Source organism: Frischella sp. Ac48, assembly GCF_019641635.1.
In the GTDB taxonomy this organism is placed as follows: Bacteria; Pseudomonadota; Gammaproteobacteria; order Enterobacterales; family Orbaceae; genus Frischella; species Frischella japonica.
The window spans coordinates 1-57,671 of sequence record NZ_JAETXP010000002.1 but is presented as its reverse complement, the minus strand read 5'-3'; the positions used below and the strand labels follow the sequence as shown (position 1 = coordinate 57,671).

Here is a 57,671-nt window from a genome sequence, read left to right as displayed (position 1 = left end):
TCTTTCCGAATTCAGTCTTATCCTTTATAGGTTTTGTTAACTTCGGATATTTCTTTATGATTATTTTTCCCTCTAACTGATTTATCTTTATATTATTCAGGAATTTATTCTTCAAATGTATGGGTAGTTTCTTTAAGCACTTTGCCTTTTTCTCCATCTAATTCTACATCTTGAATAATTTTATTTCCATATTTGTCATGTTCTTTTGTATCCCAGCTCAAATACCAAATTGGCCGATTGTTTTCATTTTCTCTCCATACTCGAGTAAAAGGATCCAACAAATCGACCTTTCTATTTTCTAACCAAAGTTTTACTTTTTCCCACTGAAAACTTTTATAGGGAGCATCATAATCTGTTTGTTTAATAATATTTCCTTCTTTATCATAATCAACTACAACCCCTTTAGTAAAAGCGTTGCCATGAAATATTAAACCTTTTAATTTTATATTTCCATTTGAATAATAATTACATTTTAGAATAAAAGGATTATGTTTTGTTGAGATTTCCACCCAATATTCATCTTGTAGTTTTGTTAAAAAATATTTTTCATTATTTTTTTTAAATGTCCAACTGCCATTTTTTTGGTGTTTATTAAATTCCTCTATATTAAATTTTTCCATGACAGTATCTCTTGATTCTGTAAATAATTGTTTATTTATTTTTTCATGACATTCTAACTTTTCTTGTCCGTAGCAAGAAATACTAATTAAGTAAGCTGAAATTAATAATATTTTTTTCATGAATTATGACCCTATCCTATAGCTTTCTCTGAATTCTTTAGTAATATCTACTACTGTTTGGTTAGATAACATCTCTAAATTATTAAATCCATCTGATGGTACACCAACATAGCTCCCACCAAATTTCTTTAAAAAATCTATATAATACTGACTGAATTTGACATGAAGCTCTTCCTATGCATCATCTATTTCTTTATCTGGCAAGGATTATCTCTAAATATTTTATTTTCTTCCTTCGAAAAAAATTAGTAATCTTATAATATAATTCTTTATTCTGACCATTCCCCAATAACAGTACCAATGCTTAAATGAGATTATTCATGCTAAGCCACTTGTTTGGCATATTCAATAGGTGACAAATAGTATAATGCACTATGAGGTCGAACATAGTTGTAATGTTTGCGCCATTTCTCAATTTCATAACGTGCTTCAGCTAGGCTCCTAAACCAATGCTGATTTAGGCATTCATTTCTGAATTTACCATTTAAACTTTCAACAAAGGCATTTTGCGTCGGTTTTCCTGGTCGAATAAAATTTAACGTTTTGTCTGTTTCTTTAGCCCAAAAAAACAGAGCTTTGCTTGTAAACTTACTGCCATTATCGCAAGTAATATATTGAGGTTTATTCCTTATTTCTATTAACTGGTTTAGAAATCTTGCCACTTGCTGACCGATGATTGAAATTAGTTGACCTATTAACTCCCGCGAAAAATCATCTACCACATTCAATACCCTGAATCAGCGATGGCTAGCAAGCTGAACAGATACAAAATCCATCGACCATCGTTCATTTACATTTGATGGTAATAATAATGGCACTCTTTGACGATGAATTTTACCGTTCTTTTTGGTTCTAACTGGCAGTTTTTCTTCACAATATAACCGATAAGTTTGCTTTTTATTTTTGACTAGGCCCTCTGATTTTAATAAGCTGCTTAACATTAAATAACCATACTTTGGATGCTGACTAGCCAGCTCTTTTAAACGAGCTCTTAGTCCTTCATCTGACTTTGCTTTGGGCTTAAAGTGATAGACACTGCGACTCAAATTAGACAAATAACACGCTCTACACTCGGTTAATTTAAATTTATCAATTAGATGTGTTGTAATCCGTCGCCGTTTTGCAACAATCACCACTTTTTTGGTAACACATCTTTCCTCGCTTCTACTGCTAGCATTCTTTCAGCAAGGAGCTTTTTTAATTTATTATTTTCTAATTTAAGCTCTTTCAATCGCTTAGCTTTATTCACTTCAAGCCCGGCATATTTACTACGCCAATGATAAAATGTACCCGCTGAAATGCCTAACTCTCGACATAAGTCATCAACCTTGACTCCTGCTTCATAGCGCTTAATTGCTTTAATGATTTATTCTTCAGTGAATCATTTTTTCATAATGAGATCGCCTTGTTTGCTTAATTCTAATGGAAATCTCATTTAAGTTCTGGTATTTATTTGGGGGGAAAGGTCAACCTCCATTATTCTGAATAGTCGGAACGACAATACGAGATAGTTAAATCGAAGAAATGTAAGAATAGGTATGTACTGTGCAGGAAGATAACAAAATAAAGTATAAAAATTGCGTGCCTTATTTTGTATTCATTTTGCCTTAGATGTTCGATATTAATAAAAAATCTCTAAAGACAGATAAAATGTAAAATGCTCGATTCATCAATTAATTAAAGACATATGGAGAAGTGTTTAAACGTAATATTGGAGCGGGAAACGAGGTTCGAACTCGCGACCTCAACCTTGGCAAGGTTGCGCTCTACCAACTGAGCTATTCCCGCATGCGGCTTGTTCTAAACTGGAACGGGCTACATTATACAAAAAAATAATTCGTTTGCAAGCATTTTTTTATTTATGCTTGTTTTTTTTCCAACTCATTGCTTCAATAAAGCCAAAGATAAAAAGTTTAAGTACTCGGAAATGGTGTTGTTGTTTCTCTTGACGTGACAACGTTGAATTAAGTAACCAAGCCTGTAATCCATGCAATATAAAAAACGTGACAAAAGCTATATAAGCTAACATGTCAGCAGGAGCAGGGTAAGGATGGATGAAGTTAAATAATAAAAATAACCAAATACACAGATAAACTGTTTTACCAATATAAATAAACATTATGCGTCCGCTCTTATAAATAAACGAGAATAAACTTGTCCGGCAATTTTTTCACGATGTAAGTGCCAGTTGGATGGAATATGCTGAAATAATTTATTATTTTGTAATTCAGTTTCAATATAAATATAAGCACCTGCTTTTAACCAACCATTATTTTCCAATAATGCTACTGTTGCTTCAGCTAAATTATGATGAAAAGGGGGATCGATAAACACCAAATCAAACTTCTGTATTGCTGGTCTGTTTAACCAATTTAACGTATCAGTAAGATGAATTTCGATATTATCGGTTTTTAATAATTGACTATTTTTTTTCAATTGATTAGTTACAGTAGGATTTTTTTCCAGCAATACCGTATGTTGAGCTCCACGCGATAGTGTTTCAAACCCTAAAGAACCACTGCCACTATAGCAATCTAAACACCTTGCATTTTGTAAGACTGGCATTAACCAGTTAAACAATGTTTCTTTAACGCGATCAGTTGTAGGACGTAAACCATTACTATCCAAAACGGGTAGTTTACGTCCTCGCCATTTACCACCGATGACTCTAATGAATCCATTCATTGATAATTCTCATGTTCAATATTAAATTAAAATAATTCCGAAGTAACACCTTGTTCATCAGTGACTTTGGTTCCCACTTCTTTAGTTGCATACTTAGTTGGTTCGGTGCCTTCAATAAAATATTCTGGTATAGAATGACTATTTGGTTGTGGTGCAAGTAAACCTGTTTTTTTATCAATTAAAACACTAATAATTGAAGCCGGTTTAATTTCAGATTCTTCTGGAACATCTTTTAAAATTTGTTGCATATAATTATTCCAGATTGGATTAGCAAGATTACCGCCTGCTTCTCCAGTAGTTGGTGCTTTATCATTGTAAATATTTTGTCTTGCTCGACCAAGTTCGCGACGGTGATCATCAAAACCTAACCAAACAGTGGTCATTAAATGGGGAGCAAACCCTGCAAACCAAACATCTTTCGATAAATTGGTTGTGCCGGTTTTACCACCAATGTCATGTCGTCCTAGTGAACGAGAACGTGAAGCTGTACCGCGCCACTGATTATCTCGATCTCCCCAAACCGTTGATTTAAGTGCATCTTTAATTAAGAAAGCAACTTCATTACTAATAACATGAGGCGCATAAGTAGGCTCATCTTGCTTAGATATGGTTGTTTTATCAACATTAACGGTTCCATCTGGATTAATGAGTTGTCTAAATGGAATATCAGCCCTTGGTAATAACATATTGTCTTCTGCTCGTAATTTTTCTTGCTCTGGCTCTTCTTGTTCGTTTGATTGTGCAACTTTTTCAACATTGTCTAAATTTGCTGTTTCAGCATTTTCATTTTTGTAAGATGATTCAATCAAACAATCTTTACATGCAATCTCAGGTTGATGCTGATAAATCAAATCCCCTTCACTATATTCAATTTTATTAATTAAATAAGGCGTAATTAAATAGCCACCATTGGCGATAACCGAGTATGCACGAGCAACTTGTAAAGGCGTGAATGAGGCAGAACCTAGAGCTAATGACTCATTACGCGATATGTTATCATGCGGAAAACCGAACCGTTCCAGATACTTTGCTGCATAATCGACGCCGATCGCACGGAGTGTTCTCACCATCATGACATTTTTTGACATACTTAGCCCAATTCTTAGACGTAGTGGACCAGCATAGATTGCCGGTGAGTTTTTTGGTCGCCATACTTCGCTTCCTGCATTACTACGCATGATTGGTGCATCATTGATAACGGTTGCCAGTGTTAAACCTTTATCTAATGCAGCTGAATAAATAAACGGTTTAATGGTGGAACCAATTTGCCGAATAGCTTGTGTTGCGCGATTGAACTTGCTGATATTATAATCAAAGCCACCGATCAACGCTTTAATTGCACCATTTTCAGGATCTATTGATACTATTGCTCCATTGATAACCGGAATTTGTGATAGCATCCAAATATCATTTTGCTGTTTAACCCAGATTAGTTGACCAGTTTTAATCACAGACGATACGGTAGTGGGTAAGGCACCTTGTTGATTGTCGCTAATAAAAGGTCTAGCCCATTTCACACCGTCAAAATTGATGGTAACGGTCTTACCATCATTCAAGATAGCTTTAGCCTGTTCGGTATTTGACTCAGTCACCACTGCTGGGCAAATTTCCTGATAGCATGAATAATTGGTTAAAGCAGCTGCGATTTCCGTGTTATTCCAAGCTTTTTCTGCTGGTTGCCATAATGTTTTTTCTGGTCCACGATAGCCATGCCGCATATCATAATTGATAATTTGCTCATGCATTGCATTATTCGCGGCTATTTGATTATTTTTCGAAATAGTGGTGTAAACTTTATAACCATCAGTGTAAGCACTATCCCCAAATTTATCATACATAAACTGTCTGGCCATTTCGGCAACATAAGGTGCGGAAAAAGCTATTTTCGGCACATAATAACCGACATTAAGTGGCTCACTGATAGCCTCATCATATTGTTCTTGGGTAATAAATTGTTGATTTAACATTCGATGTAATACCCAATTACGACGAGATAGGGCTTTTTCAGGATAAGATATTGGATTATAAGCAGAAGGTGCGTTAGGTAAACCAGCTAATAAAGCAGCTTCGCTTAAGGTAAGATCTTTCGCTTGTTTACCATAAAAAGTGTATGCTGCCGAGCCAATACCATATGCTCGAGAGCCGAAATTAATCATGTTTAAATATAATGCGATGATTTCTTCTTTCGACAACTCTTTTTCCATACGAATAGCTAAAATTATTTCTCTAATTTTGCGGCCAACACTTCGTTCAGGGGTTAAGAAAAAGTTCTTGGCAACTTGCTGCGTAATGGTACTGCCACCCTGGGAAAACTTATGATTTTTTAAACCAATATACATTGCGCGCAAAATGCCGATGGGATCAATACCAAAGTGTTCATAAAAACGTGAATCTTCAGTTGCAATAATGGCATTGATAACAACAGGGGGGATATCTTCATATTTAAGTGGAAGCCGACGGTACTCACCAAAGGTTGCAATAAGTTCTCCCTCGCTGCTTAAAACTTGCATCGGTGTTTGTAATCGTACATCTTTTAAACGAGTCACATCCGGTAAATTTTTGGAATAGTAGAAATATCCGGCAAAAATAATAACAGCGCCCGATAAAATACCAATGATAAGAAGTTTAAGAAACCAACGAAAATACTTCACTAAATTATTCCTAAGTTAATTTTATGTATAGTTTAGTTCACTATTTTAAAAAATATCAATATGTTAACATTATTTTTGCAGCGCTAATAATTTATTGTAAAAAAAAATATTTTACAATTAATTTTTCAATTAAATTATTAGCACTGATTGTCGAAAATTTAATTTCAATATTGTTACTTTTGCAAAGTGTTGAATCGAGTGAATCACCTATTTAATGGCACAGCATTATACAACAACTTCCATGATGAATAATATTTTTTACTTTTTTGTCTGATAAAATTTACTTATTTTGATTTGTGATATAGGAAAAATCATCGTAAATCGAGTTGATGCTTTATCTGATTCGACAGTAATAGTACCGTTATGTGCTTCAACAATTGATTTAACAATCGCCAGACCAATTCCTGCGCCTTGACCATTACGATGCCTTGATTCATCAATACGATAAAAGCGATCGAATAAATGTGGTAGATGCTTTTTATTTATTTCTTTTCCTGGATTTGCAATCACAATTTTTATGGTTTTTTGATTAATTTGATTGACATTGACTGTGATAGTTCCGTCAATTGGGGTATGTTCAATCGCATTGGACAGTAAGTTACCAATAGCTCTATTAATCATTAACTTATCGCCTTGCATTAAATGGCAATGCCCTTTTAATTCCAATTTGATATTTTTCTCTTCAGCAATAAACTCAAAATAATCAAACATGGCAGTAAACATTTTCACTATATCAATGTCACTTAGTTCGGGTTTGAGTAGTTTATTATCCGCATGTGCCAAAAAAAGCATATCAGTAATGGTTTGCGATAAACGTTCAAACTCCTCCAAATGTGAATACAGTACTTCTTTATATTCACTGGTTGTTCTAGCATTATTAAGGGCGATTTGAGTTTGTGTGGTTAAATTTGTAATAGGAGTACGCATTTCATGGGCAATATCAGCGGTGAAATTACTTTGACGTTGAAAGACAAATTCCATTCGACTCAACATATTATTAAATGCTTTGATTAAACTTATGTACTTAACAGGGACAGTATTGATCGGAATACGATAATTCAAACTTTTGCTGTTAACTGATTCAATGATTTTGATTAATCGATTAATTGGTTTTTGGGTAATATAAATTGTTAATAAAGTACCAAAAAGGGTGAGAAGGCAAGCAATAAATATTAGTAATATTAGACCATCATGTAGACGATTAATAAACTCAATTTGATAATCGCGTTCGATAGCAATAAATGTCGTATATTTTTTACCTTTTAAGGTAAGAAAATCCGAAGCAGCAACACGATATGAATGATGGTTATAGTTCCAAATTGCTGTTTTTTGTTTACTTATTATTGAGTGATAATTTAATTTATTGCGCGTTAGTAATAAATTTGGTCCTCGAGTTTTATATAAAATGTTGTTTTGTTCATCAACAATACAAACCAATAAGCGATTATGGCTAGCAAGAATTAACAAAATATTTTGAATAAGATTTTCGCGATCTTCTTGGGGATCATAATAAGATATTTCACGTTCAATTGATTCAATAACCGAATGTAATTCCGCTATGTTTTGCGCAACAGAATATTTTTCAAAAGAACGTTCAATAAAATGACTTAAGCCATAAAGGAGTATACAAGTAAAAAAACAAACAATGAGCGGCATGCGTATCATTGTGAAGAAATGTATTAGTTTTTTATATTTCGTTTTCGTTAAAAACATCCAGTTTATATCCCATTCCACGAATTGTATGAATTAATTTTGGTTCAAAAGGCGCATCTATTTTATTGCGCAAACGTCTTACCGCAACATCTATAACATTTGTATCACTATCAAAGTTCATATCCCATACTTGCGAAGCAATTAATGAACGAGGTAAAACTTCACCCTGATAACGTAAGAAATATTCCAGTAGTAAAAATTCTTTGTTGGTTAATTCGATACGTTTACCTGCACGAGTTACAGTGCGTTTAGGTAAATCCATGACTAAATCAGCAATGGTCAATTGATGTAAACTAACTTGTGGGACATTACGCCTAAGAAGGGATTTGATTCTTGCTAATAGTTCGGCGAAAGAGAACGGTTTAACCAGATAATCATCAGCACCAAGATTAAGACCTTTAACTTTATCTTCAACACTACCCATAGCTGTCAAAAATATGATCTGCGTCTCTTTGCCGGCATCTCGTAATGACTGAATGATTTTCCATCCACTAATGTCAGGCAACATGACATCTAAAATAATGAGGTCATATTCTTCGGTCATGGCTCTGTGATAACCATCTAAACCATTATTCGTAAGATCGACAATAAAACCAGATTCAACTAAGCCTTGCCGTAGATATTCGCCCGTTTTTGTTTCATCTTCAACAACTAATAGTTTCATTTTGATTAAATTTTCCTTTAATGAAATTAGCCTCAGTCATTTAAGCTATATAATAAATAAACAAGCAACATTAAATAATGAAATTTTGATGATAAAAATGTCATTTCTTAGTAATGTTGATGACGGTGTTTGCAGGTTATAGTATAAAAACAATGAAGCCTAAGGCTATTTGGTAGTTGTTGTTTCATTGTTTTATTTCCTTTCATCCATTCCTTGCAATTATGCACCCCTAATCCTAATTAGGGGTTTTTTTTTGCTTAAAATAAAATGTGTGATTAAACCATTCCACATTACTCTATTTTTAACGATTTAAAAAAATGGGATAGATTATTAATCTGTCAATAAAATTGGAAAAAAACCAATAAATTATTAAATAAATTGCTGATTATTGCAAATAAACATTATACGTAATAACTAGCTATTTTATAAAAAAGTCATACCATCTTATAAAGTTAACATTTATTTGCTACTTCTAAAACTGCATTAATTTTGTAACATAATGATATAAATAAATATTTTTATCAACCTATTTTACTCAGCATGACAGCACATTCTAAATGATGGGTATAAGGAAATTGATCAAAAAAAGCCATTTTCTTTATAATGTGTGATTGGGTTAATTCGATCAGATTTTCTTTTAATGTTAGCGGATTACAAGAAATATAAATAATATTCTGATATTGTGAAATCATGGTCAAGGTTTTGCTATCTAGCCCACTTCGAGGTGGATCGACTAAAACGGTATGACAATGATAATCTGTTAAACAAATTTCTTTTAACCGTTTAAATTCTCTTTCATTATTAATCGCTTGGGTTAATTCTTCGGCTGACAGGCGAAGAATTTTTACATTTTCGATCTGATTAATTGCAATATTATATTGAGCGGTTTTGACTGAAGCTTTGGCTATTTCGGTCGCTAATACCTGATTAAAATTCTGCGCTAAGGCAATTGAGAAATTTCCATTTCCACAATATAACTCTAGTAAATCACCCGATAATCCTTTCGTTACATTAATAACCCAAGTTAACATTGCAATATTAATAGTTGCATTGGGTTGCGTAAAACTGTTTTCAACTTGACGATAAATATAACGGCGCCCTAATATTGTTAATTGTTCATCAACGTAATCGTGATCTAAGCTTATTTTTTGATTAGCCGCCCGACCAATCAGATGTACCTTAAATCCTTGGTCAAGCAATTTTTGTCTTAACTGTTTTGCTTGACTTAACCAGACTTCATCCAGTTTTTTGTGATAAACCAGCGAAATTAATAGCTCGCCACTTAAGGTCGATAGATAATCAATTTGAAACAATTTATCACGTAACGGTAGATTGAATTTTAATAATGGCAAAATGCTTTGCATTGCCTGATTAATCAAATGAGTCGCTATTGGAAAATCATCAACGCGCACTCTTTTTTTATTCTTTTGATCAAACATGATATGGTACAACTCGTCACCGGCATGCCACATCCGAAATTCTGCTCGCATACGAAAATGGCTAGTAGGTGACGGATAGGCGGTAAATTCAGGTATAGTAAATTGTTCAAATAATGCCTTGGTCTGAGTAATTTTTTTATCAAAGAGTTGCTGATAATTATCAGGAATTGGTAAATTTGTCATATTATGTTTAATTACGCTGTTTGATATTTTTATATAAATGATTGATAGCCAAAAAAGGATGATATAGTAACATCCTTGGTCCTGAAAAACGCATAACTTGTTTAATTTTTTGCTGATAATCTTTGCGATAACAATGTTTCAAGCACCTTTCACATGTGGATTTTTGTTCGCCATAACGACAAGTAGTTAAACGTTGTAAAGCGTAATGTTTAAGGTCTGCACATTCATCACATAAAACACCGTTAGGCATGCTATGTTTTTTTTGACAATACAGACCAATCATAAAACTGACAGTCCTTTTTTCAAGTGTTATTATTGGTCCGTTATTGTGTCTTACCATATTATTTTTTTAGAATTTGGTTTACTTTAATTAAATAATTTCTCGATTCTTGTGATGCATGAGAAGTGGTTAATTTTTGATAAACCTGATCAGCGGTCATCTTATTAATTACCTCAATTGCTTTGGTACGATCTTTAGAAAATGTTTTTAATACACTGCCAGCACCACCATTATAAGCACTAATCATTGCATAGCGCATTGAGACCGGATCTTTTATACCTGCTAGATAGGAATCTCGAATCAATGCTAAATAAGCGCCACCCATGTTAATATTATTTTTTGGATCAAGTAAATAAGATTTTGTTGGTTCGCCTTTTTTACCCCAACGATTAAAAAGATCACGACCAGCAGTATGCTGTTGGAGTTGCATTAAACCTAACGCATCACTACGGCTTACCGCAAATGGGTTAAAATTAGATTCAACCTGTATAATAGCTAACATTAATCTTTCATCAACATGATATTCACGAGCTGATTGACGAACCAATGGTATAAATTTATGCGCACGTTCATTAACATGATCAGGTACCAAATTAATATTAACATAACTGATCTGTTTTTTACCCGATTTGCGGGTATGTAATTGGTTGTCTACTAAATAATCAGCATAATGTGCGGCACGCCAATCCCAACGTATTGGTTGACCTGTTTCATCTAATATCTGTTTATATAAGAAAGGTTCTTTACTATTATCAATTGGAGCGTTTGACTGCTTAGATATATCTTCCGGTTCAGTCATTAATAATGTTGTTACGATCGCTGCTTTTAATTGATTTTTCGGATCTTCCGATAACGTTTCAATAGCTAGTTGGCCTGACACGAAATTAATATGCACACGAGTCAATAAATCATTGCTATATTCAACAAAATCTTTCGGACCAGCTATTAAAACTTCATGTGGTCCCCAAATTTGCTCAATATTATTAGCATATTGATTAATTAATATGTTTAAGGCATTTGTGTTTTTATGATATTCTGTTTTGTAGCCATTATTTGAGCTCGGACAGGCTACTAATAAAGCAGATATTGCCAATAAACTAACAATTTTGATATTACAATATTTCAAATGTCTAAACTGTGTCATTCCTTAAATATCCAATTAAATCTGAGGCTTATAGCCAGAAATGGTGATATTTTGCCCTTGAAATAAAAATTTTACCATCTCATTTTCAATTTGTTTACGATGTTCAGGATTCATCATATTTAATTTTAATTCATTAATTAGCATAGTTTGTTTTTTAATCCATTCCTGCCATGCTTCTTGAGAAATTTCATTGAAAATCCGTTTACCAAGCTCTCCAGGGTATAGTTGGAAATCTAAACCAGGCGCTTCTTTTTTTAAATATTGACAGTAAATCATGCGACTCATAATCTTTTCCTTGAATGTTTTTTTCTTTAAAAATCATAAACTTTAAAGATTTTGTTAAAATTATAACTGAAAAATGTTTAGCTAAAAAGTGGTGTGTGATTGTCGAGTTAATTGCTGTAATAAATTGTGAACAGGCGTGGCCAATCCGATTTTTGCTGGTTGCTTTAAATTAAACCAACAACCATTAGCTTCATCAAGACAAGCACAATTTTTTTTCAATTGGGTATAAATTGGTACTATTTCTAAATGGAAATGGCTAAAAGTATGTTTAAAACTAATCAATTGTTGTAACTTATCTGTCGTCAGTTTGCGTTGTTTAAGCCAGTTTTCAATTGCCTGATAATTTTCAAATTGCGGAAAACAATAAAGCCCACCCCAGATACCTATCGGAGGACGTTTTTCCAACCAAATCATTTGGTTATCATCTAATATCAAAAAATAGGCTGTTTTTGTCGGAATGCTTTGCTTGGGTTTTTTGGTCGGATAATTTTGCCAATTATCATGCTGATAAGCACTACAATCCATATGGACAGGGCACAGTGAGCATTTGGGTTTGCTACGAGTGCAAATAATGGCTCCGATATCCATCATAGCTTGATTAAATTTATCAACATCGACAAAAGGTGTAACGTTTTCAGCAAGTTGCCATAATTGATTTTCAATCTGTTTATTACCTGGCCAACCATTAATAGCATAAAAACGGGTTAGTACACGTTTAACGTTGCCATCTAAAATTGCATAATGTTGCTTTTGTGATAATGATAAAATAGCACCAGCTGTTGAGCGACCGATACCGGGCAGATTAATCACGTCATTAAAATCGGTTGGAAAAATACCATTAAATTGTTCGGTTATAATCTGGGCCGCCTTATGTAAATTACGGGCTCTAGCATAATAACCAAGCCCGGTCCATAAATGCAAAACATCATCTATCGGAGCTTTTGCCAATGCAGTAATGGTCGGAAATTGTTGCACAAAACGCTTAAAATAAGGGATAACTGTAACCACCTGAGTTTGCTGTAACATCACTTCAGACAGCCAGACATGATAAGCTGATTTTTGAATTTGCCATGGCAATGTTTTACGTCCATACTGGTCGTACCATGTCAAAATACATTTTGCAAAATCTATCATAGTGTTAAAATTTTTTTACTGTGCAACATTATCACTCGGGTAGCAGCCAAGTACTTTCAAAAACAGTGTAATAGTTGAGAGTTCTTTTAATGCCTGTTGCATTACAATACTATCGAGATTACCTTGTAAATCTATGTAAAACATCTCTTCCCATGGATTACCGTGGATCGGGCGCGACTCTAGTTTAGTCATCGCTATATTATGATTACGCAGAACCAATAATGCATCTACTAAGGCCCCTGCTTGTTGGCCAGTTTTCATTAATATAGTGGTTTTAGCGGAGATTTGATCTGATACATTAATCGCTTGACGCGCTAATATTATAAAACGTGTGATATTCTCTTTTTGATTAGCAAAATTATGTTCTAATACTTGCAGACCATATAATTCGCCACCATCTTTATTACCAATCGCTGCGAGGTTAGTTTTATTTTGTTTAGCAACAGTTTCCATAGCAGAAGAGGTGCTGTCACAATATATAATTTTCCAATGTGTGTATTTTTCTAAAAAATTTGTACATTGTTGAAAAGGTTGTGGATGACTATATACCGTATCAATTTCATCTAATGTGGCTTGCTTATTGGCTAAAATACAGTGGTCAATGGGTAGTGAAATTTCACCAATAATATGAAGATTGGTTTTTTGTAACAGATCATAGACTTCGTTAATTGAACCTGAACTGCTATTTTCTATTGGTACAACACCAAAATCAACGTCAGCTTTTTCCACTTTTTCGAAAATATCTTTAAAGCTAGAACAACTCGATTCTTCTATCTGATCAAAATGATTTGCCGCGTAACGGCGCATTGCGGAATGTGAATAGGATCCTTTTGGCCCTAAAAATGCAATTTTTGCTGATTTTATCACATCATGATTAAGATGTTGTTGTAACAAACGTTGTTGTAATAAAACAGAATCTTCAATAATCACTTGGTAGAGTCGTTTGATAAACAATTCATCAAGCGCAAATTGTTTGCCAGTTTCGATTAATGTTTTGACCAATATCCTTTCTCGCTCTAGATCTCGCACCGGAATATTGGCGTTGATTTTAGTATTCACCACTTGATTAGATAATTCACGTCGTTGTGCAATTAACGTTAATAATTGTTTATCAAGCGCAGTAATTTTATCTCTTAAGGGTAATAATGGATTGTCCGTCATAATACAAGTTCTGGCTAAAAAATGATGGCGTATTATATACTAATTATTATTAAAAGTGATGTTTTGATTGTCGTAATCCTAAACGTTAAAGTTTCTTGTATTGCCCCATTCTGGGGGCAAAAATAGAGTTTAAAATGCATCGTTTATAATAAGCAGTAGCGTTTAGATAAAATATCAGCGATAATATACGCCACAATTTTTAGAATGGATATTGTTACATGTCATTGTTACGTTTTATTATTGTTGCAATTTTTTCGTCATTGTTATTGGCTGGATGCTCATTTGTTGATCGTTGGGTTTACCGTCCTGATATTAATCAGGGAAACTACATTACACAGGAATCTGTTGATAAATTAAAAGTGGGGCAAACTAAAGAGCAAGTAGTGTTTATCATGGGCTCACCAATGCTAACATCTTTATTTGGTGATGATATCTGGTATTATGTTTTTCGTCAAAATCCGCAACACGGTTATCCTAAACAAATCACTTATACGATTATTTTTGATGACTCAGGTAAAGTAGCAGATATAAAACGCGCCGCTAGTGATAATGTAAGCCTTGATGATATGGAATAAATATTTGTTGTATTAGTTAACTAAATTCACTAAACCCGCTTAATCAGCGGGTTTATTCTATTATTTAGGAAATAATATATTCAAAAATGGTGATTTGATTTAGAACACTAACTAATATATTCGATCGTTTCTAATTTTGATAAAATATTTTGAGGTGTCCAAATGGTACCATTGTTAAATATAATTTTTTCTATCATAAATTCATTGTCGTAAAAATAATCTATAACTGTTATACTATCTTTATCATTTATAATTAATAAAAGATCATTATCCATTTTTTTCACTAAAATATCTTTAGGAATAATGCCTTTACCAAATTTTATGGTATCCATTTCACCATTACTATCGAATATAGTATCGTTACCATCCCCTAAATTAAATATATAACTGTCATTTCCTGCACCACCTACTAAAAAATCATCACCAGCTCCACCAATTAGCGTATCGTTGTAGTTGCCTCCCTCAAGTACATCATTACCACCTAATCCATAAATAGTATTATTTCTAGACTTCCATCCTTGAATAAAGTCATCTTCTTCCGTACCTCTCATCGCCATATCAAGCAAAGATGAGATAGAAATTGTCTTAAAAAGTTTAAGACTATATATACTTTCATATATATCGATACCTTGTATTCTGTGGTCAATGCTCTCATTTTCGTAGTAACTAATGCTCTCATTTTCGTCGTAACTATAGCCTGTATAAATACCAATACTACCTTCTATCCATTCTTCTTTAGGAATATTGTTATCTGGATATATGACATCTATTAATAAAGAATGAGGATGTTTAGTTGTTTTAATAACTGGGCAAATATTGTTAATTTTATTAATTCTAATATGTTTAACCGGATAATAGTATTCACATTTAGGGTCACCTAGATTATTTGGATTTTCAATATAAAAGTATTTACATAATGGATCAAAAATGAAGGTATCAGGCGATAATTTTTTTAATAATAGATGAGTAATACCTTTTGTAAGTTCATTCATTATATCAGAGGATGGTATGTTGCGGATTGCGCACTCATAAGCCTTCCACACATTTTTAGAACCAAAGCAGCTATCAACTATGTCATATAATGTGTTGCGGTATTTATCAGAAAATTCTTCCGAAGCAGGAGCATATAAGAATTTACTGTTACCATCTTCATTAACTTCGTAGTACCAATCCATAACGTCATCGACTATTTGCTTGCGAGGTTTTGCTAATTGTATTAAATTTTGAAATGTCTCCTTAAATATATTCGAAGGTGGTGCAATACCTTGAAATTCAGAAATTTTTTCTTCAATACCGAAAGGAGTAGTAATATTCTTGAACTTGGAACCAACCCCACCAGCATTGAGTACACGTAATGAAGCTGTTGTACAGTTATAATTCTTATTTTTGTCAGGAAAAAGTTTATACCTAATTTTCTCCTCTTTCATTTTCTTAATTTCAAGCATCATTTCATTATAAGTTTTTTCATTTATTGTAACTCTATATTCACTTGTAGCAGGTCTTCCTTCCATAGCATGATCGTCATCAAACTTACCTTCTGATTGAATAATATTAGTTTCTGGACCAAAACTGAAGTAAGTAGGTGTTTCATTATCTACTTCAAACTTTAGCCAAGTATGGATAAAACCATAACCATCGACTAATGTGCTATCATTCATTAAAGTTACTTTAAAAATTTTTGTATCTTGACTAATTTCCATAAATATTCTCCTTTTAATTATTATTTTTCACCAAAACACTGTATAAGCATACAGTATTTTGGTGAAAAGTCGAGCTAAATATCATACTAATTGCTAAATTAATAAAATAATTATTAACAAACCTGTTATGTCGAATTGTTAGGTAGCAGTTAAAGTTAGAATTTTATTTGGAGTGATTCATCGGTTATGTTTATGCAAGATAAGTGAAATAATTAATTCAAAATGATAAAAAAACACATCAAATTAGTTAGATTGCATAAATAATGTTTTTTTAGAGTTAGGTTGTATCATTCATTAAAGATAAATTTATTGTTTTAGTGACAATTAAAAAAGATAATCTAATATCATTTATTTTATAATAAATTAATTAAGTAAAAGCCTCTTATCTGTATTAACGATTTCTCTATGTTATACTAAAAAAATCTGCTTTAGATACTGGTATATCAATGAATTCAACCTTAAATAAATTTTCCGTTGCGCCTATGCTTGATTGGACTGATCGGCATTGTCGTTATTTTCACCGCATTTTAACTCAGCAATCATTACTCTATACTGAAATGGTGACAACCGGCGCCATTTTGTTTGGTAAAGGCGATTATTTAAGCTTTAATCAGCAAGAACAACCCATTAGCTTACAATTAGGTGGTAGTGATCCTATGGCATTAGCGCAATGTGCACGATTAGCTGAACAATTAGGTTACAATGAAATTAATCTTAATGTGGGGTGCCCTTCGGATCGTGTACAAAATGGCATGTTTGGTGCTTGTTTAATGGCTAATGCCCAATTAGTCGCCGATTGTGTTAAAGCAATGCAAGATGTCGTTTCTATTCCTGTTACGGTTAAGCATCGAATTGGGATTGACGAGCAAGATAGTTATTCGTTTTTATGTCAATTTATTGAAACAATTATGCCCTATACGCAAACTTTTATAGTCCATGCACGCAAGGCTTGGTTATCTGGTTTAAGCCCTAAAGAAAATCGCGAAGTACCGCCGTTAGATTATGTTCGAGTTTATCAACTTAAACAGGATTATCCAGAATTAACGATTGCGATAAACGGTGGCATTTCCACAATAGAACAAATTAAAACCCATTTACAACATGTTGATGGGGTTATGGTAGGGCGTGAAGCTTATCAAAATCCAATGTTATTAAGTGAAATCGATCAACAAATTTTTGCTGTAGATCGCCCGGTTATTAATCCGATTGTCGCGATTGAACTGCTTTTTCCTTACATCGAAAATGAGTTAACTAAGGGAACTCAACTCAATCATATCATGCGTCATACGTTAGGTATCTTTAATGGTAAAAAAGGTGCTAAACAGTGGCGCCGCTATCTTAGTGAAAATGCACATAAGAAAGGCGCAGGTCTTGAAGTGGTAGAAAAAGCGCTTAGTTTTGTGCAATTGAGTTAGGTTTATTTCCTACGATATTTGTAACTGATTTGGGGTAGGCAGATATCTATTTAATGGGATATCTGCTAAAATCCTCGGCATTGTTTTCGTTTATAATTTAATAGTTAAAGAATCATGACCGATCAAGCTTATTTAGATGAAGTGGCAAATCGCCGTACTTTTGCCATTATTTCTCACCCGGATGCGGGTAAAACCACCATCACCGAAAAAGTATTATTATTTGGACACGCGATTCAAACCGCCGGCACGGTAAAAGGCCGTGGTGCAAACGCACAGCATGCAAAATCTGACTGGATGGAAATGGAGAAACAGCGTGGTATTTCTATTACGACCTCGGTCATGCAATTTCCTTATGCTGATTGTTTAGTCAACTTATTAGATACCCCAGGACATGAAGACTTTTCGGAAGATACCTACCGGACATTAACTGCCGTAGATAGCTGTTTAATGGTAATCGATGCAGCTAAAGGGGTCGAGGATCGAACACGCAAACTTATGGAAGTAACTCGTCTACGTAATACGCCGATTTTAACCTTTATGAATAAACTCGACCGTGATATTCGCGATCCGATGGAGTTATTAGATGAAGTTGAAAATGAACTTAATATCATGTGTGCGCCGATTACATGGCCAATTGGTTGTGGTAAACTTTTTAAAGGCGTTTATCATTTAGCCAAAGATGAAACTTACCTTTACCAAACGGGTAAAGGGCATACCATTCAAGAAGTTCGTATTGTTAAAGGATTAAATAATCCTGAACTTGATCAAGCAGTAGGTGAAGATTTAGCATCTCAATTGCGTGAAGAGTTAGAATTAGTTCAAGGGGCATCCAATGAATTTGATTTAGAGGCATTTTTAGCGGGTGACTTAACCCCGGTATTTTTTGGTACTGCGTTAGGTAATTTTGGGGTTGATCATATGTTAGATGGATTAACCGCTTGGGCGCCAGCACCACAACCGCGCCAAACCGACAAACGCGAAGTTACCGCTCAAGAAGAAAAATTTAGTGGTTTTGTTTTCAAAATTCAAGCCAATATGGATCCGAAGCATCGTGACAGAGTAGCTTTTTTACGTATTGTTTCTGGTAAATATGAAAAAGGCATGAAATTACGTCATGTTCGGTTAGGTAAGGATGTCAATATTTCTGATGCCTTAACATTTATGGCTGGTGATCGTGAACAGGTTGAAGAAGCGTATGCCGGTGATATTATCGGTTTACATAATCATGGCACCATTCAAATTGGTGACACCTTCAGTCAAGGTGAAGAGTTCAAATTTACCGGTATTCCTAACTTTGCACCGGAATTATTCCGGCGCATTCGCCTTAAGGATCCGCTTAAGCAAAAACAGTTATTAAAAGGATTGGTTCAGTTATCTGAAGAAGGTGCCGTACAGGTTTTTCGTCCATTAATTAACAATGATCTTATCGTTGGTGCCGTTGGGGTACTACAATTTGATGTAGTCGTTGCACGTTTAAAATCAGAATACAATGTTGAAGCGATTTATGAGCCGGTTAATGTTACGACCGCTCGTTGGGTTGAGTGCGGAGATGTTAAAAAATTGGAAGAATTTAAACGTAAGTGTGAAGTCAACCTGGCTCTCGATGGTGGAGATAATTTAAGTTATATCGCCCCAAGCATGGTTAATTTAAATTTAACTCAAGAACGCTATCCGGATATCGTATTTAGAAAAACGCGGGAACATTAATTACCGTTTTAATAGCTTAAATTTAATGTATTACCATTATCCCTAAACGACAGATTGGTTATTTAATTTCTTGTGATTTCGAGTCATTAAAAGAATTATTTATCCAATCTTTTTTAATATAAATAATTTGGGGAATAACAATTTTAAATTGCAATATGCTCAGATTTCTGGTTATTTTGGTTGCTATCTAGTTTAAAATCTTAATTCACAAATAAAAAATTTATGGTGTTCTTTAAGTAATTTTTAAAATTGTCAGTATTATAGAAGGGATTAAGCTATCATTCTGATATTTTAGCGTCTTAAGATTTGATATAGCTATTTATCTTTTTATGTTATTTTATGCCAATCTGATTATGATAGCGATCAATAATTAAAAAATCATCTCCATTCATAAAATCAGTGAGACGATAATTATTATGATAAAGAAACTCTTTGCTAAATGTTGCCGTACCATTTTATTGATAGTGTGTAAATTAGTAACCGGTGTTCAAGCGCGTTGGTATAGCCCACCATGTGATGCAGTGACAATATATTACGCTAATCATACCAGTCATTTGGATGGTTTGGTAATCTGGTCAAGTTTTCCTAAAAAATTACGTAAATTAGTTCATCCTGTTGTAGCAAAGGATTATTGGGAGAAAAATTCGCTTAAGAAATTTATTGCGATTGAGGTTTTTAATTCAGTACTAATTAATCGTCATACCAATACCCATGAAAATCCATTACAGCCTTTAATTGCCACGTTAGAAAAACAGCAATCTTTAATCTTATTTCCTGAAGGAACAAGGGGAAATGGCGAACAAATTGTCGATTTTAAAAGTGGTTTATATCACTTAGCCAAACAATTTCCACATATTCACTTCGTACCTGTTTATTTGAATAATCTCAATCGCGTTTTACCTAAAGGCAGTAAATTAGTTGTGCCCATAATTTGCTCGGCGATTTTTGGTTCAGCGATATCACCCTTACACGAGAATGAAACTAAGGCAGACTTTTTATTAAGAGCAAAACAAGCATTGAAGGATCTAATTTAATGATATTGAACGATACCAATATGCAATTAATTCTAGGATGTATTTTCTCGTTGCTTTTTGTAGCTAGTTTAACGGGTCTGTTACTAAAAAAATTTAAACTCAATACTCATAATCGTAAAACCATTGAAAATTTGAATCAGCGTATTAATGCTTGGTGGGTTATGAGCATTGTTTTATTAATTGCAATATTAATTGGAACAGTGGGGACTCTGGTTTTATTTGTGTTTATATCTTTTTGTGCACTAAGAGAATGCATTACGATAACGCCTACCCAATTAGCCGATCATCAAGCGTTATTCTGGTGTTTTTTTATTTTTTTACCATTGCAATATCTGCTAATTGGTTTGAAGTGTTACCAAATTTTCGTGATATTCATTCCAGTTTTCGTTTTTTTATTTATTGCAACGCGCGTTGCAATAAATGGTGATACCGTTGATTTTTTAGGTCGAGTAGCCAAAATTCAATGGAGTATGATGATTGCGGTTTACTGTATTAGTTATATTCCAGCATTATTGTTACTAAATAATGATGGCGATCAGGCAAAAAATTTCAAGTTGATTATCTTTTTAGTGATTGTCGTTGAAATATCAGATGTCTTACAATATATTTTTGGCAAGTTATTGGGTAAGCATGCTATTGTTCCCAAGCTTAGCCCAAATAAAACAATGGAAGGTTTTGTCGGTGGGATATTATCGGCAAGTTGTATCGGGATGTCATTATGGTGGATTACCCCATTTAATTTTTGGCAAGCGGGATTTATCTCAATCCTTATGACATTACTCGGGTTCTGTGGTGGTCTATGTATGTCGGCAATAAAGCGTGATCGGGGTATTAAGGATTTTGGTAACATTATTGATGGTCATGGTGGTATGATGGATCGGATTGACTCGCTTTGTTTTGTCGCACCAATATATTTTCAAATTATGTATAATTTCCTGGGATAGTTTTCAATGAAAAAACGTTATCAATGTTTACTGCTATGTTTAATTAGTTTGCTTTTGGCTTTTTCTTCCGCCGAAGCATTATCAATTGAACCGCTGTATGTTGTTTCTAAAATTACCGTTAATCAAAGTGAACACGATAATCGTGAATATCGTGTTATCGAATTAACCAATGGCATGAAAGTATTGGTCATTTCTGATCCAAAAGCGGTTCAATCATCTGCAGCTCTGGCAATACCAGTTGGTTCATTATTTGATCCTAAATCACAACAAGGGTTAGCGCATTATACAGAGCATATGCTATTAATGGGATCCAAAAAATACCCTAAGCCATCTGATTTTGCCGAGTATCTGAGTTCTCATGCTGGTAGTTATAATGCCAGCACAGAATTAAATCGCACCGCTTTTTATTTTGAAGTCGAAAACGATGCTTTTAGCGGCGCTTTAGATCGTTTAGCCGATGCAATTGCGCAACCCTTACTCGATCCAAAATATGCTGACAAAGAACGCAATGCGGTCAATGCTGAATTAACCATGGCTCGCTCGAATGATGGCTTTCGAATTGGTCAAGTTGATTCAGAAACGATTAATCAAAATCATCCGGCTGCGATGTTTTCTGGTGGGAATTTAGAAACATTAAGTGATAAACCTGATAGTAATTTACATCAGGCATTAGTTAAATTTCATCAAGATTATTATCTAGCCAATAACATGGTTGGTATATTGTATAGCAATCAAGCATGGACCGATTTAGCAAATTTAGCTGCCACCACTTTCGGTCATATTGCCGCGGGTCAAATTAAGCAACAAAACATTACCCAACCGGCAATGACTAATGATAATCTTGGTAAAATCATCTATATGGAACCTGCACAACCCAAAAAGGTATTATATATCCAGTTTCCTATTGAAAATAATATTAAGCAATTCGCGTCCAAAACCGATGAATATATTGCTTATTTGCTTGGCAATCGCAGTTCAAATACATTATTTGATCAATTACAAAAACAAGGATTAATTGACTCGATTAGTGCAGCTAGTGCGCCATTACGCTATGGTACGAGCGGTGTATTTGGTATTTATGTTAATTTAACGGATCAAGGACTAGCTGAAAAAGACAAAGTATTAGCCAGTATATTTGGATATTTAGAATTATTGTCGAAACAAGGCGTTGATGAAAAATATTATCGTGAAATCCAAAAAGTATTAAAACTTGAATTTAATTATCCCGATATTACCCATGATATGTCTTATGTTGAGTATTTGGCTGACCAAATGTTGCTTTATCCTACCCAGCATATCTTAGATGCCGACTATGTTGCTGATAACTATAATCCAAACGCGATTAAAGCAAGGCTTAAATCATTGACCTTAGATCGCGCCCGAATTTGGCTTATTGCGCCAAATCAAAACACTGACAAAAAGGCGTATTTTGTTGATGCTCCTTACCGGATTGAAAATATTACGGCAACACAAAAACATAATATTATGACACAAGCTAAACAATTAAAATTCTCATTGCCGTTATTGAATCCCTACATACCCGATCAATTTTTAATTTCTCAAGCAGCAACTGATGTTGATCAACAGCCAAATCAAGCTTTTGATCCAAAAGGGAATCTTTTTCATTTCGCTAGTCGTTATTTTGCTGATCAACCCAAAGGGGTTATTGCTTTATCATTACGTAACAATTTTGCGCTCGATAACGCTAAGAATCAGGTTATGTTTTTTCTACTAAATTATTTAGCTAATCGTCAATTAGCTCCATTGCAGTTTCAAGCTCAAATTGCTGGAATGTCAGTTTTCACAAAAATTGATTCAGGCATGATGATAATGGCAAGTGGTTTTAATCAGCATCTATTAGACATGGTGGATGCGACTTTAACAACATATCGCAAATTTGATATCACCGATGAAGATCTGGTTTTAGCCAAATCATGGTATACACAAAAATTAGATGCTGCTGATCACGCCAATAGCTATCGTTTGGCGATACAGCCTTTATCTGCAATCGCCGAAGGACTTTATTTTGATCGTAATACTAAACGTATGGCAATCGATACGATTAATGCAGCTGATTTACGGCATTTTCGTGAACAGTTGTTAACGGATTCAGTGCCTTATATGCTTACTTTAGGAAATTTACCTTATGATAAAGTGCAAGCGTTATATCGTAATGTTAAAAGCAGCTTAAATCCTGCTGTGGAGTATCATCCAGAACAAATTTTACAAATTAATCATTCAAGTGATGCTTTAATTACCCAATATTCAAAAAGTTCCGATAATGCTCTACTAATGGGATTTGTACCAAAAGGATATGACAAAATAACCGGTCGTAATATTAGTGATTTATTATCACAAATTATTTCACCATGGTTTTACGATCAACTACGAAGTACAGAACAGTTGGGTTATGCTGTATTTTCATTACCTATCACTATTGGTAACAGTCACGGTATAGGTTTTTTAATCCAAAGTAATCAATATGATCCTGACTATATAAATCAACGTTATCAAGCGTTTTATCCGATCATTTTAAATAAACTTAATGCACTAACTGATGCGGAATTCGATAATTATAAACAATCAGCATTAAAGCAGTTATCAATGCCGGCTGAAACTTTAGATAGCGAATTCGATGATTATTTAGGTGATTATGAACAGTCAAACTTTGCGTTTGATAGAATACAAAAACGTATTGAGCAGCTCAAAAAGTTATCAAAAGAAGATGTGATTACATTCTTTAAGCAATCTGTTATGCAGCATGATGGTTTATTATTTGCTTCGCAAGTTATCGGTAATCAATCCGATAAAACCCTTAATCAGTTAACCGATTTAACGAAATACTCTAATGCCGCTGAACTGCAACAAACATTATTAAAATCGCCGTAATGGTTTGCTAAAGTGTTTTGGTCATATTAATTAAAAACCGCCGGGTAGGCGGTTTAAAAATCAGGTTTTTTCAGAATTTTGTTCAATGATTCGTTCACTGCTATATAGGCAGTTTAGAAAACAAGGGGATGGGTCCAAAAAGATCCATTTTTTGTTCACTGCCGCATAGGCAATGTTTAGTCTTATTGTTCATTTTGTTCATTAGCTATTGGCGATAATTAGCTAGAAAACGTGCAAAACGGTGAATAGCATCATCCAATTCACCAATATAAGGTAAAGCTACAATTCGAACATGATCAGGTTTATGCCAATTAAAACCACTACCTTGAACTAACAGCACTTTTTCCTGTAATAAAAAATCTAATACTAATTTCTGATCATTATGTAAATTAAATTTTTTCATATCCAATTTTGGAAACAGGTATAATGCTCCTTTAGGACGTCGGCAGCTGACACCAGGAATGTCATTAAGCAGTTCCCAAGCCATTTTACATTGGTCATATAACCGCCCGCCAGGTTTAATAAACTCATTAATACTTTGGTAGCCCCCTAAAGCGGCTTGAATCGCATGTTGTAGAGGTACATTGGCACATAATCGCATAGACGCCAACATATTAAGTCCTTCAATATAACCTTTAACATGTTTTTTCGGTCCACTTAATGCCATCCAACCTTGTCTAAATCCTGCTGCACGATAAGTTTTGGATAAACCGCTCATGGTCACAACAAAGAGATCAGGTGCTAGTGCTGCAATCGAATGATGAACGGCATCATCATAAAGTATTTTATCGTAAATCTCATCAGCAAAAATGATCAGATTATTCTGACGAGCAATTTCTGCAATTTCTAATAAAATTTCTTTACTGTATACCGCGCCAGTCGGGTTATTAGGATTAATTATTACAATGCCTTTAGTGTTTGGGGTAATTTTCTTTTTGATATCGTCTAAATCGGGTTGCCAATCTTGTTCTTCATCACAAACATAATGCACCGCTTTTCCGCCAGATAAACTGATAGCAGCAGTCCAAAGCGGATAATCAGGCATTGGTACCAGAATTTCGTCACCAGAATTAAGAAGAGCTTGCATCGACTGGACAATTAACTCGGATACGCCATTGCCAATATAGATATCTTCAACGTCAATACTGTAGATACCACGTGCTTGATAACTTTGCATAACCGCTTTACGGGCAGAATACAACCCTTTTGAATCACTGTAACCCTGTGAAGTTGGTAAATTACGGATCACATCTACCAGTAATTCATCTGGTGCATCAAAACCAAATACCGCTGGATTACCAATATTTAATTTTAGGATCTTTTGACCTTCTTCTTCCAGTTTTTTGGCATACTCCAGAATTGGGCCGCGTATATCATAACAAACATGCTCTAATTTATTTGATTTTTCAAATGTCACCATAATTATTGACCTTTATGTGGGGGGATATCGTTATAATTTTTATTAATAAGCAATCTACTACTATTTAGATAATTTTTGAAGATGTTATTATAACTCGCTTAAAAAAATAAACTAAGTTGTTTAAATTTTACACGGAGAGCCCAAATGAAAACGATTTTGACAGTGATAGGAAAAGACCAAACGGGGATTATTGCCGGTATCAGTCAAAAACTTTATGAACTAAACATTAACATCTTAGATGTTTCACAAACCATTATGGGCGAATATTTTACCATGATTATGCTACTGGATTTAAACAAAATTGAACAGCCATTTGATGAAGTTAAACAAACGTTAACGGTTACCGGTGAGCAATTAAAAGTTAAAGTAAATCTACAGCGTGAAGAAATTTTTGACGCGATGCACCGCTTATAAACACACTAAAGGTAATGATTCATGGAAACCAAACAAATTCTTGAAACGATCAAAATGATCGAAGAAGAAAAATTAGATATAAGAACGATTACAATGGGTATTTCATTGTTAGATTGCATTGATAGTGATGGCGTTAAAGCTCGTCAAAAAATTTACGATAAAATCACACGTTTAGCTGGCAATTTAGTCAGTGTGGGTGAAGCGATTTCCTCGGAATTTGGCATTCCGATTATTAATAAACGGATTTCAGTTACGCCAATCTCATTAATCGCTGGAGCAACTGACGACAAAGACTATGTCGAATTTGCTAAAACGCTTGATGCTGCCGCCAAAGCTGTTGGTGTCAATTTTATTGGTGGGTTTTCAGCATTGGTACAAAAAGGTTTTCATAAAGGTGACCAGATACTCATTGACTCCATTCCCCGCGCATTGGCACAAACAGAGCGTGTATGTTCATCCGTTAATGTTGGTTCAACACAAACTGGTATCAATATGGATGCGGTAAGAAAAATGGGTGAAGTGATCAAGCAAGCAGCAGAATTAACAGCTAACGACAACAGCATGGCCTGTGCTAAATTAGTCGTATTTGCAAATGCGGTAGAAGATAATCCATTTATGGCTGGTGCTTTCCATGGTGTTGGTGAAGCCGATTGTGTAATTAATGTCGGTGTTAGTGGTCCAGGTGTAGTCAAACGTGCGTTAGAAAAGGTAAAAGGTCAACCTTTTGATGTGGTTGCTGAAACCATCAAGAAAACTGCATTTAAAATCACGCGTATGGGACAGTTAGTGGGTAAAGAAGCGTCAGAGCGTTTAGGTGTACAGTTTGGCATAGTTGATCTTTCTTTAGCGCCAACACCAGCAATTGGTGATTCTGTTGCCCATATTTTAGAAGAAATGGGGCTTGAAGTCGTGGGTACACATGGTACTACCGCAGCTTTAGCTATGCTGAATGATGCGGTGAAAAAAGGTGGTGTAATGGCTTGTGGTCATGTCGGTGGGTTAAGTGGGGCATTTATTCCTGTTTCGGAAGATGCCGGTATGATTGATGCCGTGAATAATGGCTCATTAAATTTAGAAAAACTCGAAGCAATGACTTGTGTTTGTTCAGTTGGATTGGATATGATCGCTATACCTGGCGATACTCCAGCAGAAACGATTGCTGCTATGATTGCTGACGAAGCAGCGATTGGCGTAATTAATCATAAAACTACTGCGGTGCGAATTATTCCAGCTATGGGGATGACAGTCGGCGATAATATTGAATTTGGTGGTTTACTAGGGCACGCACCGATTATGCCAGTTAATCGATTTAGTTCTAGTGAATTTATTCAACGAGGTGGGCGTATTCCCGCACCCATTCACTCTTTCAAAAACTAAGTTTCTTTATATCATGATTTGATTGTTTTTTATTAAATAATTGGTATTAAAGTCGTATTTTATTTATAAATGATTTTGATTTCCTTCAAAAATTCGAGGGCTGGCGAGCCCTCGAAATGCCTTATTTATGCTTGTTATAAAGTGATCACTGAGTGACTGACTTTGGTATTTTAACAATTTTGATTATTACGAATGTTAATAATAGTCTATGTTTCGCTTAGTATTATACTAATGTCCGAGTTAGGGATATTTTATGTGCAATTCTGCTAACAACACCCACATAATCACAGGAAGTACGGGTCACTAGATAATTTTCTTTGTTCATCCATTTTCTTGAAGAACCGCCGCGGAACATCTATACGATCACGGCTTATTCGATATTCATACCGAATATTCTTTTAAAATAGATTTACTCTGTAGTACTTGTGTGGGACAAAGGTGAAAATCATATTTTAAATTTTTGATATAAAAAATATTTCTATTGATAAGTTTTAGATTAATACCAATTAGTCACTAAACATGCCAAACCAAGCAATATTGTTAAACTATGCTTTAGCATATTATTTTTACTAAATTTTCACCCCTGCGCAGTAGAATCCGGATGCCAGATGATTTTGTTATAAACCTTCAGAGACTCTAATCATCAGTAGCAATGAAATTCACCATAATTTAAAAAGCGAAAAAAACAAGCACCACAAGTTAGTGAATAATCTATGTACATTAACTAAATTTAAAGATATCCCTAAACCCTTTTTTTTAACTAATTTTAAAAATTAGCATGATCAATGAGTTACAAAACCACTTAAAAAAAGGGTTTTAAAACCCAAAATTTCACTTTGCCCTTATGTTACCTAGGTTTATAGTATATAGCGTTCTTGTTCACTGCCGCATAGGCAGTTTAGAAAACCGGGGTAGCCGCCATATCGCCAAGCCAAGAGTTCACTGCCGCATAGGCAGTTTAGAAAATTCGTACGCGTTTTTAGCCTCGTCCAGAATAGTTCACTGCCGCATAGGCAGTTTAGAAATTAAGCCCCCATCGAAAGCTGGGGGTTTGCTTGTTCACTGCCGCATAGGCAGTTTAGAAATCAACACTGCCTTGCCATTTTTTTGCTGATGAGTTCACTGCCGCATAGGCAGTTTAGAAATCTAAATCAGGATCGGGCTCATAACCGCCAGCGTTCACTGCCGCATAGGCAGTTTAGAAAAATATTGAAAATGGTATCTTTAACGGCAGTTAGTTCACTGCCGTATAGGCAGTTTAGAAATCAATACTTTTGCCCATTTTGCGCAAAACAGGGTTCACTGCCGCATAGGCAGTTTAGAAAAATTGGAATTGTCCGGCTTGAGCTGCTTCTATGTTCACTGCCGCATAGGCAGTTTAGAAAAGGAGTAAAAAATGGGTTCAAGAATAACAGGAGTTCACTGCCGCATAGGCAGTTTAGAAAAGACCAAGTAGCGGGGGTCTAGCGCGCTTCGTTCACTGCCGCATAGGCAGTAAATAAATTGCTGAAAGGTGGTTTTCGTCAATGTTATCTAAATAATCTAAAAGTCTAATTTTTATATTTATGACATATAGGTTGATTTTAATCACATAAATTAGCTTAAAGGTATTATACCAATGATTGATATACAACTAAGTAATATCGTTTGTATCACCAAGGTGATGATTTGTTTTTTTAATAATATTAAAGTACCCATTTGACGGTCGGTTATTGATCGTGATGGTTGTATTTTGGATTTGATTAATTTTAATTGTATTAAGGTATCATCTAACTCTTTTAGCGTATTGGGGAGTTGATCGAACTTGGTGGCTAAGTAGTCAAATAGTTTTTTATCAAATGCGATTCGTAAAGCGTAATATTTACTAAACAATCCAATTAAAAAACAAGCAACATAACCAACGATTAACATGGCAGAACTTGCCGACAAACTTGCGATTAAGGCAAATGATAATCCAATCATCGTGAACATTAGTGACATAATATCCAATTGCCGACTTATTATCAGTAAACTACTAAAAGTAACCAATGCGGTTTGGCTGGTATTTTCAGTTAATTGTGTATCCTCTGAATTAAACATATCGATTCCCTTGAAGTATTTGATTAAGCCAATCAGCTAAAATTTGCTGTTGTTGAGTAGAAATGACTACGGTATTACGACATGCTTTTACTTGGTTAATCGCATCTTTAACGGTTGTTGCCCGTGCGGTTAATAACAACCATGCAACCACAGCAGTAGCACTGCGTGAATAACCCAGTGCACAACAGATTAATACACTTCCTTGATTGTGATACTGCTCTATTGTTTGAGCTGCCTGTTGGCATTGTTCAATGGATAACGGTGTCATATCCAGTACTGGGATTAACCGATATTGACCGTTAAATTGACTTATTGGCAGTTCAGCACATAAATCAACAATTGAAGCAAAAGCTTTGGCTTGTAAGGTTTTTTTATCGGGGATTCTACCGAGATAAACGTTATCAGTAATTAAATCAAATGGATTATTTTTTAATGTCCATATTCGTGAATTTAACCACATTATCATAAAATAAGGGAGGTATAAAATAGTTATCGGTAGATGAAAATGGCCGTTTGCTTGTTTTTGAAAACCGATTGCGCCAACTTGCAGATAATTAAGTGATACCAAGTAAAAGGCTCCAGCCAACCATAACAACCAAAGTCCCCAGCTATTATAATAGATGGCTAAACTTAATGATAATAAGAATAAGATAAAATAGATCCCTGCCCAAATATAATGCTTGGGGAATGGGTTATTTTTTAATGGTGATGAATCGTGTTCAGGCCATAGCCAAATACAAAAACAGCCCACCCAAAGCCCCGTCGGGATATCAAAAAAATGATGTTGCCATGTTGTTAATACTGATACAGCAATTAAAAAACACCAGCTATTTAACAGATAGCGTACAACCGTGCAGCGAAGGTAATTTGTATAAAACTGCCATAAAATCACCAATAAAGTAATATGTAATGAAGGGGCTTGATTAAAAGGTTTATCAAATCCCATTAAAACATCAAACCATAAGCCTAGAAAACCATCAAGTGGTGGTCGTGTAAAACTGAATTTAAGTGGAAAAATGAAAAAGCATAGCACACAAATTATTTGGGCAGACAATAGCCGTAGACAAAGGGTTTTTAATGATTGCTTTGTATTAGCTAACAGAATTGCCAGCCCATACATTAAATCAATTGACCAATAGGGTATAATCGTCCAAGGCCATAAAGGGATTGATGATTCCCAACTGAAAACGAAACTCCCCACATCTAATCGATTTGCGGTAAACCAATTAGCCAGGTTATAACTAGCAAAGAAGAATACCGACAATCCCCCTAAGCAGATACATTTATAAAAGAGGTATCTTTTAAATTTGAGCGTTCGCATAGTTTTAGCAACTAGTTAATCCGCTGAGCCAGTGATACCGTGAAAATCCCCCATTGGTCGATGTACATACTAACTTTTTTAAATCCAGCTGCTGCCACTAATTGATCGATTTCCAGTTGGGTTCGCCGACGCATTACCCATGGTTGTCCGTCACGATGTGAGGTTAATGCGCGAGCGATGAATTCTAACTGTGGATGCCATGGTTGATTAGTATAGATGAGATATCCGCCTTCAGGCATGGCATCAGCTAACCCTGATAAAGATTCACGTAATAATGCATTATCACTAAATAGCTCATATAACCCTGAAACGACAGCTAGCGTAGGGTTCGGAGATAATCGCGCTAACTGCTGTCGATTAAAGGCATCACCTTTTTCAAAACGGACAAGTTTAGTTAAACCAAGAAGATCAATTAATGCCTGTCCATCTCGAATATTGATATCACTATAATCACGCAATAATACGGAATTCGGTTTATTAGCTAATTGATTAATTGTTTCAAGGATGTAACGACCATGTCCAGCTGCAATATCAACTATATTTACCACTTTGTTTTGTTGCTGTAATTGATTGATCGCTTGTGTTAATAGTGTTTCAAGGTGAATTTTACGTTGACGAATACCGCGCCAACCGATTGATTGCAGATACATATAATCAAAGAACTGCCCTAGTTTAGTCTTTCCAGATGGTTGATTACGATAAACATAATCTAGGGTACTTCCTGAATCAAATCCGGTATCAAACCCGAGTTTAATACCATCAGAACTCTGGCTAGCATATTTTAAAGTAGCTCTTATAAATCGCCAGTAATAGGGTTTAAACCAACCTGATACTGGTGTAGCTAGAATATCGGCTTCTTGTTTGGTAAAACCGATTAAGTCAGCATTTACTTGCGATGGAACATAAGGCGCATTTGCAAAGCACCCGAGAATAAATCGTCTAGCTCGTTCGATCGCAATGAGACGATCTTTTTCGCCAAACGTATCATGATAAAATCCCGGTAATACATGAAATTCTTTTTGCTGAGTACCCAAATTTTCATAAAACTGCTTTTGTGGTTTTCGCCTTACCACGTAATCAGAACCAGATAAGAGTAATTGTGTTGGTACAGTAATTGCGTTTGCATCTTTAACAATGCGATCAGACACTGCATATAAATCCAACAATAATCGAACCGATATTGGCTTAGTGATTAACGGATCTTGAATAAATGATTCTGCTCGTTCGGAATCATGAGTCAGTAGATTTGGTTTTACATAACTATTAACAAAAAAATTACCTTTTAAGTTATAGAGCAACTTTAGGCCGGGTATGGCTAGCGGTACATAAAGTTTGACACGAAATGCTGGTGAACTCAACACTAAGGCTCGAATATTGGGTACATAATCATGTACCCATGCCGAAGCAATCACTGCTCCAACACTTTGCGCTATAATTGCGATATCTTCATTTTCAAGATGAAAATCTTGCTTGATATGTTCAATAAAACAATTGGCATCTTTAATTAAGGTTGCTAAATTAGGCGCATCACCGCGTTCACCTTCAGATTGACCATTGCCTCTAGCATCCCATGCAAAAATTTGATAATTGGGCAAATTTAGTTCATCAGCAAGATGTGCAACGCGGCCCGAGTGTTCATGTCCTCGGTGAAATAATACCACAGCTCGGGAAGGATGATTATCGCTATCAACTGCCGGCCAATATCGATAAAATAATCGACAACCATCATGACTGATAAAGGTTTTTTGTTGTTGTTCGCGCATGTTCTTTCCTTGTTATTTTTTAGCTTGCCGTAAGCCGTTTCGGATTCGATTAATCACCGTATAAATAAGTAGAATATTAATAATCCATAGTAGTGAATTGATCCAATCCAATGGTAAAAGGTGAATAGCAATCCCAAAACAGATCGCACCGAAGACAAAAGCACGATCGCTTTTTCCCATAGGACCATCATAGCGTCTTGATGCACCAATCATGATGCCTAATACGCCACTATATTCGCTCAAAAATGCAAGTAAAACGACAATTATAACTAAGTAATGATTGACATCATCGAGTTGTATAAAAACTAACATTAATGCAATGTCAGAAATTACATCACCAATTTCATTTAAATAAGCACCAAGATCAGATTTTTGCTGAAACTCACGAGCTAACATCCCATCAATGGCATTAAGTGCCATTCGAATAAACATCCAGATGGGGATAAGACAAAAAATCCACTGATAAGCTGCTAACATACCAACAATTAATGCGACAATAATTGATCCCAAACAACCAGCTACCGTAACTTGATTAGCAGTAATTTTGGCATGATAAAGACTAGTCGTAAGTGGACGGAGTAATGCTTGAAACTTTGGCTTTAATTGGTAAATAGATAACACAGCACATTCCTAATCATTTATTATCTTTGAATTGCCTTTACTGCGATTAATTAAAACGTAGAATTCGATGTATTATACAATGGTTTGTTATCGTGTATAGCTAAATTATAATAGCTTTTAATTATGGTGATTTTGGTGGACTAACTAAGCGCAATTCATAAATTATCGTTATCGATAATAAAATGAAATATTATGTGGTAATGACAATTTTATGCCAATATCTACCATTTTTATGATTAAATTCCTGTGTGAAGAATTTTCTTAGCTGTTCATAATTACATACCGCCAACCATACAATTACTAACCCCTTTTTTTTACCAAAATTAAAAAATAAATATAATCAACAAGTTAAAAAGCCGTTAAAAAAAAGGGTTTTAAACGCCTAAACTCCAGTTTGTCTTTTGCTAAACAGGGTTTATAGTATGTAGTGTTCTAGTTTACTGCCGAGTAGGCAGTTTAGAAATAACGGACTGACCGAAAAAGAAATATATCAACGTTTACTGCCGAGTAGGCAGTTTAGAAATTAAGAAAAATGCTAAATCAACTGCTGATGCTGTTTACTGCCGAGTAGGCAGTTTAGAAAGTCGCCAATTTTATATCAAATGGTAAAAACCCGTTTACTGCCGAGTAGGCAGTTTAGAAATAATTTTCGGAGGCGTTCGTGCTCCCGTAATTGTTTACTGCCGAGTAGGCAGTTTAGAAAAAGCCGAGTATTTATGGGCTTTGGTGAAAATAGTTTACTGCCGAGTAGGCAGTTTAGAAATCACAATCTTCCCCTAGTGGCGCAAGGTCATTGTTTACTGCCGAGTAGGCAGTTTAGAAAACCCGCATTTAAATTCTAAAGGATCACTATCAGTTTACTGCCGAGTAGGCAGTTTAGAAAAGACAAATTTTACAAGCTTACTTTCTTCTAATGTTTACTGCCGAGTAGGCAGTTTAGAAATAGCACAAGGAAAGGTGATTTTTTAATCATCTCTTAATAAAAAAGGGCTCTATTGAACCCTTTTTTAAATTACGCTGACCTGATTGAATTCATTTTTTAAAACAATATTAATTCATATCACCAAGTTTTTAATAGGCCTTTAATGCGACATTGATGTAGAAACCCCACCTTCTGGTACAGCAACATAAGGTGTCTCTTTATCACTTCTTTCTTTGTTGTTGCGTACTTTAATCGCAGTTCGAATACCATAAAAAATAATACTATAAACAACAACTAAGAATAAAATACTTAAACCAGCATTTGTATAGTTATTGATGACGATTTGGTGCATATTATTAATTTGTTTTTCAGTTAAGCTTGGATTTTCAGCAATACGGCGATTATATTCTTTCGCTAAATATAGGAAGCCTTCTAATTGAGGATTATCGCTAAATAGTTTTAGACCAAGTGCCCAAGTGGTACAAATTAATAACCAAATAGCAGGGATAACGGTAACCCAAATATATTGTGCACGTTTCATTTTGATTAGTACGACAGTACCTAATACTAAAGCAACGGCTGCTAACATTTGATTTGAAATTCCGAATAATGGCCATAAACTTTTCACGCCACCAAGAGGATCTACCACGCCTTGATAAAGCAGATAACCCCATAATCCAACACATCCGGCTGTACCAATCACACCAGCAATAATTGAATCGGTTTTTTTCAAGAATGGTACAAAATTACCGAGTAAATCTTGTAACATAAAGCGACCAGAGCGAGTGCCAGCATCCAGCGCGGTTAAAATAAATAATGCTTCAAATAATATACCAAAATGATACCAAAAGCCCATATTGGCACCCGGAAGCACCTGATGGAACACATGTGCAATTCCAACAGCAAGTGTTGGTGCGCCGCCAGCACGATTTAATACAGATGGTTCGCCAATATCTTTAGCAGTTTGCAAAATCTGCTCAGGTGAAATTGTGAATCCCCAAGAACTCACGGTCGCAGCAGCATGAACACTCACATCTTTTAATTGTGCGAGAATAACTGGAGCGACTTGTGGATCACTTAATTTGTGCAGATCTGGCATAGTAATTCCTAAACCAGAAGGCGGAGTATTCATCGCAAAATATAATCCAGGTTCAATGATTGATGCAGCAACGAGTGCCATAATTGCTACAAATGATTCCATTAACATCGCACCATAACCGATAAAACGAGCATCTTGCTCATTAGCTAATAATTTAGGTGTCGTACCTGACGCAATCAAAGCATGGAAACCAGAAACTGCTCCACAAGCAATGGTGATAAATAAAAATGGCATTAATGCACCCTTCCATACTGGACCGGATCCATCAATATATTGCGTAATAGCTGGCATTTTTAATTCTGGATTAAGAATTATAATGCCAACAGCAAGACCGACAATAACACCTATTTTTAAGAAAGTTGCTAAATAATCTCGTGGTGCAAGAATCAACCAAACAGGTAGTAATGCAGAGATAAAGGCATAGCCAATTAATACAAACGTAATAGTCGTTGCTTTAAAAGTTAATGCAGGACCCCAGTATGGATCATGGGCAATCACGCCTCCGAACCAAATAGATAAAACGAGTAAAACAATACCAATAATTGAGACTTCTAATACTTTACCTGGACGGATATAGCGCATATAAATGCCCATAAATAAGGCGATAGGTACAGTAGAACAAACAGTAAATACCCCCCATGGACTTTCCGCAAGTGCTTTAACCACAATTAAAGCTAAAACTGCTAAAATAATCAGCATAATCACGAAGCAGCCAAATAGAGCAATCGTACCAGGAATTTTCCCCATTTCTTGCTTAATCATTTCACCCAATGATGATCCATTACGGCGAGAAGAAAGGAATAAAACCATAAAGTCTTGTACTGCACCAGCGAGTACCACACCGGCTAATAGCCAAAGGGTGCCAGGTAAATAACCGACTTGTGCAGCTAAAACAGGCCCTACTAATGGACCGGCACCAGCGATGGCTGCAAAATGGTGACCAAATAACACATACTTATTAGTCGGTACGAAATTTAAACCATCATTATTAACGACGGCAGGAGTTGCTCGAGTGGCATCTAATCCCATAACTTTATTGGTGATATAAAGGCTATAATAACGATATGCGATTAAATAAACCGATACAGCTGCAGCAATAATCCACAATGCGCTAATGGTTTCACCTCGGCGCAATGCGACAACGGCCAAGCAACATGCTCCAACAAGGGCAACAATTACCCAAGGAAGATGTTTCAGATATTTATTATTCATACAATATTCCTTCGTTAAATGTACAAAATAAATTGTTAAAATTAACCGACGCTACATTAACGAAATTACAAAATGAAATATATGAGAATTTAAATAATAGGTTTTATTCTGATTATGAGTGGTCAAAATTGGGAATTTGATGGTTTGGGCAAAGTAAAATAGCTTAAATCAGATAGGGGAATTGAAAAGGATGTTCAATCGATAATTTCTGAGATAAAACTGTCTTAACAGACCTTTTAACTCAATTAAAATATCTTTATTTTAGGATAACTTTCAAATTTACAAAAAGATAGAAAAAGAGTTTTAAAAGTGAATTGGATTATTCTATAATTTTCTCGTATTAAACAAAATTCTTCTTATGATTGATCTAAAATAATAAAAATAACTGAGAACCACAGTCTGGAATTTAAGCTAATAAACATATTTCTTTAAAATATAACTAGTTATAGCGCTAGCCTGCAGAAAAGGATAAAAATATGATAATATGCAGCCTTAAATCTGGGTTCAGATATCAGTATATTTTAGTAAGTTTAATCATATTTCAATGTTGTATTATGAATATAGCCTTTGCCCATCTCTCTAAAACTTCAGCTAGGATACTTCAAGGAACTAATACAGAGGTTGATTATGAGCAAGCCAAAAAAAGATTAGGTTTTGCTATTGGTAATAAAGATTATTCAGAGATATTTGGTAATATTAGCAGTGAAAACTATCAATATTTTCAGGATGATTTATCGCTTAATTCATTTCTGGTGAAAGAATATTTCAATAGCTCAGTAACCTCTCATATTAGTGATGCTAGGGGGGATGCTTTTAATGATAACATAATTATTTATTCTGATTTATCCTATCATTGGGCTGATAATAACGGACACGTTCTAACAGAAAAACAACTGGATCTTAATATCTGTCAAATGAATTTAGCACTCCCATTACATTTAGATATAACCGCTAATAATGTGCAAATCCAAACAATATTGGGAGAACCGAGAACAAGTTTACCGGTTACTCTAACAAAAACATACTTAATATCATTCCCTGAAAAATGTTATGCAAATCCTTAGCCAGAATCGAATAAATATTAATAAATCAGGATTTTTTATCGTGCGCAACACAACGCGGTATTCCGAGAACTTGTTGGATTGCTTTAAAACCTTAGGATCGTCTAAGCATTGATAATAGCAATTTTGCCATTGCTTTAAAGTCAAAAAAGATAGCTTGCTAGTTGAGAGAATAATCTGTAAATAAACGCTAACTATAACGGCGAGTTAATAAAAAGATAACAAACGCGTTTCTTAAACAATTGAGGTTGTATCGGGTTTTGATATTACGGTAAGCAATATCTGACATCCAAGCTTATTAAATAAATCACCACAAAATGCAATTGCCAGACCCTTTTTTTTTAGTTAATTTAAAATATAAATATATTCAACAAGTTAAAAAGGCTCTAAAAAAAAGGGTTTTTTACTTCCAACTTCAAGTTTGCCTTTTTGTTAATAAGGTTTATAGTATGTTTGGTTCTAGTTCACTGCCGTATAGGCAGTTTAGAAATAGCGCTGATAGTCTTTCTAAGTAGCTTGTTAGTTCACTGCCGTATAGGCAGTTTAGAAATGACTTTGATTTGTATTTAATTGGTGAGTTTGGTTCACTGCCGTATAGGCAGTTTAGAAATATTGCACTGTCAATCGGAGACCAAAAAGACCGTTCACTGCCGTATAGGCAGTTTAGAAAAGCGAGCTTACCTTCCATTTGGGCTTTAGTGAGTTCACTGCCGTATAGGCAGTTTAGAAATGCATAAATTGCCGCTAAAGCACCAACGCCCGGTTCACTGCCGTATAGGCAGTTTAGAAAAAATGAAAGAATCTTTAGAAGAACTAAATCAAGTTCACTGCCGTATAGGCAGTTTAGAAAATCGGTCGATTCGTACTTGACGTCGTCATTGCGTTCACTGCCGTATAGGCAGTTTAGAAAAAAACGGAAGTAACAACGGTGATATTGATAAAGTTCACTGCCGTATAGGCAGTTTAGAAAAATACTATCTATTTTATTGGGTGTAATGACGTGTTCACTGCCGTATAGGCAGTTTAGAAACGGCGAGAATGAATATGGTAAAAAAATATTTCGTTCACTGCCGTATAGGTAGTTTAGAAATTTCAAAAAAATTAAGTTTTTATTCTGATTTTGTTCACTGCCGTATAGGCAGTTTAGAAAGATGGCTTATCAGATGAGCAACTGTTAAAGGTGTTCACTGCCGTATAGGCAGTTAGCCAGACATGTTAGTCTTTACCCTGCCTAGCAGATTATTAAACCCAAAGGCTTTTTTAAATGTCTTTGGGTTATTTTGATGTTGGTAAAAATGAATTTTACTATTGTTTGAAGCCGTAATGCTTACTATTATTTTATTTAAAACAAATTTGTCTTATTCATTCTCTGTAAGTGTTTTTAAATATTGAAAAATTTGGCGCGCTGATTTTGGTGGTTTGTTGTCGTCGCGTTCTTTCTTAGCGGTTCTCGCTAATTGGCGTAATTGTTGGCGATCAGCTAAAGGATATAATGCCATAATTGGCTCAGCGTTACCACTTTCGATTAAATCATCTCGTAATTGTTCTAGTTTATGGAAAAGGGCATTTTGCTGATTATGGCGATTTTTTAATTTGTCCAATGCTTGGCTGATCGGCTCGATATTACGATTACGTAGCAATTTACCAATATACTGGATTTGGCGACGATAACCTTCTTTTTTAATTTTTTGTGCCAATTCAATGGCATAAATCATATCTTCGTCGAGCGGGATTTTCGCTAATTCGTTTTTACTTAGTTGAGTCAGTTCAACACCTAGTTTTTTTAGGGCTTCGGCATCACGTTTAATTTCACTTTTACTAACATAGATGATCTCTTCATCGTTATCATCAATATTTTGTAATAAGGCGTCTTCTTGTTCAAATGGTGTCATACAATTTCTTTAAATTCAGTCGTTAAGTTAATGCGATAAATAGTAGATTTATACTCGCAATTTAAATAAAATTTTATTAAAAATATCACGTTGAATATTATCAATCTGCGTTATTATAACGTATCATTAGCACAATAACAGATATTAAATAAATGAATAACTCTATTGACTGATAAACGTATCATAAAATTCAGTTACAGATTATATTGGATAGATATATGAATACCTCACAAATTATTATAGATAGTAATAAAGAACAAAAACATATTGAAGCGGTATTAGCCCAAGCACTAGCGATTGCAAAAACTAAAGTGGATGCGGTGGAAGTTGCTATAAATAAATCAACAGGTATTAATGTTAGTACTCGCCAAGGTGAAACGGAAAATATTGAATTTAATAGTGACGGGGCTTTAGGTATTACGGTATATCAAAATCATCGAAAAGGCAGCGCCTCGACTAATGATCTCTCAGTGAAATCAATCGAGCAAGCGATTAATATAGCTGTTGATATTATGAAATATACCTCATCCGATCCTTTTTCTGGATTAGGTGATCCTGAACAGATGGCTTTTGATTGTCCTGATTTGGATCTTTTTCATCCGAGTGATCTCAATGTGGAACGAGCACTTGAAGAGGCTGCAATGGCAGAGCAAGCCGCATTAACATATAGTAATGATATTAAAGAGAGTGATGGTGGTTACTTTAGTAGTCGTTATGATATTCGGGCTTATGGAAACAGCTATGGGATGTTACAGAGCTACCGCACCAGTTCCCATTCTCTTTCCTGCTGTGTAATAGGTGAAAAAAATGGTCAAATGGAACGAAATTATGCTTATACCAGTTCGCGCGATATTCAGGCACTTAAAGATGCAAAATCAGTCGGTATGGAGGCGGCACAAAGAACTGTTGCTCATTTGGATTCACGACAAGTTGCTACCATGCAAACGCCTATTTTATTTAGTCCTGAAGTGGCAACTGGATTAATTGGGCATTTAGCGTCAGCAATTAGTGGTGGGGCAATTTACAAAAAGTCCTCTTTTCTGTTGGATCGAATCGGTCAGCAAATTTTTCCTCAATGGCTAACGATACATGAATTACCTCATTTATTAAAGGGAGTGGGTTCGGCACCGTTTGATGGGGATGGGATTAAAACATATGACCAAAATATTATCACTGATGGCGTGTTACAAACCTATTTACTAAGTAGTTATTCAGCCCGTAAATTATCTACCCAAAAACAGCCATTAAAAAGTACTGGACACGCAAGTGGTATTCATAATTGGCGTTTGCAAACTGACAATAATCAACATTCTTTTAATGAATTATTAAAAATAATGAATAGAGGTATTGTAATTACTTCACTCATGGGACAAGGCGTCAATCAGGTTACGGGCGATTATTCCCGTGGCGCAACTGGTTTTTGGGTTGAAAATGGTCAGATCCAATATCCGATAAATGAGTTTACCATTGCGGGTAATTTAAATGATATGTATCGTCAAATAATCGCTGTCGGTAATGATATCGAAACCCGTACCAATATTCAAACTGGTTCAATTTTGATTGAACAAATGAGTATTGCTGGAAAATAAAAATTGAACGAAAGGAAATCATAACATGACACAATTGGCAAATTATCGATGGTTGCAAAAGCTGTACCAATGGATGCCAGGTTTGAGCGCTTTGATAAACTATCAAAAAGAGTATTTCAATTATGATTTAAGAGCAGGGTTGTCTGTGGCAGCGGTGTCCTTACCTGTATCGATTGCCTATGCCGAATTAACTGGTGTTGGGGCGATCGCAGGGCTTTATTCTACTATTTTACCATTGATCGCTTATGCTTTATTTGGTTCTTCCAGACAATTAATTGTTGGACCAGATACTGCAACATGTGCTGTGGTTGCTGCAGTGGTGATTCCTTTAGCTGCTGACAACCCAATCTTAAGATGGCAATTAGTGATTGTTTTAACCATTATGGTTGGTCTTTGGTGCATTGTGGCAGGTAAATTACGATTAGGGTCGTTAGCTGATCTGCTTAGTCGCCCGATTTTAATTGGTTTATTAAATGGGATTTCTCTCACCATTATCATTGATCAAATTGCTAAAGTGTGTGGTTTTAAATATGACAATGCGATTTTTTTTGAACGCATACTATCATTACCTTTTAAAATAACTGATATTCACTTTGCTACAGCAATTGTTTCCATTTTGACCTTAGCAATTTTAATCAGCTTAAAGAAATTCAAGCCGCGTTATCCCGCGCCACTAGTTGCCGTTATTATTATCACGCTATTGTCTTGGATCATTGGTTTTGATCAGTTTGGTATACATATTATCGGTCAGTTAAGTAATGAGGTGATTCCTTTTTCCTCTTGGGCTGATTTTGATGCAGGGTTAATGCGTGAATTAGTCGTCCCATCTTTAAATATTGCGGTAATTTGTTTCATTAGTATGATGATCACTGTACGCAGTTTTGCGGCTAAAAATAATTACGACACAAATGCTGATACCGAATTTAAAGCGCTAGGGATTGCCAATATTGTGGCGGGCTTATCCAATGGTTTTGTGGTAAGTGGAACGTCGTCGCGTACCGCAGTAAATGATGTCAATGGTGGTAAAACCCAGTTGGTGTCAATGATTGCTGCGGCTGTGATTGCATTAGTGGTAATGGTTTTGCTACCACCATTGCAATATATTCCATCAGCCGTATTAGGCATTATTCTGATTTACTCTTCATGGTCTTTAATCGATATTAAAACCATCAAGCGATTTTTTAAGCAGAATCGCGAAGCATTCTATTTAAGTTCTTGTACGTTAATTGCCGTATTATTAATTGGGATTATTCCCGGTATGGCATTATCAGTATTATTAGGGTTATTTCTATTTTTACGCCGTGTTTTTCGTCCAAGTGATCAATTGCTAGGTGTCGATGATGACGGAAGAATTCACTCATTAGGGAATAAAGTGCAATCTGTTGATAATGTGATTATGTATCGATTTAATTCACCACTAACTTATTTTAATATTGCTTATTTCAAAAAACGTTTGATTAGTCTAGTTGATGAATCACCTAATCCGATTAATTATGTTATTGTCGATGCGATACCATGTTTCACTTATCAGGATGTAAGTGTATTAATGGGAATCGATGAGTTAGTTCATTCTTTGAAATCACGTAATACGATTCTTATTTTGGCTGGTAGGCGGCGTACCCTCAAACGTTGGTTTAAAGAAATAAATATTTATTTAGACGAAGATTATATTGAATTTGCTTATGATCTCTATTTTGCGTTGCGGGTAGTCCAAAGTAAAGAACACATGTCGGAATCGGATAATCCAGATGAAGAGTAATTTAAATATTGAAATGTTAAGTACCGGTGATGAAGTGCTCTATGGGCAAATTACTGATACCAATGCCACATGGTTATCCGACTATCTTTTTGCGCAGGGGTATGTTATCACCTCACGTTATACACAGGGTGATAATCTCCAACAATTGATTGCCACACTACAACAACGTAGTCAAGTTAATGATATTTTAATTGTTAATGGTGGACTTGGACCAACCAGCGATGACTTAACGGCGCAGGCCGCTGCACAAGCTAATCATGAATCATTAGTGTTATTTCCGCAATGGGTTGAAAAAATGCAGCAATATTTTGCGCAACGTGGCAAGCCAATGCCGTCCAGTAATATGAAGCAGGCTATGTTACCAAGTAGCGCAACAATAATTGATAACCCTGTTGGAACAGCTTGTGGTTTTCATATGATCATCAATAATTGCCAAATTTATTTTACACCTGGTGTGCCATCAGAATTTAAACAAATGGTTAGCCAGCAAATTATAGCAGATTTACAAAGCAAATTTCCGATTTTGGATAAACCATGTTGTTATCGACTTACCACGATGGGGCGTACTGAAAGTGATTTAGCCGATGAAATTGAATCAACATTAACTGTACCGGACGACATTACGATTGGTTATCGTTCGGCAATGCCTTTTATTGAATTAAAACTGACCGCAAAACAGAGTCAACAACCAGCAATGGATAAACTTTGGTATGAACTTAACGCATTAGTAAAGGATAATTTAATTTATGTGGGAACGATTGGATTAGCCCCTTTAGTAAGTCAATTACTACGTGAACATCATCAACCAATCATTATCATTGAACAGCAGACTGCTGGATTAATTGCTTATCCACTTTATAACAATCAGGCTCCGATAATCTGTTCGCAAGTGCTAGGTATTGATCAGGATATCGGTCAAATCGTTAACCAACTAAAGTCAACTTATCCACAAGCGGTTATTTTAGCGCTGCATGATTACGATATAGCAAGTGGTCGTTTTAAATTACAATTACTGACTGCTAATCATAAATATTATTATCAATTAAAATATAACGGTCGTCGTTATCATTTAGCTACCGAACAGACAATTTTAGCCGCAGTCGCCCATGATATATTGCGTCGCCATCTATTGAGATTGCCGTTAATTGGTCAATATACGTGGTTACAAACGGAACAGATTGATAGTGTTGGATAGATTAAAGCGGTTAATCTGGTTGAGTTTCCTATTAAATATTAAGTAATGAGTTTCTTATATTTCTTAATCGCGTTTGATCATTGTTGCCCTTGAGTAAGGATTACGCTCTCGATTCCTCTGTGATGGCGTTGCCTTAAAAGCAGGCGCAATACACCGCGAATGGTGTTCTGGTAAGTTGACAGTTTCTTGATCAAATTATCTAGCTCCTGCATGCTACTGCGCAGCGTTAACGTATGGCGCATTGTGGACTCACTAGCTCTTAAATCTAATATGGCTAATATGTTAAATATTCTCTTCTGGCTTGAAAATCCCCTGCATAATCTCCTGATTAAAAATGCCTTAAATGTTACCCATTTTATGTAAAAATCGCTTCACCACTGAGGAGAAAATTAATGATTTATGATTGATTGATGAAGACAACATTCATATGATAACTAACCAGCGTTGATCCAAATAAATTACTTTTAATTTTTACCAAAATTTTAGAAGGATATTGTTTATCAGGATCTTTCGTAAAAGGAACGAAAAACCACTCCGAGCTGTGTGGCTCATGAATTTTGATACCATTTTTTGCCCGTTTAGTCTTGGTCATCAATCTGAATGGACCCGGTGTGGTAATTTTATACTGACTGGTAATATATTGTTTAGTCTCACCAGGATAGAAGCTAATCAACATTTTTAATAACATTATTGAAATAAATAAAATAAAAAAGAGGATAAAAGCAAATTGTCCAATATGATTTATAATTTGCAATATGCCTGTTTTTTGATGATATTTTCTGGCTGATTTCGAATTTATCAGCCAACAAAAGATTATACTAAGAATTAGCGATATCATCCCTGTTATCACCATCCAATTATTAGAAATAATTGTTTCGGTTTCATAGTCAAAATAGCTAGAAAACATAAATCCCAAACAAGCGATGACCGATGCGCAACCCCATATGAAATGATTAAATTTGCAGACCTTCATGTTATAGCGTTGATAAGGATTTCGATTATTGTTACCAAATTTTTTCTTACCCATTACATCAATTCGGTAGTTCTTAAACATATTCTTTTATTGCATGTCAATTTAATGATAAGTATTTTATTTAAATAAAACCAATTAACAAGGTGAATAGTCACTAAAATATATCAACTTATAAGCCTTTTTATCGAAAATTGTTAATTAATTTTTAAATTATCGATTATGATTAAGCTATAAGAAGGCGTTTCACTATTCATTTTTAAGCATATTGCAATCATGCTTGAAGGAATCGAATATTGCATTAACTTAATAACACTTAAAAAAATATTATACTAATTTTAATCACAGAATTTTTAATGTCATAAAAACGAAGTGCTTTAATAAATATTTTACCGATTAGTGATATTGTCTATTAATAATTATTATACTTAATTTTATAATGATTAAGTAACTTCAAAATCAAGTTGATGAATTTTTAGTTGAGATTAGTATGAAGCAAAAAGGGCGGTTACGTATGTTGCTTATTGTTATGGGGGTATTTATTTTATTCTCGATACTAGCTATCTATAGTTTTGGTCGTTTCGCCAAACAGGTGAAAGGAGAATCGAGCTATGCATTAACGATACAAGACGGGCAAACAAACCTTGATAAAGCCCTAGGTACTGAATTTGCATTACACCCCAATGAAAGTAGTCTTTTATTAGTTCCAAGTGATAAAGATGCGTTTGCAATTCGGGCAAAAAGTGCCCGGGAAGCTGGGCGCAGCTTGGATTTGCAATATTATATGTGGCATAACGATTTGACTGGACAATTATTAGGATTAGAAGTCTTAGAGGCAGCTGAACGTGGGGTCCGCGTTCGTATCATTCTCGATGATATGAATGTTAAAGATAATAGTGATTTACTTGCTACGCTAAATCAACATCCAAACATCCACATTCGCATGTTTAATCCAACTCGTGCACGAGGTAATAATCTGATGCGTGGCATTGAAATGTTACTGCGTGGTTTAAGTCTAGATAGACGAATGCATAATAAGGCTTGGATTGCCGATGGGCGAATGGCAATTGTTGGTGGGCGTAATATAGGTGATGAATATTTCGGTGCAGCTGAGAATCGTAATTTTTTTGATGTCGATTTATTAATCGGTGGTCAAGCCGTTCATGACACAGAAGCGATATTTGATGATTTTTGGAATAGTGATGCCGTTATTCCGATTGAGGCGCTGGTCAAAAATCATAAACAATCATTAGAACACTTGAGACTTACGATTGAAAGCAAAAGAGCAAATTTATTAGCACAACCCTACTTAAATCAATTAGCTGACACACCCAGTGTTCAATCACTTTTTAAGAAAGAGTGGAATCAAGGGGTATGGCAAGTCCATTGGAGCAAAGATATTCATGTGTATTCTGACCCCGCCATTAAGGCATTTAATAAAGGTGAAGCGCAATGGTTAAAAAATCGTATACAACCAATTATCACGCAATCAACCCAACGTTTAGATATTATTTCACCTTACTTTGTTCCTGGTAAAAGTGGTGTACATGAATTTATACACTTACATCAACAGGGAGTTGCATTGCGCATTTTAACTAATTCGTTGGCGGCAAATGATGTCATTTTTGCCCATGGTGGTTATATGACTTATCGTAAACCCTTGTTAGAAAAAGGGATCAAATTATATGAATTAAAGCCTTTTGGCAAGGTCGGTCATACATTACTTGGTTCAAGTGGGGCCAGTTTACATACTAAAGCATTTTTGGTTGATGATAAGTTGGGTTTTGTTGGCTCATTTAATTTCGACCCTCGTTCGGCAAATCTCAATACCGAAATGGGTATTATCTTTGCAGAACCAACGATTATTCAAGCATTACAAAATGAATTTAATCTAAGAATTAGCAACGATTATAGCTATCACGTTATATTGCAGGATGACAAACTGTGTTGGCTTGATCAAAGCGATCACCATGAAGAGATAAAGTGGCAACATGATCCTGAAAGTAAGTGGTGGCAAAGAGCTCTGGCGACAGTAATAAGTTATTTACCGATTGAGTCGCAATTGTAATAGGAAAATAATTTCTTAAACATTCTTAGTTGGTTAGAGCTTTAATGGCTAAAACACAATATTTAATCGCCTACCTATATTCGATCTGCAAGCTGGTGAGTCCATGTGCTCCACTCGCTCAGTACTGCGTCGCAGAACGTAGCATCCCGAAGATTTGCGGTTAAAAACTTTCGGCTCAGCTGAGCATCGATAACCGCATATTTCACCTTTGCTTTAAAGACACAGCAAATAGCTCGATAATCCAGAGCGTGATCTGTACACAATAGCTAATAATAACTGCCAGTCATTAAAAAAGATTGAGTTAATTTTTCAATCTCTGTAAATCTAGTTAACCAAAAAATGTTTCTTTTAATGACGATTTCAAAATTGGCAAATTTCATTTATTTTTAATTGCCGAAAACAAGACGTTAAATTTATTTTATATTTATAAATCAATGAGTTATACTTAGGTTTTGATTCTGATTATATCAGCTGATATTAATCCATTATTTAATAGGGTAGAGGAATTTATGAAATCTAAATTTATATTGGTCATTATTGCGTTAGTCGTTATATTTGCCGTATATTTATTCAATAGTTATAACTCAGTACAAACCAATGATGAAAAAGTTTCGGCTGCTTGGTCAGAAGTTCTTAATCAATATCAACGTCGTGCAGATTTAGTGCCTAATTTGGTAAATACTGTGAAAGGTTATACCAATCATGAAAAAGAGGTACTAACTCAAGTTACTGAAGCTCGAGCAAAGGTTTCATCGGTTCAAATCAATACCGATCAATTATCTGATCCTCAGGCTATAGCCCGATTCCAACAAGCACAACAGCAATTAAGTTCTGCTTTAAGTCGTTTAATTGCAGTAAGTGAAAATTATCCTGAATTAAAAGCAAGCAGTCTATATCAAAATCTTATGGCGCAACTAGAAGGAACGGAAAATCGTATTACTGTCGCTCGTAATCGTTATATTGCTACAATTCAAACCTACAATAGCTATATTCGCCGCTTTCCTGGTAAATTTATTGCCATGTTTTCAGGTTTAACACCTAAAGCTCAATTTAGTGTCGAAAATGAAAAACAAATTTCTTCTGCACCACAAGTAAGCTTTGAATAATGATGAATCATTTAATCAAAATTATTTTAGTTTGTTTTCTATACTTTAACCATTTAGCGTTTGCTGATGTTAGCGTACCGGCATTTACGCAACGCGTTGTAGATACAACAGGTACGCTAACTCAAGCACAATTAAATCATCTGGAACAACAGATTATTCAATATGAAACTGCTAAGCAAGATGGCGCGCAAATAGCCGTTTTGATGATCCCAACTTTAGAAGGAGAATCAATTGAAGATTATGCTATTCGCGTGTTTGATAGTTGGAAAATTGGTAAAAAAGATCATGATAATGGCATATTATTTCTGATTGCTAAAAATGATCATCGGGTACGTATTGAAGTTGGTTATGGTTTAGAAGGCGATTTACCGGATATAAAAGCCAAATGGATTATTAATCGTTCCATTACACCCCAATTTAAACAAAATAATTATTATCAAGGTATCAATAATGGTTTAAATGATATGATTCAGATCTTAACCGGCAATATTGATAATCAAACCCCACAAGCAACCAATAAAGATTTACAACTAAAAGATGTGTTAAATAGTGATTTTGCTCCACATCTATTTAGTTATGCAGCGATTTCCTTCTTTATCTGTGCGACAATGGGAGGTTTATTACCATCACGGCTCTTTAAAAAGTCGCAAGGGATACGAGGGCTCTTTGTTGGTGCTTTAAATGGCATATCAACCGGTGGTTTTTCACTGTATTCTGGTTTACCTTTTTCAATAGCATTACCGATTTTATTTTTAGTATTTGTTGTTAGTACGATATTTTATGGCATTTTTGGTATAAGCGGATCCGGTGGTGGCAGTGGTCCCTATGGTGGTGGACGTTCTGGTGGAGGATTTGGCGGAGGTTTTGGTGGTGGTTTCGGCGGTGGCGGAGGCGGTCGCAGTGGTGGCGGTGGAGCTTCGGGAAGTTGGTAAATGTTATTTAATTTTCTCAACAATGATAGCTGGTTCTGGCGTTAATAGCGAAAACGTAATAATTATTCCATAGCAGATTCAAGGGATAGCGAGCCCTTGATATTCCATAATCACAGACCTGTGTCGCAGAATATGGGTGCCCGAAGGGTTGCGTTTAAAACCTTCGAATTATCTTGTTTATTTGCCGATTAATTTTGTATAATCCCTAAAAATCTACTATAAATAGGAAATTATATATGTTTAAGAAGCTAGTAACTGTATTAGTTGTTAGTTTTGCTTTAGTTGGATGTGGCGAAGGCTTACCAAAAATTGATGCTTCATCTAAGTCAGCATTTCAAGCATCAATGAAAGAAATATCTGCAACATTACAGGGAGAAGATGAGGATAATTTCAATAGAGCAATAATAGGAGTTGTTGTTGCGGCTAGTTTTCAAGTAGGAAACGATGAAGACAAAATTCAGCAAATATTGAAAGAAAAACTAAACGGTAAAACAGCAAAAGAAATCATAGAAGAGTATGGTAAAAATAATCCATAGTAAAAAATTTTTCAAGCTAGTTAAATGCCATGGTTTCTTTACCATGGTTTTTTTATGAACAAATTTTGAGTATAGACTTAATATCGAATCGCTAGCAATGCTAGACACGCACACAACTACACAATAGCTCGTGATATTGTGTCGGTCTCATTTGAATTTAAGGTGCTTCATCTAAATCTATAAAAATTACTGGTGAAGTTCTTACAACTCAACCAAACAAAAAACAGGGTTAAATGTGATTAGAACAGATATAGGCGAAATTGTTATTTCAATTAAAAGAAATGGGACATTGAGCATAAAAAAATTGATTATATCTTCACTCCCTCATTTGAAAACTTATCAAAACTTGGCGAACCACATGAGATAGTTAACGCCTATGCTGTTCTGCTTTCTAATGATGCATATAACGCAATGACTCGCTTTAAAGAACCAAATCAATACGTAATTAATTACATTAATGAAAAAATAACACTTCAACTTGAAGTTGCAAGACAAGTGCTGACCTGTTGTTGCCCAAATGATGTTACCCAGCTGATTGGAAGTAAAACAAAAAAAGGGTTAATAAAAATTCAGAATATTATCATGATAGCCAGATGTTTGCTTGATTATGGCGTAGTGGGGAAAGTGAAAGTTAGAGTATCTCAGTGCAACAAAAATAAAATTATCAAAACAGCAGTAAAGCAAGAAGTCGCTAATGATATTAGTAGTCGTACGGGATACGTCTGGCAAGCTATGTCAAATTCGACTAATATTCAATCTAAATTATGATTGATATTAGATGATAAATTTCATACCATTACCGAAAAAATAAGGAGAATGGTATGAAAAGAATTGTATTAATCATTTTTATTTTGTTAGGAGCAACGGCTTGTACTAATATGGCAGAATATAGAAACAATTTGGATGTATCAAACACATACACATCTAACAAATCCGTTGAAGAAGTTTCGGAATGCATTCTTGTTGAATGGCAAAAAGAACGGTTAGGGGGGATACAGTACGCAAATCTACAGAAGACAGGCATCTATCATACTGTGTATTCAGAGCAGTTTATCGATGTTTGTGATACTTTTGAGGATAATGGAATTACAAGAGTGAATTTTTATTCTTATCGTGGTGATTTTGATTTTTGGAAAGGGAAGCAAAAACGTACTAAAGCTATTAAGAGATGCTTATAGTCATAATAGAAGAAGCTTTACCAAAGGTATGTATGAAAAAGATTGCATTGCTTGGATTGATAGGGTTTGTTTTAACTGGCTGTGGTGATAAGTGTGATTCTGATGTTGGGGCTTTCGTAATGTCTCAAAACTTTGTAAAGAAAAAATTGAAATATCCGTCAAGCGCGGTATTTCCTTACATAGATGATAGTGCTGTTTATGTTTACGGAGATATTGATAAAGAAGGATTAGAAATATGTGAATATAGTGTTCATGGATATGTAGAATCGAAAAATAGCTTTGGTGTCATGGTGAATAATAAATATACAGTTGATTTAAAATATAATGTTAAAAATGATACATGGAGTGCAACTCAAGTATTTATTCAATGATTCAGATGTTCAATCTAAATTGTAATTGATATTAAAGGATAGATTTCTTAACATTACCTAAATATTATGGGGATGGTATGAGAAGAATTTTATTGCTAGGATTAATTGGGTTTGTTTTTTCCGGCTGTGAGGAGAAGAAAGTAACCGAAGATATGCTTGTTGGGGAGTGGATATGTGATATTAATTACCAAGTTGCCAAATGGAAGAATGGTGTATTCCAAGATTATGCTCCCCAAGATGGTTATGCAGAATTATTCGTTAAATATCTAAAAAAAGATGATAATCTTTTTGTAGAATATACTGATGGCGATGGTGAAATAAAACAGGATTTCAACGAAATGAATGGACGTTTTGAATCTTTTATAGGTAATATGAAAATAGTCGGATCTAGAAAGCTCGAATATATATCAGACAATGAGTATCAATTAATAATTGAATCTACGAGAACGTATAATAAGTCAGAAGATAATGAAAAAATTAAAATATTAACGCATTGCACAAGAATAAAATAACTATTGACTACCAAAGCAAATTAAAACTCTCTTAAAAGGTTTTTATTGGTCATTATTTGTATCAGTGTCTTTTTTATTCTAATATTGATGAAGTGATTTTCCAAGGCTCGACCAAAAACAGCAATACCAAGTAATTCTATTTGCATTGATAACAACATTAATAAATAGCTAACGATAGAATCGATAAAATAAAATGATTTGGGCAGCGCCTGTGTCAAATTTAGGACATTAGAACTAGGAAATAGCAATATTAACGCAATGGATGTGTTAACAAACATTGAGCATAATTTTCTAAATGATAAGGTTGGAAGGCTTTAAATAGCGGTAATGGTTATTTTATGGTGTAACCGTCTAGCCAAAATATAAAATCTAGATCATATAAGATTTTATTCAAAATTTTTTGATATAAGGCTTTAGGATGGTACGCCCGGGTGGACTCGAACCACTGACCCCCACCATGTCAAGGTGATGCTCTAACCAACTGAGCTACGGGCGTATAAATAATTTGTTAATCAGTAACTATAGGCGCAAATATTAACGATATTAAGTCCAACTGGCAAGTAAAAAAATTAAAAATTGCTGTTTTTATCATCAAACAAGCTTGTTTGTTTATAATACAAACAAGCCTGAATGAGATTTTATTGATTTGCTTGCATCAAGATTTTGTCGCTAGGTTGTCGTTGAATCATTATCATACGACCAATTAGTAATACCGCTGCAAATAATAAGCCAAAGATAATACTCATCCAAAAGCCGGCAGCTCCCATTGGTTCGGTAATCCAATTGGTTAATCCTAAGATGTAGCCTAGTGGTAAACCAATGCCCCAGTAAGATATGAAAGTGATATAAAAGATGCTCTTGGTGTCTTTATAACCACGTAAAACGTTACTGGCCGTTACTTGCAGATAATCAAAGACTTGATAAATAGCCAATAAAATAATTAATGGTAGGCTTAATTCAATGATATTCAGATCATTGGTAAAACAGATAATAAAAAAGCGTTTAAACACCACTAACAAAATGGCAACTGTTAATGATAGCAAAAGTGCAATCGTTAAACTGACATAGGCCGTCCGTTTGGCTAATAATGGTTGTTGTTTCCCTAATAAATAACCAACTCGAATACTGGTAGCAACACCCAATGCTAATGGAAGTGTAAAGGTCATGCTACTTAAAGCGAACACGATTTGGTGACTTGCGACGATATCTTTACCTAAAGGTGCGATCATAAGTGCGATGATGGCAAATAGGCTGACCTCGAAAAAATAAGCAAGAGCGAGAGGGATACCCAATACGATGATGCGTTTTAAGATCTGGAACTCAAAGAGTTGTGTAAAAGGCGTTTGGCGAATATCTTTTTGAGTGGGGGTCATTGCAGTATAACACTTAATCAAAATGAACATTAACCAAAATACGATTGCGCCAGTAATACCACAACCGATTCCACCAAATGCAGGTAAACCTAATTTTCCATAAATTAATACATAATTAATTGGAATATTGGCCAAGAGTGCGATAAACATCACATACATGGTTGGATTAGTGTTTGATAGCCCTTCGCATTGAAAACGATAGACTAAGAAATAGAGAAACCCAGGCACACCCCACATAATTGAACGCAGAAAATAAACTGCCACATGCATCATTTCGGGATTAATCTCATTATCTGCGCCATTGCGCAATGCGATAATTTTATCTGAGTGATATAAAAGTGTCATTAGTATTATTGATAGCAAAGTGGCTATAACTAAACCTTGTCGCGTATGATCGGCAATTTGTTGACGTTTACCCGCTCCATTTAAATTGGCAATGATTGGTGTTAATACCGATAATAGACCCTGACCAAATAAGATGGTCGGTAACCAAATTGATACACCAAGAGCAACACCCGATAACGCAACATCACTATCACCATTATTGTCAGTGTAGTGCCCTGCTAAAATCGTATCGACAAAAGTAATGCCAGTTTGTGCAATTTGCGCAAAGATGACTGGAATTGATAATTTAATGAGAGTCTTCGTCTCGTTTTTATAAGAATATTTCATAAGTTGGTTACTTAATTGTTTGGAACAAATGTTCCCCATAGATCGTATTCGTCAGAATGTTCAATTTTGACATTTACAATATCTCCCACTTTAACAGACTGTTCATCATTTAAATAAACAACACCATCAATTTCTGGTGCATCTGCCATGGTTCGTCCAATAGCACCTTCATCATCGACTTCATCAATAATAACCGGCATAATTTTACCGATCTTACCGGCGAGTTTTGTCGTTGAGATGGTTTGTTGCAGTTGCATAAACTGATGATAACGTTCTTGTTTAATTTCTTCAGATATCTGATCTGGTAATTGATTTGCCATTGCACCATCAATAGGACTATAGGTAAAACATCCGACCCGATCAAGTTGTGCGGCAGTCAAAAAGTCTAACAATAGTTGAAAATCATGATCTGTTTCGCCTGGGTAACCAACGATAAAGGTGGAACGTAACGTGATATCCGGACAAATTTCACGCCATTTATGAATTCGTTCCAGTGTTTTTTCAATGGTTCCCGGGCGCTTCATAGATTTTAATACTGTTGGACTCGCGTGTTGTAAGGGGACATCCAAATAAGGTAAGATTTTTCCTTCCGCCATTAATGGAATGAGATTATCGACACTTGGATAGGGATAAACATAATGCAATCTTACCCAGATTCCCAGTTTTGCTAGTTGTTCACATAAATGTTGGATGTCGGTTTTCACTGGCATACCATTCCAAAATCCTAGCCGATTTTTAGTATCTACGCCATAGGCCGAAGTGTCTTGAGCAATGACTAAAAGTTCACGCACCCCACTATCCGCCAAACGCTTTGCTTCATCGAGTACATTACCGATGTTACGACTTACCATATCACCACGTAAAGAAGGAATTATGCAGAATGTACAACGATGATTACAACCTTCTGAAATCTTTAAATAAGCATAGTGTTTAGGGGTTAGTTTTACACCTTGTTGCGGAATTAAACTGGTGTATGGGTTAAATTCTGGTTTTGGCACATATTTATTGACATGATTTAGTACCGACTCATAACTATGTGGTCCAGAAATTTCTAACACTTTTGGGTGAACCGTTCTTATTTGATCTTCTTTCGCACCAAGGCAACCAGTCACGATGACCTTGCCATTTTCATTTAATGCCTCGCCAATAGCTTCCAAGGATTCTTGAACAGCACTATCAATAAAACCACATGTATTTACGATCACTAAGTCGGCATTATCATAAGAAGGAACCACCTGATAACCTTGTGTTCTTAATTCAGTTAAAATTCTTTCAGAATCAACGAGATTTTTAGGGCAGCCAAGACTGACAAACCCAATTGTAGGAGATAAATTGCTCATAAGTAAATTATTTATAATAAAATCATTAAAAATCGAAATGTTATAATGGATTGGAAACGTGGCTATTCTAACATAAAAAAATCGCTTCACTATTTAAAATCTTTACAAATTTTAATAACTCATTTTACCTAACTAGTATTTTATCTCATTAAGCTTAGAAGGTTATTAAAATAAGAGACGCGAGGGTATCGTGAAATAAAAAAACCGGAATACAGATTCCGGTTTTACTAAAAAATAAGAACTTTAAATTAGGGGGAAATAATTAAAGTTCTCCAGCATGCTGTTTTAAGTAACTGGCTACACCATCTGGGCTGCCTTTCATACCTTGCTTACCTTTAGACCATTGTGCCGGGCATACTTCGCCATGTTCCTCATGGAATTGGAAAGCATCAACTATACGTAACATTTCATCAATATTACGACCAATTGGTAAATCATTAACGGTTTCATGACGTACAATACCAGATTTGTCGATAAAGAATGAGGCACGTAATGCAACACCGGCTTCAGGATGTTCTATCCCATAAGCTTGCATGATAGAGTGTTTAACATCAGCGATAATTGGGAATTTAACTTCACCGATACCACCTTCACTTTGTGGTGTTTTACGCCATGCATTGTGGACAAATTCAGAATCCATTGAAATACCAATTACTTCAACGCCACGTTTTTTAAATTCTTCTAAGCGGTGGTCAAACGCAATAATTTCAGAAGGACAAACAAATGTGAAATCCATTGGCCAAAAGAAAACAACAGCATATTTATCTTTAGTGAAATTAGCAAAGTTAAAATTATTAACGATTTCACCATTACCTAATACAGCAGAAGAGGTAAAGTCGGGGGCTTTGCGAGTAACTAATGTCATAATATTGAGCTCCTAAGTTTTTTTATTATGTAAGGATAAAGTCAAAAATGCTGTAACAATATCCATAATGTAGCTACATTATAACGTTCAAAATGTGATAGCCAACACGGTTAAAACAATCAATTTCATAAGTTAAGTCTATCAATTTTGTTAGATTGATAATTTTTTCTTAGGTTTGCCGATGTTTTTAGTATCACGATGACGCTGTTTTTTCTTTTTTACCTCTTTTTTTTGTGCTTCTTTCTTAGCTTTAGCCTTTTCTGACGGTTTTTTCTTCCTAGCGATCTTAGGGGGTTTGGTTTTTGGTCTTAATTCATCAATTACCCTTAAAATTAATGATTCATGTGTATATCTTTCAATCTTTTTCATTAATTCATAATCGTGAGCTTCAACTAACGAAATGGCAGTTCCTTTTTTACCTGCTCGTGCGGTACGACCAATACGATGTAAATAAACATCGGCTGTTTTTGGCATATCGAAATTAATCACGTGAGTGATATCATCAAAATCTAATCCGCGCGAAGCAACGTCAGTAGCTACCAAAACATTAACGGTGTTGTTCATCATACGTTTAATCGCTTCATTACGTTTTGCTTGTACCATTTCCCCTTCAAGATAACAACAACGAATATTCTCAGCATTTAACCAACTAACCAGTTCATGCACCCGTTCACGTTTACGGACAAAAATAACACTTTTAGTGACTTCAGGCTGATTGAGTAAATGAACCAAAATTGCTGTCTTATGTTTAAGATCATCAGCTCGGTAATAGTATTGAAAGATTTTTTTACGTTCTTTGCGTGAAGGTTCAGCATGAATTTCTACGGGATCATTAAGAATTCGTTTAGCAAAATCATATAAACCTTGCCCTTCAAGTGTGGCTGAAAATAATAAGGTTTGTGTGCGCCAACGTGTTTCAGCGGAAATCGTTTCCACATCTTGCGCAAACCCCATGTCTAACATGCGATCAGCTTCATCAAGAATTAACATTTCTACAGCTCGACAATCAAAATTTTCTTCTTTGATGTATTGGAGAAGGCGTCCGGTAGTGGCAATAACAATATCCTGATTTTTACTGAAAATTTCGGCATGATTCATATACGCCACACCACCGGTAATCGTTGCAATACTTAAAGTGGTAAATTGTGTGAGTAATTTAGCTTGTTCAGCAACCTGCATGGCTAGCTCACGCGTTGGGGTAAGAATTAATATTCTTGGTGGGCCTGGTTTTCTTCTTGGAAAATCTAATAAATGTTGCACAGCAGGAATTAAATAGGCTAAGGTTTTTCCAGTACCAGTTGGCGCAGAGCCTAGGATATCCCGATTATCAAGTGCATGCGGGATGGTTTGTAATTGGATTGTGGTTGGAGTAGTGAAATTTTGCTGATTCAGGCTCTTTATTAAAAGCTCATCAAGCTCAAGATTTGAAAAATCGTTATTTGTCATCATCGTATTATTGTATCTAATAAAATGCATACTATAACATAACGGTGTTAATATTAAGGTATATTTAATTCGTGATTATTATTATCACAAACGATTATTACCATCAAACCAGTCCAATTTTATAGAAAATAACAATAATTCATCACTCCATCTTATGTTGATAATAGAATGTTACGATATTTTATTCAGATGTAAGATTTACATAGTTATTAAAAATCTCCGTTAAAATCGGAGC

General features: G+C 35.0%; 45 protein-coding genes, 2 tRNA genes, 1 pseudogene and 3 CRISPR repeat arrays. Of the genes and pseudogenes, 20 read left to right on the top strand and 28 right to left on the bottom strand.

Annotated elements, in window-relative coordinates:
- Nucleotides 1-104: 104 nt before the first annotated feature.
- The 14 genes and pseudogenes from JMI89_RS02110 to pheA form a co-directional block, all read right to left on the bottom strand.
- On the bottom strand, nucleotides 105-740 hold the full coding sequence (locus JMI89_RS02110) for a hypothetical protein (protein WP_220679218.1): 636 nt from the start codon (nucleotides 738-740) through the stop codon (nucleotides 105-107).
- Nucleotides 741-1,063: 323 nt separating this feature from the next.
- Nucleotides 1,064-2,106, bottom strand: a pseudogene (locus tag JMI89_RS02105) (IS3 family transposase).
- Between the two features lie 346 nt (nucleotides 2,107-2,452).
- Nucleotides 2,453-2,528: transfer RNA gene (locus JMI89_RS02100), tRNA-Gly, on the bottom strand.
- A 67-nt stretch (nucleotides 2,529-2,595) separates the two neighbouring features.
- Entirely contained in the window at nucleotides 2,596-2,859 is a 264-nt protein-coding gene (locus tag JMI89_RS02095) for a DUF1145 domain-containing protein (protein WP_187755807.1), read from the bottom strand.
- Nucleotides 2,859-3,425, bottom strand: coding sequence for a 16S rRNA (guanine(966)-N(2))-methyltransferase RsmD (gene rsmD / locus JMI89_RS02090; RefSeq protein WP_187755806.1), 567 nt, complete (start codon nucleotides 3,423-3,425; stop codon nucleotides 2,859-2,861). The genes JMI89_RS02095 and rsmD overlap by 1 nt, the downstream gene beginning before the upstream one ends.
- 26 nt (nucleotides 3,426-3,451) lie before the next feature.
- Nucleotides 3,452-6,076, bottom strand: coding sequence for a transglycosylase domain-containing protein (locus JMI89_RS02085; RefSeq protein WP_187755805.1), 2,625 nt, complete (start codon nucleotides 6,074-6,076; stop codon nucleotides 3,452-3,454).
- Between the two features lie 258 nt (nucleotides 6,077-6,334).
- The gene (locus JMI89_RS02080; RefSeq protein ID WP_187755804.1) at nucleotides 6,335-7,732 is read right to left on the bottom strand and encodes a heavy metal sensor histidine kinase; all 1,398 of its coding nucleotides are present in this window, start codon (nucleotides 7,730-7,732) and stop codon (nucleotides 6,335-6,337) included.
- Between the two features lie 31 nt (nucleotides 7,733-7,763).
- The gene (locus JMI89_RS02075) at nucleotides 7,764-8,453 is read right to left on the bottom strand and encodes a heavy metal response regulator transcription factor (RefSeq protein WP_187755803.1); all 690 of its coding nucleotides are present in this window, start codon (nucleotides 8,451-8,453) and stop codon (nucleotides 7,764-7,766) included.
- Between the two features lie 521 nt (nucleotides 8,454-8,974).
- The gene (trmA, locus tag JMI89_RS02070; RefSeq protein WP_220679217.1) at nucleotides 8,975-10,075 is read right to left on the bottom strand and encodes a tRNA (uridine(54)-C5)-methyltransferase TrmA; all 1,101 of its coding nucleotides are present in this window, start codon (nucleotides 10,073-10,075) and stop codon (nucleotides 8,975-8,977) included.
- A gap of 7 nt (nucleotides 10,076-10,082) precedes the next feature.
- Nucleotides 10,083-10,415 (bottom strand): nitrous oxide-stimulated promoter family protein, encoded by a 333-nt coding sequence (locus JMI89_RS02065; RefSeq protein WP_187755801.1) that lies wholly within the window; start codon nucleotides 10,413-10,415, stop codon nucleotides 10,083-10,085.
- A gap of 1 nt (nucleotide 10,416) precedes the next feature.
- Nucleotides 10,417-11,499: a membrane-bound lytic murein transglycosylase MltC gene (gene mltC, locus JMI89_RS02060; protein WP_187755800.1), complete on the bottom strand. Its 1,083-nt coding sequence runs from the start codon at nucleotides 11,497-11,499 to the stop codon at nucleotides 10,417-10,419.
- 15 nt (nucleotides 11,500-11,514) lie between these two features.
- Complete coding sequence (locus tag JMI89_RS02055) at nucleotides 11,515-11,784, bottom strand: oxidative damage protection protein (RefSeq protein ID WP_187755799.1); 270 nt, start codon at nucleotides 11,782-11,784, stop codon at nucleotides 11,515-11,517.
- 81 nt (nucleotides 11,785-11,865) lie between these two features.
- Nucleotides 11,866-12,918 (bottom strand): A/G-specific adenine glycosylase, encoded by a 1,053-nt coding sequence (mutY, locus tag JMI89_RS02050; protein ID WP_220679215.1) that lies wholly within the window; start codon nucleotides 12,916-12,918, stop codon nucleotides 11,866-11,868.
- 15 nt (nucleotides 12,919-12,933) lie between these two features.
- Entirely contained in the window at nucleotides 12,934-14,082 is a 1,149-nt protein-coding gene (gene pheA, locus JMI89_RS02045; RefSeq protein WP_370633697.1) for a bifunctional chorismate mutase/prephenate dehydratase, read from the bottom strand.
- Nucleotides 14,083-14,297: 215 nt separating this feature from the next.
- Here pheA and bamE point away from each other — a divergent pair, with 215 nt between their 5' ends.
- Nucleotides 14,298-14,654: an outer membrane protein assembly factor BamE gene (gene bamE / locus JMI89_RS02040; protein ID WP_187755797.1), complete on the top strand. Its 357-nt coding sequence runs from the start codon at nucleotides 14,298-14,300 to the stop codon at nucleotides 14,652-14,654.
- A 107-nt stretch (nucleotides 14,655-14,761) separates the two neighbouring features.
- Here the strand turns inward: bamE and JMI89_RS02035 are convergent, their stop codons facing one another.
- Entirely contained in the window at nucleotides 14,762-16,354 is a 1,593-nt protein-coding gene (locus JMI89_RS02035) for a calcium-binding protein (RefSeq protein ID WP_220679213.1), read from the bottom strand.
- A gap of 446 nt (nucleotides 16,355-16,800) precedes the next feature.
- Between JMI89_RS02035 and dusA the strand changes: the two genes are divergently transcribed.
- The 5 genes from dusA to ptrA all read left to right on the top strand — a co-directional run bounded on the left by dusA (nucleotide 16,801) and on the right by ptrA (nucleotide 24,343).
- Entirely contained in the window at nucleotides 16,801-17,769 is a 969-nt protein-coding gene (dusA, locus tag JMI89_RS02030; protein ID WP_220679212.1) for a tRNA dihydrouridine(20/20a) synthase DusA, read from the top strand.
- 114 nt (nucleotides 17,770-17,883) lie between these two features.
- Nucleotides 17,884-19,476 carry a peptide chain release factor 3 gene (prfC, locus tag JMI89_RS02025; protein WP_187755795.1) on the top strand — a complete coding sequence of 531 codons (1,593 nt, stop codon included), beginning with the start codon at nucleotides 17,884-17,886 and terminating at the stop codon, nucleotides 19,474-19,476.
- A gap of 416 nt (nucleotides 19,477-19,892) precedes the next feature.
- Nucleotides 19,893-20,510 carry a 1-acyl-sn-glycerol-3-phosphate acyltransferase gene (locus JMI89_RS02020; RefSeq protein WP_220679211.1) on the top strand — a complete coding sequence of 206 codons (618 nt, stop codon included), beginning with the start codon at nucleotides 19,893-19,895 and terminating at the stop codon, nucleotides 20,508-20,510.
- Nucleotides 20,510-21,454 (top strand): phosphatidate cytidylyltransferase, encoded by a 945-nt coding sequence (locus tag JMI89_RS02015; RefSeq protein WP_187755793.1) that lies wholly within the window; start codon nucleotides 20,510-20,512, stop codon nucleotides 21,452-21,454. Before JMI89_RS02020 ends, JMI89_RS02015 begins: the two co-directional genes overlap by 1 nt.
- 6 nt (nucleotides 21,455-21,460) lie before the next feature.
- The gene (gene ptrA, locus JMI89_RS02010) at nucleotides 21,461-24,343 is read left to right on the top strand and encodes a pitrilysin (protein ID WP_220679210.1); all 2,883 of its coding nucleotides are present in this window, start codon (nucleotides 21,461-21,463) and stop codon (nucleotides 24,341-24,343) included.
- A 205-nt stretch (nucleotides 24,344-24,548) separates the two neighbouring features.
- Here the strand turns inward: ptrA and JMI89_RS02005 are convergent, their stop codons facing one another.
- Nucleotides 24,549-25,763: a pyridoxal phosphate-dependent aminotransferase gene (locus JMI89_RS02005; RefSeq protein WP_187755791.1), complete on the bottom strand. Its 1,215-nt coding sequence runs from the start codon at nucleotides 25,761-25,763 to the stop codon at nucleotides 24,549-24,551.
- 144 nt (nucleotides 25,764-25,907) lie between these two features.
- Between JMI89_RS02005 and JMI89_RS02000 the strand changes: the two genes are divergently transcribed.
- Nucleotides 25,908-26,177: an ACT domain-containing protein gene (locus JMI89_RS02000; protein WP_220679209.1), complete on the top strand. Its 270-nt coding sequence runs from the start codon at nucleotides 25,908-25,910 to the stop codon at nucleotides 26,175-26,177.
- A gap of 21 nt (nucleotides 26,178-26,198) precedes the next feature.
- On the top strand, nucleotides 26,199-27,554 hold the full coding sequence (locus tag JMI89_RS01995) for a PFL family protein (RefSeq protein ID WP_187755789.1): 1,356 nt from the start codon (nucleotides 26,199-26,201) through the stop codon (nucleotides 27,552-27,554).
- Nucleotides 27,555-28,431: 877 nt separating this feature from the next.
- Nucleotides 28,432-29,057: direct repeats of the CRISPR family, unit length 28 nt; unit sequence GTTCACTGCCGCATAGGCAGTTTAGAAA.
- 93 nt (nucleotides 29,058-29,150) lie between these two features.
- Here JMI89_RS01995 and JMI89_RS01990 read toward each other — a convergent pair.
- The 5 genes from JMI89_RS01990 to JMI89_RS01970 form a co-directional block, all read right to left on the bottom strand.
- Nucleotides 29,151-29,633, bottom strand: coding sequence for a hypothetical protein (locus JMI89_RS01990; RefSeq protein WP_187755788.1), 483 nt, complete (start codon nucleotides 29,631-29,633; stop codon nucleotides 29,151-29,153).
- Nucleotides 29,626-30,954 carry a phosphatase PAP2/dual specificity phosphatase family protein gene (locus JMI89_RS01985; RefSeq protein ID WP_220679208.1) on the bottom strand — a complete coding sequence of 443 codons (1,329 nt, stop codon included), beginning with the start codon at nucleotides 30,952-30,954 and terminating at the stop codon, nucleotides 29,626-29,628. Before JMI89_RS01985 ends, JMI89_RS01990 begins: the two co-directional genes overlap by 8 nt.
- Nucleotides 30,955-30,965: 11 nt before the next feature.
- Complete coding sequence (locus JMI89_RS01980; RefSeq protein ID WP_220679207.1) at nucleotides 30,966-32,717, bottom strand: bifunctional alpha/beta hydrolase/class I SAM-dependent methyltransferase; 1,752 nt, start codon at nucleotides 32,715-32,717, stop codon at nucleotides 30,966-30,968.
- A gap of 12 nt (nucleotides 32,718-32,729) precedes the next feature.
- Nucleotides 32,730-33,338, bottom strand: coding sequence for a CDP-alcohol phosphatidyltransferase family protein (locus JMI89_RS01975; RefSeq protein WP_220679206.1), 609 nt, complete (start codon nucleotides 33,336-33,338; stop codon nucleotides 32,730-32,732).
- Between the two features lie 435 nt (nucleotides 33,339-33,773).
- A CRISPR array of direct repeats spans nucleotides 33,774-34,281; the repeat unit is 28 nt; unit sequence GTTTACTGCCGAGTAGGCAGTTTAGAAA.
- Nucleotides 34,282-34,420: 139 nt separating this feature from the next.
- The gene (locus tag JMI89_RS01970; protein WP_187755784.1) at nucleotides 34,421-36,571 is read right to left on the bottom strand and encodes a carbon starvation CstA family protein; all 2,151 of its coding nucleotides are present in this window, start codon (nucleotides 36,569-36,571) and stop codon (nucleotides 34,421-34,423) included.
- A gap of 554 nt (nucleotides 36,572-37,125) precedes the next feature.
- On the opposite strand from JMI89_RS01970, the gene JMI89_RS01965 reads away from it, so the two are divergent.
- The gene (locus tag JMI89_RS01965) at nucleotides 37,126-37,635 is read left to right on the top strand and encodes a hypothetical protein (RefSeq protein ID WP_187755783.1); all 510 of its coding nucleotides are present in this window, start codon (nucleotides 37,126-37,128) and stop codon (nucleotides 37,633-37,635) included.
- 459 nt (nucleotides 37,636-38,094) lie between these two features.
- Nucleotides 38,095-38,842: a CRISPR direct-repeat array (repeat unit 28 nt; unit sequence GTTCACTGCCGTATAGGCAGTTTAGAAA).
- 148 nt (nucleotides 38,843-38,990) lie between these two features.
- On the opposite strand, the gene yjgA is transcribed toward JMI89_RS01965, so the two are convergent.
- Nucleotides 38,991-39,524, bottom strand: coding sequence for a ribosome biogenesis factor YjgA (gene yjgA, locus JMI89_RS01960; protein WP_220679205.1), 534 nt, complete (start codon nucleotides 39,522-39,524; stop codon nucleotides 38,991-38,993).
- Between the two features lie 218 nt (nucleotides 39,525-39,742).
- On the opposite strand from yjgA, the gene pmbA reads away from it, so the two are divergent.
- From pmbA to JMI89_RS01945, 3 genes are read left to right on the top strand one after another with little or no spacing between them, the layout of a single operon-like run.
- Nucleotides 39,743-41,113 carry a metalloprotease PmbA gene (pmbA, locus tag JMI89_RS01955; RefSeq protein ID WP_220679204.1) on the top strand — a complete coding sequence of 457 codons (1,371 nt, stop codon included), beginning with the start codon at nucleotides 39,743-39,745 and terminating at the stop codon, nucleotides 41,111-41,113.
- 25 nt (nucleotides 41,114-41,138) lie between these two features.
- Nucleotides 41,139-42,872, top strand: a complete 1,734-nt coding sequence (locus JMI89_RS01950) for a SulP family inorganic anion transporter (protein ID WP_220679203.1) — start codon at nucleotides 41,139-41,141, stop codon at nucleotides 42,870-42,872.
- Entirely contained in the window at nucleotides 42,862-44,067 is a 1,206-nt protein-coding gene (locus JMI89_RS01945; protein ID WP_187755780.1) for a CinA family nicotinamide mononucleotide deamidase-related protein, read from the top strand. The genes JMI89_RS01950 and JMI89_RS01945 overlap by 11 nt, the downstream gene beginning before the upstream one ends.
- Before the next feature lie 397 nt (nucleotides 44,068-44,464).
- Here the strand turns inward: JMI89_RS01945 and JMI89_RS01940 are convergent, their stop codons facing one another.
- Nucleotides 44,465-45,121: a hypothetical protein gene (locus tag JMI89_RS01940; RefSeq protein ID WP_187755779.1), complete on the bottom strand. Its 657-nt coding sequence runs from the start codon at nucleotides 45,119-45,121 to the stop codon at nucleotides 44,465-44,467.
- A gap of 406 nt (nucleotides 45,122-45,527) precedes the next feature.
- Between JMI89_RS01940 and JMI89_RS01935 the strand changes: the two genes are divergently transcribed.
- From JMI89_RS01935 to JMI89_RS01900, 8 genes are all read left to right on the top strand, one after another.
- Entirely contained in the window at nucleotides 45,528-47,105 is a 1,578-nt protein-coding gene (locus JMI89_RS01935) for a phospholipase D family protein (protein WP_220679202.1), read from the top strand.
- 509 nt (nucleotides 47,106-47,614) lie between these two features.
- Nucleotides 47,615-48,211: a LemA family protein gene (locus JMI89_RS01930; RefSeq protein ID WP_187755778.1), complete on the top strand. Its 597-nt coding sequence runs from the start codon at nucleotides 47,615-47,617 to the stop codon at nucleotides 48,209-48,211.
- Nucleotides 48,211-49,143 carry a YgcG family protein gene (locus JMI89_RS01925; protein WP_220679201.1) on the top strand — a complete coding sequence of 311 codons (933 nt, stop codon included), beginning with the start codon at nucleotides 48,211-48,213 and terminating at the stop codon, nucleotides 49,141-49,143. The genes JMI89_RS01930 and JMI89_RS01925 overlap by 1 nt, the downstream gene beginning before the upstream one ends.
- Before the next feature lie 236 nt (nucleotides 49,144-49,379).
- Complete coding sequence (locus JMI89_RS01920; protein ID WP_220679200.1) at nucleotides 49,380-49,679, top strand: DUF6694 family lipoprotein; 300 nt, start codon at nucleotides 49,380-49,382, stop codon at nucleotides 49,677-49,679.
- Between the two features lie 288 nt (nucleotides 49,680-49,967).
- Nucleotides 49,968-50,447, top strand: coding sequence for a DUF6246 family protein (locus JMI89_RS01915; protein WP_220679253.1), 480 nt, complete (start codon nucleotides 49,968-49,970; stop codon nucleotides 50,445-50,447).
- A gap of 53 nt (nucleotides 50,448-50,500) precedes the next feature.
- Nucleotides 50,501-50,857 (top strand): hypothetical protein, encoded by a 357-nt coding sequence (locus JMI89_RS01910; RefSeq protein WP_220679199.1) that lies wholly within the window; start codon nucleotides 50,501-50,503, stop codon nucleotides 50,855-50,857.
- A gap of 32 nt (nucleotides 50,858-50,889) precedes the next feature.
- The gene (locus JMI89_RS01905; RefSeq protein ID WP_220679198.1) at nucleotides 50,890-51,228 is read left to right on the top strand and encodes a hypothetical protein; all 339 of its coding nucleotides are present in this window, start codon (nucleotides 50,890-50,892) and stop codon (nucleotides 51,226-51,228) included.
- A 77-nt stretch (nucleotides 51,229-51,305) separates the two neighbouring features.
- Nucleotides 51,306-51,740, top strand: coding sequence for a hypothetical protein (locus JMI89_RS01900; protein WP_187755772.1), 435 nt, complete (start codon nucleotides 51,306-51,308; stop codon nucleotides 51,738-51,740).
- Nucleotides 51,741-52,159: 419 nt separating this feature from the next.
- On the opposite strand, the gene JMI89_RS01895 is transcribed toward JMI89_RS01900, so the two are convergent.
- The 5 genes from JMI89_RS01895 to srmB form a co-directional block, all read right to left on the bottom strand.
- Nucleotides 52,160-52,236, bottom strand: a tRNA-Val gene (locus tag JMI89_RS01895).
- 142 nt (nucleotides 52,237-52,378) lie between these two features.
- On the bottom strand, nucleotides 52,379-53,785 hold the full coding sequence (locus JMI89_RS01890; protein ID WP_220679197.1) for an MATE family efflux transporter: 1,407 nt from the start codon (nucleotides 53,783-53,785) through the stop codon (nucleotides 52,379-52,381).
- Nucleotides 53,786-53,796: 11 nt separating this feature from the next.
- The gene (gene rimO / locus JMI89_RS01885; RefSeq protein ID WP_220679196.1) at nucleotides 53,797-55,125 is read right to left on the bottom strand and encodes a 30S ribosomal protein S12 methylthiotransferase RimO; all 1,329 of its coding nucleotides are present in this window, start codon (nucleotides 55,123-55,125) and stop codon (nucleotides 53,797-53,799) included.
- Nucleotides 55,126-55,387: 262 nt separating this feature from the next.
- Nucleotides 55,388-55,990 carry a peroxiredoxin C gene (locus JMI89_RS01880; protein ID WP_187755769.1) on the bottom strand — a complete coding sequence of 201 codons (603 nt, stop codon included), beginning with the start codon at nucleotides 55,988-55,990 and terminating at the stop codon, nucleotides 55,388-55,390.
- Nucleotides 55,991-56,140: 150 nt separating this feature from the next.
- Nucleotides 56,141-57,436 (bottom strand): ATP-dependent RNA helicase SrmB, encoded by a 1,296-nt coding sequence (gene srmB, locus JMI89_RS01875; RefSeq protein WP_187755811.1) that lies wholly within the window; start codon nucleotides 57,434-57,436, stop codon nucleotides 56,141-56,143.
- Between the last annotated feature and the right edge of the window lie 235 nt (nucleotides 57,437-57,671).

Bases quoted from the DNA above. Each gene is read 5' to 3' on its own strand.
- JMI89_RS02080 (WP_187755804.1), bottom strand. From the start codon at position 7,732: ATGCCGCTCATTGTTTGTTTTTTTACTTGTATACTCCTTTATGGCTTA.
- rimO (WP_220679196.1), bottom strand. From the start codon at position 55,125: ATGAGCAATTTATCTCCTACAATTGGGTTTGTCAGTCTTGGCTGCCCT.
- JMI89_RS01910 (WP_220679199.1), top strand. From the start codon at position 50,501: ATGAAAAGAATTGTATTAATCATTTTTATTTTGTTAGGAGCAACGGCT.
- JMI89_RS01935 (WP_220679202.1), top strand. From the start codon at position 45,528: ATGAAGCAAAAAGGGCGGTTACGTATGTTGCTTATTGTTATGGGGGTA.
- mltC (WP_187755800.1), bottom strand. From the start codon at position 11,499: ATGACACAGTTTAGACATTTGAAATATTGTAATATCAAAATTGTTAGT.
- JMI89_RS02035 (WP_220679213.1), bottom strand. From the start codon at position 16,354: ATGGAAATTAGTCAAGATACAAAAATTTTTAAAGTAACTTTAATGAAT.
- JMI89_RS01990 (WP_187755788.1), bottom strand. From the start codon at position 29,633: ATGTTTAATTCAGAGGATACACAATTAACTGAAAATACCAGCCAAACC.
- pmbA (WP_220679204.1), top strand. From the start codon at position 39,743: ATGAATACCTCACAAATTATTATAGATAGTAATAAAGAACAAAAACAT.
- mutY (WP_220679215.1), bottom strand. From the start codon at position 12,918: ATGATAGATTTTGCAAAATGTATTTTGACATGGTACGACCAGTATGGA.
- JMI89_RS02065 (WP_187755801.1), bottom strand. From the start codon at position 10,415: ATGGTAAGACACAATAACGGACCAATAATAACACTTGAAAAAAGGACT.
- JMI89_RS02015 (WP_187755793.1), top strand. From the start codon at position 20,510: ATGATATTGAACGATACCAATATGCAATTAATTCTAGGATGTATTTTC.
- JMI89_RS02020 (WP_220679211.1), top strand. From the start codon at position 19,893: ATGATAAAGAAACTCTTTGCTAAATGTTGCCGTACCATTTTATTGATA.
- yjgA (WP_220679205.1), bottom strand. From the start codon at position 39,524: ATGACACCATTTGAACAAGAAGACGCCTTATTACAAAATATTGATGAT.
- JMI89_RS01930 (WP_187755778.1), top strand. From the start codon at position 47,615: ATGAAATCTAAATTTATATTGGTCATTATTGCGTTAGTCGTTATATTT.
- JMI89_RS01945 (WP_187755780.1), top strand. From the start codon at position 42,862: ATGAAGAGTAATTTAAATATTGAAATGTTAAGTACCGGTGATGAAGTG.
- rsmD (WP_187755806.1), bottom strand. From the start codon at position 3,425: ATGAATGGATTCATTAGAGTCATCGGTGGTAAATGGCGAGGACGTAAA.
- JMI89_RS01965 (WP_187755783.1), top strand. From the start codon at position 37,126: ATGAATATAGCCTTTGCCCATCTCTCTAAAACTTCAGCTAGGATACTT.
- JMI89_RS01890 (WP_220679197.1), bottom strand. From the start codon at position 53,785: ATGAAATATTCTTATAAAAACGAGACGAAGACTCTCATTAAATTATCA.
- JMI89_RS01995 (WP_187755789.1), top strand. From the start codon at position 26,199: ATGGAAACCAAACAAATTCTTGAAACGATCAAAATGATCGAAGAAGAA.
- JMI89_RS02110 (WP_220679218.1), bottom strand. From the start codon at position 740: ATGAAAAAAATATTATTAATTTCAGCTTACTTAATTAGTATTTCTTGC.
- JMI89_RS01920 (WP_220679200.1), top strand. From the start codon at position 49,380: ATGTTTAAGAAGCTAGTAACTGTATTAGTTGTTAGTTTTGCTTTAGTT.
- JMI89_RS02075 (WP_187755803.1), bottom strand. From the start codon at position 8,453: ATGAAACTATTAGTTGTTGAAGATGAAACAAAAACGGGCGAATATCTA.
- bamE (WP_187755797.1), top strand. From the start codon at position 14,298: ATGTCATTGTTACGTTTTATTATTGTTGCAATTTTTTCGTCATTGTTA.
- JMI89_RS01980 (WP_220679207.1), bottom strand. From the start codon at position 32,717: ATGCGCGAACAACAACAAAAAACCTTTATCAGTCATGATGGTTGTCGA.
- JMI89_RS01880 (WP_187755769.1), bottom strand. From the start codon at position 55,990: ATGACATTAGTTACTCGCAAAGCCCCCGACTTTACCTCTTCTGCTGTA.
- JMI89_RS01925 (WP_220679201.1), top strand. From the start codon at position 48,211: ATGATGAATCATTTAATCAAAATTATTTTAGTTTGTTTTCTATACTTT.
- JMI89_RS01950 (WP_220679203.1), top strand. From the start codon at position 41,139: ATGACACAATTGGCAAATTATCGATGGTTGCAAAAGCTGTACCAATGG.
- dusA (WP_220679212.1), top strand. From the start codon at position 16,801: ATGAATTCAACCTTAAATAAATTTTCCGTTGCGCCTATGCTTGATTGG.
- JMI89_RS01900 (WP_187755772.1), top strand. From the start codon at position 51,306: ATGAGAAGAATTTTATTGCTAGGATTAATTGGGTTTGTTTTTTCCGGC.
- ptrA (WP_220679210.1), top strand. From the start codon at position 21,461: ATGAAAAAACGTTATCAATGTTTACTGCTATGTTTAATTAGTTTGCTT.
- srmB (WP_187755811.1), bottom strand. From the start codon at position 57,436: ATGACAAATAACGATTTTTCAAATCTTGAGCTTGATGAGCTTTTAATA.
- JMI89_RS01905 (WP_220679198.1), top strand. From the start codon at position 50,890: ATGAAAAAGATTGCATTGCTTGGATTGATAGGGTTTGTTTTAACTGGC.
- JMI89_RS01985 (WP_220679208.1), bottom strand. From the start codon at position 30,954: ATGCGAACGCTCAAATTTAAAAGATACCTCTTTTATAAATGTATCTGC.
- JMI89_RS01970 (WP_187755784.1), bottom strand. From the start codon at position 36,571: ATGAATAATAAATATCTGAAACATCTTCCTTGGGTAATTGTTGCCCTT.
- JMI89_RS02055 (WP_187755799.1), bottom strand. From the start codon at position 11,784: ATGAGTCGCATGATTTACTGTCAATATTTAAAAAAAGAAGCGCCTGGT.
- prfC (WP_187755795.1), top strand. From the start codon at position 17,884: ATGACCGATCAAGCTTATTTAGATGAAGTGGCAAATCGCCGTACTTTT.
- JMI89_RS02095 (WP_187755807.1), bottom strand. From the start codon at position 2,859: ATGTTTATTTATATTGGTAAAACAGTTTATCTGTGTATTTGGTTATTT.
- JMI89_RS01940 (WP_187755779.1), bottom strand. From the start codon at position 45,121: ATGTTTAAGAACTACCGAATTGATGTAATGGGTAAGAAAAAATTTGGT.
- JMI89_RS02005 (WP_187755791.1), bottom strand. From the start codon at position 25,763: ATGGTGACATTTGAAAAATCAAATAAATTAGAGCATGTTTGTTATGAT.
- trmA (WP_220679217.1), bottom strand. From the start codon at position 10,075: ATGACAAATTTACCAATTCCTGATAATTATCAGCAACTCTTTGATAAA.
- JMI89_RS02000 (WP_220679209.1), top strand. From the start codon at position 25,908: ATGAAAACGATTTTGACAGTGATAGGAAAAGACCAAACGGGGATTATT.